The following is a 55,017-nucleotide window of genomic DNA, read 5'->3' on the forward strand; positions in this document are numbered from 1 at the left end:
CGCCGCACCCTCGTCCCAGCGCACGTGCATGCGCCCGCCCAGCGTGTCCACCACCTGCGGCGCGCCGGCCGCCACTTCGGCCGCCAGGGCCACCTCGCGCATGCGTTGTTTGCTCTCACCCATCGGGTGAGTGTGCCAAGACCCGTCAAAGCCGCGCCAGTGCTCGCTTAGCGCGCGATGACGGACGGTGAACTGCTGGATTCAGGGTCAGTCGAGCACGACCTCGGTGCGCACCGCACCGGCGCGGTCGCAGCGCGCCGACAGCGGCAGCCGCGTGCCGGCCGGCGCGCGCACGATCCACTCGGCCACCGCGCGGTCGGCGGTCAGCTCACGGTTCGGCAGAAACGCGAGCAGCGAGTTCTTCGGCGCGTGGCCGGCGAGGTGCGGCCCCTCGACACGCGGCTTGCCGGCCACGAGCGACACCGCCGGCGCGCGGCCCGCGTCGGGCAGGTGGATCTCGAACACGACGCCACGCACCGTCTTGCGGTCGAGCGCGCGCTGCGTGACGTGGCTCGGCAGGTAGCCCGCGTTGGCCACCGCGAAGCGCACGCGCCACGTGTCGTCGCCGAGGCGCTGCACCTCGGTGCGCAGCAGCTCGAGCTTCGGCAGGCTGAGCGCGAGCTGCGTCAGCCACGCCGGGAAGCGCGCCGCCTCGCGCTCGCGCAGCGCCGGCGGCGGGTTGCGCCAGAAGTTCATCTTGTCCCAGCCGCCGATCTCGACCTCGCCGAGCTGCGGGTGGTGGAACGGCGTCCAGTCGACATAGGCCTGGCCGCCGCAGTGCTCGTCGCTCCACTTCAGTAGCTTGAGGTCGTCGGCCACCGGGTGGTCGCGGTACCACTCGATCCATTGATAGTCGGTGATTCCGGCTTCCTTGTTCGGCGCCCAGATCTCGACCGTCCAGAACAGCGCGCCGAGGTGCTCGTAGACCCAGTCCTGCGTGCCGGTGATGATCTCCTTCGGGTGGTACTTGAACTCGTGGAAGATGCTGATCGCCGGGTAGCCGGTGAGCTTCGCGCCGATGTCCGACAGGCGCTTGTACATCCACAGGTCCTCGGGCGTCATGTCGTCGTCGGACTGCGTGCCCATCGGCCGCAGGATGACGCCGCTGTGCGTGTGGAAGCTCACCGCGGCGCCGATGTTGCGGTGCGCGACGAAGAAGTCGACCATCGCGCGCACCTCGGGCTCGCTCACCGGGTACGGCCCGGCGCCCGGCTGCTCGAACTCCTGCCGCCAGTACGCGGGGAAGTTGCGGTTGAGGTCCAGGCCCTCCCTGTCTTTGTTCGCGGTGATCGTCAAGCCGTCGAAGTTCTTCAGCGTGCCCTCCGGAATGACGCGGTAGTAGGTGCCGCCGACCTCGCCGGGCTCGCGCGGCACCATCAGCCGCGGCTCGTCGGGGTGGCACTTGTAGGGCCCGTGCGGGTCGCGGATGCGCATGCTGAGGATGCGCCCGTCGCCGTCGACGTCTTCGATCGTCAGCCCGTCGACCGGCGCCTCGTCGTACGGGTACGGCCGCGTCGAGCTGCGGATGTGGCGCGGGCGCTCGGCGAGCGCGAGCTCGGCGCCGTCGGGGTTCAGCCGCGGACACAGGTAGACCGCGCGCGTGTCGAGCAGCTGCGTGACCTGCGCATCGCTGCCGTAGCGCGTGACGAGCTGGTGCAGCCAGTACAGACACGCGGTGCACGCCGTCAGCTCGGCGGCGTGGATGTTGCCGTCGACCCAGAACGCGGGTTTGTCGGTGTCGGCGCCGGTGGCGGCGTTCGTGACGGTGACGAGCCAGATCTCGCGCCCTTCCCAGCTCCTGCCGATCGAGCGCACCGCGACGAGGTCGGGCCGCGCGGCGGCGTAGCCGTGCAGCAGGCGGGTCAGCTCGTCGTGGCGCGGGAAGAGCGAGAAGTCGGGGATCGGCAGCGGCATCGGCGGCGGGCAAGACGGCGGTCGGCGCGATTCTCGGCCAGCGACGGCGGCGGCACGCCCGGCCGCGACGACGCAGAATCGAGGCGTTGCCAAGGATTCGCATCGATGCCACTGCATTGCGCCATGCGCCACATCGCCGCCGCGGGTCGGCTGCCCGCGTCGACGCGGGGGCTGCGCGCCAACGTCGTCGCGCCGGGCCGTGACGCCGCCACCGGGCGCGCGCCCGCTCACGCCACCGCCGGGCGCATGCCGGCGCTTCGGCGCGCGCTGCAGCCCGGTACCGGCGCACAGACCACGGCCGGCGGCTGACGCGTGCGGGCGATGCGACGCACGGCCGTTTCGATCGCCGCCTGGCTCGGCACGCTGGTCGCCGTGCTGGTCGCCGCACTGGCGTCGTCGCCGGCACGCGCCGACGACGGCGACGGCTGGACGCACGGCTACGCCGCGTTCGGCGCGCCGAAGTACCCGCCCGACTTCACGCACTTCGAGTACGTCGACCCGAATGCGCCCAAGGGCGGCACGCTGTACCTGCGCAACCCCGACCGGCGCACCAGCTTCGACAAGTTCAACCCGTTCACGACGCGCGGCAACGCGCCCGCGGGACTGTCGATCTTCATGTTCGAGCCGCTGGCCGTGATGTCGGGCGACGAGCCGCAGACGATGTACGGGCTGCTCGCGCAGTCGATGCGCGTCGCGCCCGACCGCTCGTCGGTCACGTTCCGCCTGCACCCGCAGGCACGCTTCACGAACGGCGACCCGGTGACGGCCGCCGACGTGCAGCACAGCTTCGCGATGCAGTCGGGGCCTCATGCGGCGCCGGGGCTGCGCGCGGTGCTCGCCGTCGTCGAGCGCGCGGCGGTGCTCGACGAGCGCACGATCCGCTTCGACCTGAAGGAGCGCACCGCCGACGCCGTGTTCACCGTCGGCACGCTGCGCGTGTTCTCGCGCAAGTGGGGCGCGCAGCCGGACGGCACGCCACGCCGCTTCGACGAGATCGTCAGCGAGCACCCGATCACCAGCGGCCCGTACACGATCGCGCGCGCCGACGGCGGTCGGCGCATCGAGTTCGTGCGCGACCCGAACTACTGGGCGCGCGACCTGCCGGTGCGCCGCGGCTTCTTCAACTTCGACCGCGTCGTCTACCGCTACTACCGCGACGCCGCGATCGCACGCGAGGCGTTCAAGGCCGGCGAGTTCGATATCCTGCGCGAGTACTCGTCGCGCGCGTGGGTGCGCCAGCACGTCGGGCCGAAGTGGGACGACGGGCGCATCGTCAAGGACCCCTTCGAGACGCAGGTCGGCCAGGGGATGCAGTCATACCAGCTGAACCTGCGCCGCCCCAAGTTCCAGGACCTGCGCGTGCGCCGCGCACTCGACCTGACCTACGACTTCGACACGCTCAACCGGCTGAAGGCCTTCAGGCGCGTCGAGAGCGTGTTCAGCAACTCCGACTTCGCCGCGCAGGGCGAGCCGAGCGCGGCCGAGCGCGCACTGCTCGAGCCGTTTCGCGCCGAGCTGCCGCCCGAGGTGTTCGGGCCGGCGTACCGCGCCCCGACGACCGGCGGCGAGCCGGCGCGGCTGCGCGCCAACCTGCTGCGCGCGCGCGCGCTGCTGCAGGAGGCCGGCTGGACGCTCGCCCCCGACGGCAAGCTGCGCAACGCCGCCGGCGAAGCCTTCGTGATCGAATACCTCTCGCCGAGCGAGGGCGCGCGCATCCCCGACTGGGAGCTGAACCTCAAGAAGCTCGGCATCGAGCTGAAGGTGCGCAGCGTCGACTTCGCGCTGTACCGCCGCCGGCTCGAGACCTTCGACTTCGACATGATCACGATCGTCGAGTCCGACTTCCAGCTGCCCAACGCGTCCGACCTCGTCAACAGCTACGGCAGCAAGGCTGCCGACGAGCCGGGCAGCAGCAACTTCCGCGGCGTGAAGAGCCGCGCGGCCGACGCCTTGCTGCAGGCGATGGCCCGCGCCACGACGCTCGACGAGCTGCGCACCGCCGCGCGTGCGTTCGACCGCATCGTGATGTGGAGCGCGTGGCAGGTGCCCGACCTGTACGCCGCCGACGAGAAGGCGAGCTACTGGAACCGCTTCGGCAAGCCCCGCGTGCGGCCGAAGTACTTCACCGTCGAGAGCGCGCTGTCGGACAACCCGGCGTGGGCCGTGACGACCTGGTGGGTCGACGACTCGCTGCCCGGCAGCCGGCGCAAGTAGGCGGCCGCGAGAGGACCCGATGCTCGGCTACATCGTCAAGCGCATCCTGCTGATGGTGCCGACGCTGCTCGGCGCGCTGACGATCACGTTCGTCGTGATCCAGTTCGTGCCTGGCGGACCGATCGAGCAGATCCTGGCCGAGGCGCGCACCGCCGGCGGCGGCGAGGGCGGCGTGTACCGCGCCGGGCGCGACAGCGACGCAAAGCAGATCGAGGAGCTGAAGAAGCTGTACGGCTTCGACAAGCCGGCGCACGTGCGCTACGTCGAGATGCTCGGCGCGTTCCTGCGCTTCGACCTTGGCCGCAGCTTCCTGCACAACAAGCCGGTGTGGGACCTGATCAAGGAGAAGCTGCCGGTGTCGATCAGCCTCGGGCTGTGGACCTTCGTGATCTCGTACCTGATCTCGCTGCCGCTGGGCATCGCGAAGGCGGTGCGAGAGGGCACGCGCTTCGACGCGCTGACCTCGCTCGTCGTGCTGGTGGGCTTCGCGATCCCCGGCTTCGTGCTCGGCGTGCTGCTGATCGTGCTGTTCGCCGGCGGCACCTACCTCGAGTGGTTCCCGCTGCGCGGGCTGACCTCCGACGACTGGCACGAGCTGAGCTGGCCGATGCGCATCGTCGACTACCTGTGGCACCTCGCGCTGCCGCTGACCTGCTTCGTGATCGGCAGCTTCGCGGTGACGACGCTGCTGACGAAGAACACCTTCGTCGAAGAGATGCGCAAGCAGTACGTGCTGGTCGCGCGCGCGAAGGGGCTCTCGGAGAAGCGCGTGCTGTGGAAGCACGTGTTCCGCAACGCGCTGATCCCGCTCGTCACCGGCTTTCCGGCTGCGTTCGTCGGCGCGTTCTTCGCCGGCTCGGTGCTGATCGAGACGCTGTTCTCGCTCGACGGGCTGGGGCTGCTCGGCTTCGAGTCGGTGACGCGGCGCGACTACCCCGTCGTGCTCGGCTCGCTGTACCTGTTCACGCTGATCGCGCTGGTCGTCAAGCTGGTGTCGGACGTGCTGTACGTCGTCATCGACCCGCGCGTGCAGTTCGGCTCGGTCGGCCGCTGAGCAGCCCCCGATGAGCGCCGTGCTGCCCCCCGTCGCGACACCCGAGCCCGGCGCCCCGCCGCGGCCGGCGCTCCAGCCGATGTCGCCGAACCAGCGTGCGTGGGCGCGCTTCAGGCGCAACCGCCTCGGCGTCGTTTCGCTGTGGGTGTTCGTCGCGATGCTCGTCGTCGCGACCTTCGCCGAGCTGATCAGCAACGACCGCCCGCTCGTCGCGCGCTACGAGGGCACGACGTATTTCCCGCTGTTCAAGAACCACCCCGAGACGACGTTCGGCGGCGACTTCGGCACCCCCACCGACTGGACCGACCCGTTCATCGCCGAGCAGTTCGCGAAGCCCGGCCACTGGGCTGTCTTCACGCTCAACCGCCACGGCGCCGACAGCAGCAATTACTTCACCAAGAAGATCGACCCCGCGCCGCCGTCGGCCGACAACTGGCTCGGCACCGACAGCAACGGCCGCGACATGGTCGCGCGGCTGCTGTACGGCTTCCGCGTCAGCATCTGGTTCGCGATCGCGCTGACCGTCACCGGCACGCTGCTGGGCATCGCCGCCGGCGCACTGATGGGCTACTTCGGCGGGCGCATCGACCTGACGCTGCAGCGGCTGATCGAGATCTGGGCCGCGGTGCCCGAGCTGTACCTGCTGATCATCTTCGCCAGCATCTTCGAGCCGTCGCTGCTGCTGCTGCTCGTGCTGCTGAGCCTGTGGGGCTGGATGGGGCTGTCGGACTACGTGCGCGCCGAATTCCTGCGCAACCGCGCGCTCGAGTTCGTCAAGGCCGCGCGCGCGCTCGGCCTGACCGACGGCCAGATCATCTGGCGCCACGTGCTGCCGAACTCGCTGACGCCGGTCATCACGTTCCTGCCGTTCCGCATGAGCGGCGCGATCGTCGCGCTGACCTCGCTCGACTTCCTCGGCCTGGGCGTGCCGCCGTCGGTGCCGTCGCTCGGCGACCTGCTGCGCCAGGGCAAGGCCAACCTCGACGGGTGGTGGATCATCGTGCCGACCTTCGTACTGCTCGTGCTGACGATGCTGCTGCTGACCTTCATCGGCGACGCGCTGCGCGACGCGTTCGACACGCGCAAGTCGTGACGCGCACCGGCCCCACCGGCGGCGCGCGCGCGTCGCGCCCGCCCGCATGACGCCCGCACCGCCGGCGGCTACCGCCCGCGCCGAGCGCCTGCTCGCGGTGACCGGCGTCGCCGCCGTCGCGGTGCCGGCGCTGATCGCGTTCAACCTGCCGCCGTCGTCGACCTTCTTCAACCAGGCCACGGCGTTCGGCCTGTGGGGGCTGTTCGTCGCCGCGGCGGCGTGGCGCGTGCGCACCGACGTCGCCGCGGCACTGCGCGCGACGTGGCCGCTGTGGGCGGTGCTCGCCGCGATCGGCGCTTTCGCGCTCGCCGGCTGGCTCGCGGGCCCGCTGCCGGCCAGCCTCGTGCTCGCGCCGCTGGGCGTGCTCGCCGCGGCCGCGGTCACTCTCGTCGCCGCCGCGGCCGGTGCGTTGCAGCCGGCGGCAGTGCGCGCGTTCGCGCTCGGCCTCGTCGCGGCCGGCGCACTGAGCGCGCTCGTCGCGATGGTGCAGGTGTTCGCGCCGGACTGGGCCGACGGCGAGTGGATCGCGCGTTCGACGCTGCCCGGCCGCGCGGTCGGCAACCTGCGCCAGCCGAACCACCTCGCGACGCTGCTGCTGTGGGCGGCGATCGCGCTGGTGCCCTTCGTCGACCGCGCGCGCGGCGCGCGCACCGTCGCGCTGGCCGCGCTGGTGTGGGCGGTGCTCGTCGTCGCGACGCAGCTCACCGGCTCGCGCACCGGGCTGCTCGGCGTCGGGCTGCTCGCGCTGTGGTGTCTCGTCGACCGGCGGCTGGGCCGGCGTGCACGTGCGCTGCTGGGGACGGCGCCGCTGCTGTACGCGCTGGCGTGGGCCGTGGCGGCGCTCGCCGCGCAGCAGGGCTGGGGCACGTTCGGCACCGCGACGCGCGCCGCGCAGGCCGACCCGTCGAGCTCGCGCTTCGCGATCTGGTCGGACACGCTGGCGCTGATCGCCGCGCAGCCGTGGACCGGGGTCGGCTTCGAGCGCTTCAACTTCGCGTGGACGCTGACGCCGTTCCCGCAACGGCCGGTCGCCTACTTCGACCACACGCACAACCTGCCGCTGCAGTTCGCCGTCGAGTTCGGTGTGCCGACTGCTGTCGCGCTGACGGCGCTGCTCGCGATCGCGCTCGCGCGCGCGTGGCGCGCCGCGCGCACCGGGCGCGACGGCGTCTGGCGGCGCGCGTTCGTCGCGCTGATCGTGCTCGTCGGCACGCACAGCCTGCTCGAGTATCCGCTGTGGTACGCCCACTTCCTGCTGCCGGCCGCGTGGGCGTGGGGGGCCTGCCTGGCACCGGTGCCGGGCGGGTCCGACGACACAGCGCCGCGGCGCCTGGGCCTCGTCGTCGCCGGGCTCGCGATGGCGCTCGCGGCGCTGGCGGCCACCGCCGACTACCTGCGCGTGGCGCGCATCTTCACGGCGTCGGCCGGCGCGGCGCCGCTCGCGCAGCGCATCGCCAGCGGCCAGGCGAGCCCGCTGTTCGGCCACCACGCCGACTACGCCGCGGCGACGACGGCACAGCGGCCGTCGCAGGCGCTGCCGGCGTTCGAGCGCGCGGCGTACCACCTGCTCGACGCACGGCTGCTCGGCGCGTGGGCGCGCGCGCTCGACGAGGCCGGCGACAGCGAGCGCGCGCGCCACGTCGCCGCGCGTCTGCGCGAGTTCCGCCGCCCTGAAGCACAGGCCTTCTTCAAGGACTGCGACGCGGTGCCGGCGGGCGCGCCGGTGCCGTTCCCGTGCGCGGCACCGACGCGGCCGCTGACGTGGCGCGACTTCGAGCGCTGAAGCGCCGCGGCTCAGCCGGCCGCGACCCAGTGCCCCGACTTGCCGCCGCGCTTCTCGAGCAGGCGCACGCCGTCGATGACCATGCCGCGGTCGACGGCCTTGCACATGTCGTAGACGGTCAGCAGGCCGACCTGCACCGCCGTGAGCGCCTCCATCTCGACGCCGGTGCGCCCGAGCGTCTCGACCTGCGCGGTGCAGTGCACCGCGTGCTGCGCCTCGTCGAGCTCGAACTCGACGGCGACCTTGGTCAGCGCCAGCGGGTGGCACAGCGGGATCAGGTCGGCAGTGCGCTTGGCGCCCTGGATCGCCGCGATGCGCGCGACGCCGATCACGTCGCCCTTCTTCGCGCTGCCGCTCTTCACGAGCTCGAAGGTCGCCGGCTGCATGCGGATCGTGCCGGTCGCGCGCGCGACGCGGTGCGTCGCGTCCTTCGCGGCGACGTCGACCATGTGCGCCTGGCCGTGGGCGTCGAAGTGCGTCAGCGGTGAAGTCATGGAAACCTGCGGGCAACGTGGCGGTGCGATGATTGTCGGCCCTGCGCGCTGAACCGGCACTGCGGCGCGCGCTCCAAGCGCATGCGCCACCTCGCCGCCTTCCGTTGAAAAAGTCCCTCGTCCACCTCGTCGCTGCCGCGCTCGTCGCGTCCGGCTGGCCTGCGGCCGCGCCGGCGCAGGTGCGGCTGCCCGCGCTCGGCGACGCCGTCGCCGACGACTTTCCCGTCAGCACCGAGCGCCGGCTGGGCGAGCAGATCATGCGCGAGGTGCGGCGCGACGCGGCCTACCTCGACGATGCGCTGCTGCTCGACTACCTGCAGTCGCTGTGGGCGCCGCTGGTGGCCGCGGCGCGCGCGCGCGGCGACATCGGCGCCGACATCGACGCCGCGTTTGCGTGGCAGGTCTTCCTCGTCAGCGACCGCGCCGTCAACGCGTTCGCGCTGCCCGGCGGCCACGTCGGCGTGCACCTCGGCCTGATCGCGATGACGGCGCAGCGCGACGAACTGGCGTCGGTACTCGCGCACGAGCTCGCGCACGTGACGCAGCGCCACATCGCGCGGCGCATCGCGAGCTCGCAGCGCATGAGCGTCGTCGGCATGACGGCGATCCTGCTCGGGCTGATCGCCGCCAGCCGCGCCGGCAGCGCCGACGCGGCGCAGGCGGCCGTCGTCGGCGGGCAGGCGGCGATGGTGCAGCAGCAGCTGAACTACTCGCGCGAGATGGAGCGCGAGGCCGACCGCATCGGCTGGGGCGTGTTCATCGACGCCGGCTACGAGCCGCAGGGCATGGCCTTCATGTTCGAGCGCCTCGCGCAGGCGTCGCGCCTCGTCGACGACAACAGCTTCCCGTACCTGCGCACGCACCCGCTGACGGTCGAGCGCATCGGCGAGGCGCGCTCCCGGCTCGAGGCGGCGCCTGCAAGGCGCGCGCCGCCGCCGAACGTGTTCGAGCACCCGCTGATGCAGGCGCGCGCGCGCGTACTGATGGACACCGGCGTGCAGGCGCTGCGCCGCGTGCAGGCGCAGGTGGCGCCCGTCGACGCCGGCGTGCCCGAGCGGCTCGCGGTGCACTACGGGCAGGCGCTCGCGTCGCTGCGCCTGAACGAGCCGGCCGCGGCCGAGCGCGCGCTGGCCGACGCGCGTGCGCTGCTGCGCGCGAGCCCGCGGCTCGACGCGCACGACGTGCGCGCGGCGCGCGCGCTCGACCTGCTCGACGCCGAGGTGCGCGTCGCCCGCGGCGATGCCGCCGGCGCCGTTGCGCTGCTCGACCGCGACGGCGCCCCGTCGCGGCCGGTGCTGCTGCAGCGCGCGCACGCGGCACTGGCCGCGCATCGCGCCGGCGCGCCGCCGGCCATGCTGCGCGCGAGCGTCGAGGCGTTGCAAACCTGGGTCGCCGAGCGGCGCGACGACTCCGCCGCGTGGTCGCTCCTGGCGCAGGGCGCGGCGCTGCTCGGCCAGCCGCTGCGCGCGGTGCGCGCCGAAGCCGAAGTGCAGGCCGCCCTCGGCGACCTGCCCGGCGCGATCGACCGCCTGCGCGCCGGCCAGCGGCTTGCGCGCGAAGGCGGCACCGCCGACTTCATCGAGCTGTCGGTGATCGACGCGCGGCTGCGCGAGCTGCAGGCCGAGCTGCGCGCCCGCCAGTCCGAACAGCAGCGCGGGGGCTGAGCGCCGCGGCTCCAAGCCCGCCTGCGCGGGCTTGGACGGCGCGAAGGGGCCGAGCTGTGCGAGGCCCAGGGACAGGCGCCGCGTCTCCAAGCCCCGGCCCGCGGCACGAAAGCGGTCGAGCCGGCCGATCAGTGCTGGCGGCCGAACAGCTGCTCGAGCGCGGCGTCGATGACGAGCGCGCACAGGCTGTAGATCACCGAGCCGATCAGCGCCGCGCCGAACCCGGCGACGTTGAAGTTGTCGAGCAGCGCCGCGGCGGCCCAGAACATCAGTGCGTTGACGACGAACAGGAACAGCCCGAGCGTGACGAGCGTGATCGGCAGCGTCAGCAGCACCAGCACCGGACGCACCAGCGTGTTCAGCAGGCCGAGCACGAGGGCGGCCCACAGCGCCGACGTGTAGCTCGTGACCTGCACGCCGGGGTACAGCGACGCGACGAGCAGCAGCGCGCACGCGAGCAGGAACCATCGAAGCAGCAGCAGCATGGACCCAGCATAGCAGTCGCCCGGCGCGCACCGCCGCAGCGTGCGCCGCGGCCGAGTGACGCCTCGCCGCGACACACGGCCTTGCCCGGCGGCAGAACGTGTGTTTTCAGAGGGAAGACGCCTTCTCAACACATGACGGCAGCATTACCATTCGCGCCGCAGGGCAGATGCGAGAAACGAGGGCTCATGCGGTCCTCGCCCACTCCCGGCACATCAGCAACCACATGATGGAGAAGATCCAAATGGCAACTGCGAAGAAAGCCCCGGCGAAGAAAGCGCCGGCCAAGAAGGCGGTCGCGAAGAAGGCGCCGGCGAAGAAGGTCGCCGCGAAGAAGGCCCCGGCCAAGAAGGTCGCCGCGAAGAAGGCGCCAGCCAAGAAGGCGGCCGCCAAGAAGGCCCCAGCCAAGAAGCGCACGCCGAATGCCGCGTTCATGAAGGCGATGACGCCAAGCGACGCGCTGGCCGCGATCATCGGCAAGGGCCCGTACCCCCGCACCGAGGTGACCAAGCGCGTGTGGGACTACATCAAGAAGAACAAGCTGCAGGACGCGGTCAACAAGCGCATGATCAACGCCGACGAGAAGCTCAAGGAGATCTTCAAGAAGGCGCAGGCGTCGATGTTCGAGATGACGAAGATGATCAACGCCCACCTGAAGTGACGGTGGGCCGTGGCCGCCGCGGCGGCCGCGAGCGACGAAGCCGGTGCCCCGCACCGGCTTTTTTCATTCCGGCAGGCCGAACAGCCGCGCGCCGTTGCCCCAGCCGATGCGTCGCGCGACCTCCAGTGGCAGCTCGCCGAGCCAGCGGCGCGCCTCGCCCATCTGCGCCTCGTAGTACTGCCAGCGCGCGTTGACCCAGGTATCGGAGCCGACGAGGAAACGCTCGGGGAACTCGAGCATCAGCGCACGCCACGCGGGCGCGAGCCGCCCGTCGACGACGAGCCCCGGGCGGTACGACAGCTCGCCGATCAGCGTCGGGTGGCGTTGCAGCAGCTCGCGCACGCGCTCGACGGGCACGCCGCCGATGCCGGTGTGGGCCCAGATCAGCCGCGCGTTCGGCGCGTGCGCGAACAGCTTCTCGACGGCGACGTCGTCGCAGTGCGCGAGCACGACGAGGCCGCGCGCCTGCGCGAGCTGCATCAGTTCGCGCGCGATCGGGCCGTCGGCGTTGGCGCTGTCGTAAAGGTGAAACTCGCCGAGGCCGCGATACAGGCCGGCGACCGTGCCGGCCGCGAGCTCGGCGTCGACCATGCGCGCGATCGCCGGGTCGCGGAACCACGACGCGTAGTCGGCACGGTCGCGGTACAGGCGCACGAACGGCACGACGCTGACACCGGCCGCGCGCGTCGCGTCGGTGGCTGCGGCGAGCGACTTCGTGCCGTCGTTGGGCCGGCTGTTGGCGATGATGGCGCGCACGCCGCTGCGCTGCATGCGCGCGAGCACGTCGGGCAGCGGGTGGGGCTCGCGCGCGTCGTCGTTGTAGTGCAGGTGCGCGTCGAACAGCGGGCCGTCGTACGGCGCGGCGAGGCCGGTCGCGGCCGCCGCGGCGAGTGCAAGCGCGGCGACGACGCGGCTGCCACGTCGGGCGTGCATCGCTGCCTCAGCCAATGTGGCGGCGCAGGAACGCGAGCGTGCGCTCGCGCGCGAGCCGCGCCGCCTCGGCGTCGAAGCTCGCGCGCTCGTCGCAGTTGAAGCCGTGCAGCGCGTCGTAGACGTGCACCTCGACCTCGGGCCGCTGCTCGCGCAGCGCCTCGACGCCGGACAGCGGGATGTGCGCGTCGCGCGCGCCGAAGTGCGCGAGCACCGGGCAGCGCGGTGCGAGCGCGGCGTGCTCGGGAATGCCGCCGCCGTAGTACGGCACCGCGGCGGCGAGGCCGTCGAGCCGGGCCGCGGCGAGCCAGGTCAGCAGCCCGCCCCAGCAGTAGCCGACCATGCCGACGCGACCGGCGCGCGCGGCGTGCGCGACCGCGGCGGCGAGGTCGAGCAGCGGCCGCTCGTTGCCGCAGGCCTCCTTCAGCGCGCGCCCGCGCTGGATGGCGGCGTCGTCGTAGCCGAGCTCGACGCCGCGCTCGACGCGGTCGAACAGCGCCGGCGCCACGGCGAGGTAGCCGTCGGCGGCGTAGCCCTCGGCGACGCGGCGGACGTGGCCGTTCAGGCCGAAGATCTCCTGCACGACGACCAGCCCGCCGCGCGGCGCGCCCGCAGGCGCAGCGACCCAGGCAGCGAAGCGGTGGCCGTCGGCGGCCTGCAGCGTGATCGATTCGGGCATAGCGGTCTCCGGGAATGGATCAATCAGGGCGTGAGTCGCCGCGCAAGCGGCGCTCGACGAAGTCGAGCCGGTCCTGGCCCCAGAACATCTCGCCGTCGACGACGTAGCTCGGCGCACCGAACACGCCGGCGTCGATCGCGCGCTGCGTGTAGGCGTCGTACTGCTGGTGCACGCGCTGCGTGTGCGCGTCGTCGAGCCGCGCGGGGCTCAGCCCCTGCTCGCGCAGCAGCTCGCCGAGCACGGCCTCGTCGGCGATGTGGCGCTCCTCGGCCCACACGGCGCGCAGCACGGCACCGGCGAAACGCATCGCGGCGTCGGTGCCGTCCCTGAGGTCGACGGCGATGATCAGCCGCGCCGCGTCGTCGCCCGAGACCGGGAAGTAGCGCGGCTCGGGCACCAGCGGCAGGTTCAGCCAGCGGCTGAAGCGCTTCAGCTCGAGCAGGCGGTACGCCTGGCGCTGCGGTGCGCGCTTGGCCAGCGGCAGCCCGCCGCTGGACGGGAACACGCGCCCGCCCAGGTCCACCGGCATCACGCGGACGGCCGCGCCGGCGGCGCGCGCGAGGTCCCAGAAGCGCTGGTGGCCGAGGTAGCACCACGGCGAGTTCGGGGCGAGGTAGTAGTCGACGACGAGTGGCATGCGCGGTCCCTCCGGCCGTCGCCGCGGTGGGCGAGGCGCCGCACCTTACCCGATGTGGCGCCACCGCGTGCGCGGCGGGGGCGGCTACGCGGCGGCCAGCTTCGCGGCGAGGAAGCGCCCGGTGTGGCTCGCCGCGCAGGCGGCCACGTCCTCGGGCGTGCCGACCGCCACCACCCGCCCGCCGCCGGCGCCGCCCTCGGGACCCATGTCGACGATCCAGTCGGCGGTCTTGATGACGTCGAGGTTGTGCTCGATGACGACGATCGTGTTGCCGGCATCGCGCAGCTGGTGCAGCACCTTCAGCAGCAGCTCGATGTCGGCGAAGTGCAACCCCGTCGTCGGCTCGTCGAGGATGTACAGCGTGCGGCCGGTGTCGCGCTTCGACAGTTCGAGCGCGAGCTTGACGCGCTGCGCCTCGCCGCCCGACAGCGTCGTCGCGCTCTGCCCGAGCTGCACGTAGCCCAGGCCCACGTCGAGCAGCGTGCGCAGCTTGCGCGCGATCGCCGGCACCGCGGCGAAGAAGTCGTGCGCCTCCTCGACCGTCATCGCGAGCACGTCGCGGATGTTGCGCCCCTTGTAGACGATCTCGAGCGTCTCGCGGTTGTAGCGCGCGCCGCCGCAGGTGTCGCACGGCACGTAGACGTCGGGCAGGAAGTGCATCTCGACCTTGGTCACGCCGTCGCCCTGGCAGGCCTCGCAGCGGCCCCCGCCGGCCGACGCCGGGACGTTGAAGCTGAAGCGCCCGGGTCCGTAGCCGCGCTCGCGCGCGGTGGGCACCTCGGCGAACAGCTCGCGGATCGGCGTGAACACGCCCGTGTAGGTGGCCGGGTTGCTGCGCGGCGTGCGCCCGATCGGGCTCTGGTCGACGTCGATGACCTTGTCGAACGCGTCGAGGCCCTCGATCTCGTCGTGCGGCGCCGGCTCGAGGTGGCTCTGGTAGAGCTTCCTCGCCACCGCGGCGTACAGCGTGTCGTTGACGAGCGTCGACTTGCCCGAGCCCGACACGCCGGTCACGCAGGTGAACAGCCCGACCGGAATCTCGACGGTGACGCCCTTCAGGTTGTGGCCGCGCGCGCCGACGATGCGCAGCACGCGCGGGTCGGTCTGCGCCGCGAGCGTCGCGCGCCGCCGCGGCACCGCGATGCGCGCGGTGTGCGCGAGGTAGCGCCCGGTCAGCGAGTCGGGGTTCGCGGCCACCTCGGCCGGCGTGCCCTGCGCGACGACACGCCCGCCGTGCACGCCGGCGCCCGGGCCCATGTCGATCACGTGGTCGGCGGCGCGGATCATGTCCTCGTCGTGCTCGACGACGAGCACCGAGTTGCCGAGGTCGCGCAGGTGGCGCAGCGTCGCGATCAGGCGCTCGCTGTCGCGCTGGTGCAGCCCGATGCTCGGCTCGTCGAGCACGTACATCACGCCCGTGAGCCCCGAGCCGATCTGGCTCGCGAGCCGGATGCGCTGCGCCTCGCCGCCCGACAGCGTGTCGGCGCTGCGCTCGAGGTGGAGGTAGTCGAGCCCAACGTCGACGAGGAACTTCAGCCGCGCGCGGATCTCGCGCAGCACCGGCGCCGCGATGCCGGCCTGCGCGCCGTGCAGCCGCAGCGCGTCGAAGTACGCCAGCGCGTCGGCGAGCGTCGCGCGCTCGACCTCGTAGATCGGCTTGCGCTCGCCGTCGGCGCCGCGCAGGAACACGTGGCGCGCCTCGCGCCGCAGCCGCGTGCCGGCGCACGCCGGGCACGGCCGGGCGGCCTGGTAGCGCGCGAGCTCCTCGCGCACGGTGGGCGAGTCGGTCTCGCGAAAGCGCCGCTCGAAGTTCGGGATGATCCCTTCGAACGGATGGCGGCGCCTGACCGTGCGCACGCGCCCGCCCGCCCCCTCGGCACGGTAGGTGAACTCGATGTCGGTGTCGCCCGACCCGTAGAGCACCACCTGTCGGTGCGCGGGCGCGAGCTGCTCGAACGGCGTCTCGACGTCGAAGCCGTAGTGCTTCGCGACGCTCTCGAGCAGCGCGTGCGTGTAGGCGTTGCGCCGGTCCCAGCCCTTGACCGCGCCGCCGGCCAGCGACAGGCTGGGGAAGGCGACGACGCGCTCGGGGTCGAACACGGTGACGCTGCCCAGACCGTCGCACTGCGGGCACGCGCCCACCGGCGAGTTGAAGCTGAACAGCCGCGGCTCGAGCTCGGGCAGCGCGTAGCTGCACCGCGGGCAGCCGAAACGGCGGCTGAACACGTGTTCGTCGCCGCGGTCGAGGTCGAGCGCGAGCGCACGCCCGTCGGCCAGCGCGAGCGCGGCCTCGAAGCTCTCGGCCAGCCGCTGGCGCAGCGCGGCGTCGCCGGCGCGCGTGCGCACACGGTCGACGACGACGTCGATGTCGTGCTTCTCGCCCTTCTTCAGCGCCGGCAGCGCGTCGGCCTCGACGACACTGCCGTCGACGCGAAAGCGCACGTAGCCGCGCGACTGCCAGTCGGCGAACAGCTCGGCGAACTCGCCCTTGCGCTCGCGCACGACGGGCGCCAGCACCGCGAGCCGCGTGCCCTCGGGCAGCGCGAGCACCGCATCGACCATCTGCGCGACGCTCTGCGCGGCGAGCGGCAGGTCGTGGTCGGGGCAGTACGGCGTGCCGGCGCGCGCGTACAGCAGGCGCAGGTAGTCGTGGATCTCGGTGACGGTACCCACCGTCGAGCGCGGGTTGTGGCTGGTGGCCTTCTGCTCGATCGCGATCGCCGGCGCCAGCCCCTCGATGACGTCGACGTCGGGCTTGTCCATCAGCTGCAGGAACTGCCGCGCGTAGGCGCTCAGGCTCTCGACGTAGCGCCGCTGCCCCTCGGCGTACAGCGTATCGAACGCGAGGCTGGACTTGCCCGAGCCCGACAGCCCGGTGATCACGACGAGCGCGTGCTTCGGGATGTCGAGGTCGACGTTCTTCAGGTTGTGCGTGCGCGCGCCGCGCACGCGGATCAGCGACGACGGCGGCGGGAGGGCGGAGGTGGCCATGCGCGCGAGACAGCGAACCGGCCATGATAGCGAGCGCCCCGCGCGAGGACGGGCCCGCCCGCCTTCGCGCCGCAGGCCGCGCGCCGGGCCGCGACATCAGCGACGACGGCAGGCCGATCGACCGCCACGCCGGGCGCGCAGCGGCCAGCAACGGCACAAGCCAAGCGCCGACAATATGGCTGCATGCGCATGCAGCATTGCACGAGGAGCCCGGCATGAGCCTGTTCACCCCCCTGTCGCGCCGCCGCTGGCTGCTCGGCGCCGCGGCCGTCGGTGCCACCGCGGCCGCCGAGTGGCTGCCCGGTGCGCCGCTGGCCACGCTTGCGCGCGCGGCCGACGGATTCAAGGACTTCTTCGAAGGCCCGCCGGTCAAGGACTACCCGCTGCGCCGCATCAGCCAGCGCGTGTGGATGGTGTGGACGCCCGACGGCTTCCCGACGCCCGAGAACCAGGGAATGATGTCCAACGTCGTGTTCGTCGTCACCCGCGACGGCGTCGTCGTGCTCGACAGCGGCGGCTCGCTGCAAATCGGCCAGATGGCGATCCGGCGCATCCGCACCGTGACCGACAAGCCGGTGGTGGCCGTCTTCAACTCGCACTACCACGGCGACCACTGGCTCGGCAACCACGCGTTCCGCGACGCATTCGGCGCGTCGCTGCCGATCTACGCGCTGCCGGCGTGCATCGACGAGATCGCCGGCGTGCAGGGCAACCTGTGGCGTTCGCTGCTCGAGCGCTGGACCAACGGCGCGACGCTGGGCACGCAGGTCGTCGTGCCGAACCGCCCGGTGGCGCACGGGCAGGAGTTGCGCTTCGGCGACACGACGCTGCGGCTGCACCACTACGGCGTCGCGCACACGCCGTGCGACCTGTGCGTCGAGATCGTCGAGGACCGCGTGACCTATGTCGGCGACGTCGCGATGCACCGCCGCATCGCGAACATGGACGACGGCAGCTACCTCGGCACGTTCCGCACCTTCGACGCGCTCGAGAAGCACACGAAGAGCCAGATCTGGGTGCCCGGCCACGGCGACGCCGGGCCGAACCTGCTGCGCGAGAACCGCGAGCTTTTCGAAGGCATCTACCGGCCGTGCGAGCAGGCGGTCAAGAACGGCGTCGCGCTCGAGCAGGCCAAGGCACTCGTGCTCGCCGACCCGCGGGTCAAGAAATACGCCGCGGTCACGCAGGGCTTCGAGTCGAACATCGGCAAGTACACCAGCCTCGCCTACCTCGAGGCCGAGAAGGAGGCGTTCTAGCCGCACGGGGCCGCGGCCCCGGCTGAGCGCCGCCGTGCACACCCGGCGCGCCGGCCGCGCCGCCGGGCCGGCCGTGTCGGCCGCTACGCGCCGAACGCCGCGGCCGGCAGGGTCGCGCCGACCGGGTCGAACCACGCCAGCCGCCCGTGCAGGCGCACGACCTCGCCAACGATCGTCAGGCACGGTGAACGCAGCCCGGCCGCCGCGACCTTCTGCGGCAGGTCGGCGAGCGTGCCGGTGACGACACGCTGCTCGGGCAGCGTGCCCTGCTGCACGACGGCCGCCGGCATGTCGGCGCGCTGGCCGTGCGCGAGCAGCTGTGCACAGATCGACGGCAGCGCCGACAGGCCCATGTAGATCACGACCGTCTGGCGCTCGCGCACCAGCGCCGGCCAGTCGAGCTCGGCACTGCCGTCCTTCAGGTGGCCGGTGACGAACAGGCACGACTGCGCGTGGTCGCGGTGCGTCAGCGGGATGCCGGCATAGCTCGACACGCCGCACGCCGCGGTGACGCCGGGCACGACCTCGAACTCGATGCCCTCGGCGGCGAGCGTCTCGATCTCCTCGCCGCCGCGGCCGAAGATGAACGGGTCGCCGCCCTTGAGCCGCACGACGCGCTTGCCCTCGCGCGCCAGCCGCACGAGCAGCGCATTGATCTCGCGCTGCGGCATGCTGTGCTGGCTGCTGCGCTTGCCGGCGTACAGGCGTTCGGCGTGCGGCGCGACGAAGTCGAGCACCTCGGGCGCGACGAGCGCGTCGTAGACGACGGCGTCGGCGTCGCGCAGCAGCCGCACCGCGCGCAGCGTCAGCAGCTCGGGGTCGCCGGGGCCGGCGCCGACGAGCGCGACGCGCCCGCGCGCGGGCGACGGCGTGCGCGCCGGGTGGCGGATCCAGTCGGGCAGGTCGACCATCGTGTTCATCGCTGTCGTCTCCGTGGGCACCGTCGTGCAGCCTCAGCCGCCGCAGCGCGAGCAGCCGCCGCTGCCGCAGCCGCGCGCCGGCGGCGCCTCGTCGGCGGGGGGAATGAAGATGAAGCGCCGCTCGCCCGGCTCGAGCTCGACCCAGTCGAGCGTCGTGCCCCGCAGCAGCGGGCGGCTCGCGGCCGCGACGACGACCGTCAGACCGTCGAACTCGAGCGCCTCGTCCTCGTCGTGGGTGTCGTCGAAGCCCATGCCGTACTCGATCGAACCGTCGTCGGCGCGCCGCGCCGCGACGCGCAGCGCCATGCCCACCGCACGGCCCTGCAGCGCGGCGCTGCGGATCTGTTCGAGGGCGGCGTCGGTCACGGTCAGCATCGGCAGGCTCCAGAAGCGTGTGGGTTCACGCGGCGAGCGCCAGGCCCGGCGCGGCGGCGGTCGCGCGGCAGCGGCGCACGAAATCGACGAAGCGCGGCGCCCAGTCGCTTCCGGCGCCGGTGCGCAGGTGGCTGTACGACGCGACGAGGTGGCCGACGACGACGCCGTCGCACGCCCCGTCGACGCCGTGGCCGCGCTGCACGCGGTACGCGAAGGCAGTGTGCGGTGCGAGGCCGTCGAGCCTCGAGTGGTGGAACTCGTGGCCGTGCAGCACGGTGCCCGAGGCCAGCCCCCACGGTTGCTCGGCAAGGGCTTCGAGACGCACGTAGCCGCGGCCGACGGGCTTCGCGTGCATCGTCACGTCGCCCGGGATCGCGCCGACCATCTCGGCGCAGCGATCACCCCAGCGGATCGAGCGCGCGAGGTACATCAGCCCGCCGCACTCGGCGTAGGTGGGCAAGCCGGCGGCGATCGCGTCGCGCAGCGCACGGCGCAGCGCGACGTTGGCCTCGAGCTCGGCCATGAACACCTCGGGGAAGCCGCCGCCGACGAACAGCCCGTCGACGGCGGGCAGCGACGTGTCGTGCAGCGTGTCGATCGGCACCAGGCACGCGCCCGCCGCTTCGAGCGCCGCCAGGTCGTCGGCGTAATAGAAGCCGAACGCGCGGTCGCGCGCGATGGCGATGCGCACGTCGGCGCGCGGGGTGGCCGCGGGCCGACGCGGCGCAGGCCCCGCCCACGTCGGCGCCGAGGCGGCGACGGCGCGCACGCGGTCGAGGTCGACGCCGTCGGCGACGAGGGTCGCGATCTGTGCGACGCGCTCGGCGGCGCCGTCGAACTCGGCGTCGGGCGTGAGGCCGAGGTGGCGCTCGGGCAGCACGAGGCGCTCGTCGCGCGCAATCGCGCCGAGCACCGGCACGTCGGTGTACGCCTCGAGTGCGGCGCGCAGCTTGGACTCGTGGCGCGCGCCGCCGACCTGGTTCAGGATCACGCCGGCGATGCGCACGCCACGGTCGAAGGCCTGGAAGCCGAGCACGAGTGGCGCGACGCCGCGCGTCATGCCGCGCGCATCGAGCACGAGCACGACCGGCGCGCCGAGCTGCTTGGCCAGCGCCGCGTTGCTGTTGCTGCCGTCGAGTGCGAGCCCGTCGTGCAACCCCTTGTTGCCCTCGATCAGCGCGAGGTCGCAGCCGGCGGCTGCGTCGGCGAACGTCGCGCCGATCGCCGCAGGCGTCTGCAGGTGCGGGTCGAGGTTGACGCAGGCGCGGCCGGCCGCGCGCGTCAGCCACATCGGGTCGATGTAGTCGGGCCCCTTCTTGAACGGCTGCACCGCGACGCCGCGCGCCGCGAGCGCCGCGGCGAGCCCGATCGCGACCGTGGTCTTGCCCGACGACTTGTGCGCCGCCGAAATGAACAGGCGCGGCAGCGGCGTCACGACGACGCGCCCTCCGTCGCAGGCGCCGCCTTCGCGGGCGGTGCGACGTCGTCCTGCGGCAGGAAATCGAGCACGCGCACGCCCACCGTCGTCAGCACGAACGCCGCGCCGACGCCGCCGAAGCCGAGCAGCCACTCGGGCAGGCGGGGCACGTAGTGCTCGACGGCGCCGTCGGCAAACGGGCTCGTCACGACGTGGCCGGGGAAGATCTCGAGCGGGAACGCCTGCCCGCCGATGATGAACACGAACAGCCACGCGAAGGCGCCGAGCACGACGAGCGCAGCGGCCACCAGCAGGCTGCTGCCGTCGGGCTTGGGCCTGAACAGCAGCGCCTGCGGCGCGAGCGAGCCGACGAGCACGTAGCCGACCCAGAACAGCAGCGCGAACGTGCCGCCGCCGTCGCGGCCGAACAGGATGAAGGCCTCGAACGCGCCCTGGCGCGCGAAGTACAGGTTCGTCAGGTGGTACACCGCCACCAGGTACAGCGACGCGGCGATGAACACGCCGAGCAGGCGCGCCAGGCGGCGCTGGATCTCGGCCGGCAGCGTGATGCGGTTCCACGCGTACATCGTCGACTGCACGACGAGGAACACCGCCAGGCCCCAGCCGAACGACAGCACGATGAACAGTGGCGCGAGCAGCGCCGACTGGTAGGCCTGGCGCGCGACGAGGAAGCCGAAGATCGAGCCGGTGCCGGTGGTCAGCACGAAGCGCCACACCAGCGCGGCGATGCCCGCCGGCTTTGACCAGCGGTTCATGCGGCGCTCGAACATCGTCCACAGGTACAGCGCGACGATCGCCGCCATGCCCGAGTACAGGAACACGTTCCAGGCGAACACCGACTTGAAGTTGTAGTGCGTCGCCGCGACGATCACGCGCTCGGGGCGGCCGAGGTCGAGCATCAGCACCATCAGGCCGCCGGCCAGCAGCGCCAGGCTCAGCAGCCCCGACAGCGGCGCGCGCTTCTTGTAGACCGTGTGGCCGAACACCGAGCCGATCGACGCGACGTTGAGCACGCCCGATGCAGCGACGATCATGAAGATCGCGAACACGTGCGGCAGACCCCAGACGACCTGGTTCGTCATGCCGGTGACGACGTGGCCGTGCACCTCCATGTAGTGCGCGGCGCCGAGCCCGATCGCGGTGACGAGGCCGCCGGCGAGCACCAGCAGCCAGAAGCGGCGCGCGTCGTCGCGCGCTTCGGCGAGCGCCGTCATGACGTGATCCCCTGGTAGCGCACGCCCGGGTCGAGCCGCAGGTCGGCGCGCAACTGCACGCTCGCGACCTCGCGCAGGCGCTTCGAGATCGCGCTGTCAGGATCGTTGAGGTCGCCGAACAGGATCGCGCCGTGGCCGGCCTTCGTGCACGCCTCGGCGCACGCGGTCGTCGTGCCGCCGGCGTCGATGCGGTGCACGCACAGCGTGCAGCTCTCGACGCAGCCCTTGCCGCGCGGCACGTCGGGCTTCTGGTTGGTCAGCGGCTCGTGCACGAACGAGCGCGCCTTGTACGGGCAGGCCATCATGCAGTAGCGGCAGCCGATGCAGATGTGGCGGTCGACGAGCACGATGCCGTCGGCGCGCTTGAACGACGCGCCGGTCGGGCACACGTCGACGCACGGCGGCGACGCGCAGTGCTGGCACATCACCGGTGCCGAGCTGACGCGCCCGGTCTTGATCTCCTTGATCTCGACCTTGCGGATCCACTGCGCCGAGGTCGGCGTCGGCCGCGGGTCGAGCCCGTTCTCGGCGTTGCAGGCGTCGACGCAGTCGGTGCAGCCGCTGGCGCACTTCGTCGTGTCGATCAGCAGACCCCAGCGCACCTTCGGGTTGGCGCCCGCAGTGGGGCCGTCGGCGCCGGCGGCGCGCGCGACCTCGATCAGCCGGACACCGGGGGCGACCATCACGCCGGCCAGTCCAGCGGCGGCGACGCCGAAGAAGCCGCGCCGCGTGGCCTTGGCGGCATCGCGGGCCGCGGCAGGGGCGTGCTCGTGTTCGCTCATGGTTTCAGCAGCTGCAAGGTGGCGGCGTCGACCGCGGCGATGCCGCCGTCGAGCTGGCGCGCCTGCGCCCCGAGGCGCATCACGGCCGCCGCGTTCGGCCCCACCGGCACGATCGGGTGGAACGCGGTGGGCGCCGGCTTCGTCGCGTGGCACTCGAAGCAGTCGATGCGCACCGCGGTGTAGCTGTGGCAGCTGATGCAGAAATTGGTTTCGGCGGCGGCGACGCTGCCAGTCGTCGGGCTCGCGTGGCACGCGATGCAGGCCTTCAGGCTCGCCTTCGCGCCGCGGATGCCGCCGTGGACCGTCTCGTCGCGCTGGTGCTTGAGCATCGCCGGGTGCTCGCGGCGCATCGTCGCCGGGTCGGCGATGCACTGGGTGCCGGGCTTCGCCGGCTCGATCACCGGCTTGGGCGTGCGGCCGCTGCCCTGAGCCAGCGCGGCGGTGGCGGCTGCACCCAGCGCCAGCGACAGGATCCCCAACCGCCACGCCGCGGTGGTCCAAGCGGCCGCCGCGGATCCGGCTTCGCCGGTCCGCTGGCGGCGCCCCCCCGGGGGGGAGGCGCCGAAGGCGCTGCGGGGGGGGGCCATCACTCCCCGAGACCCATCTGGATGTACCCGGTCGGGCACACGTCGTGGCAGATGTGGCAGCCGATGCACTTCGTGTAGTCGGTGTCGACGTAGCGGCCCGTCGTCGCCTGCGACTTCTTGACCTTGAACACCGCGGTCTGCGGGCAGTAGACGACGCAGTTGTCGCACTCGAAGCACAGCCCGCAGCTCATGCAGCGCTTGGCCTCGGCGATCGCCTCGGCCTCGGTCAGCGGCAGCACGCGCTCGTCGAAGTTGTTCAGTGCCTGCTCGGCGGTCAACGTGACGATCTTGCGCTTGTGGCGCGGCGTGTACTGGAAGTGACCGAGGAACAGCTCCTCGTGCGGGATCACGTAGCGGTCGGAGCGGTTGTCGAAGTTGTGGATCGCGACGTTGGTGCTGTCGGTGCCGCGGATCGGCTCGTGCACCTCCGACAGCACGAGCCCCTTCTCGATCAGCTTGCGCTGGATGTCCCAGGTGTGGACATCGATCTTCGGCCGCTTGTCGAGCGGCTCGCCGGCGAGGTAGCGGTCGATGCCGTCGGCGACGATCGCGCCGTGGCCGATCGCGGTCGTCAGCAGGTGCGGGCGCACGACGTCGCCGCCGACGAACATGCCCTTGTGGCCCTGGACCTGGTAGTTCTTGTCGGCGCTGATGCCGCCCTTGCCGTTGTTCAGCGCCTCGAGGCCGGTGAAGTCCACCGCCTGGCCGATCGCCGAGACGATCAGGTCGGCCGGGATGTCCTCCTCGGTGCCTTCGATCATCTTGATCTCGAGCCGGCCGCCCTTGATCGACGCCTCGCAGCGCGCGACGCGCAGCGCGGTGGCGCGCCCGTCGGGGCCGCGCACGACGGCCACCGGCGCGAGCCCGCCGCGGATCGCGATGCCTTCGGCGAGCGCGTGCTCGACCTCGTGCTTGCTCGCCTGCATCTTGTCGACGGCGAAGATCGACGTCAGCGTCACTTCGGCGCCCTGGCGCGCCGACACCGACGCGACGTCGTGCGCGACGTGGCCGGCGATCGCCATCTCGGGGCGGTCCTTCTCGTGGACCTGCTCGATGTGGCCGAGGCGGCGCGCGACGGTGGCGACGTCGATCGACGTGTCACCGCCGCCGACGACGACGACGCGCTTGCCGACGTGGCGCAGTCGGCCGTCGTTGAACGCCTTCAGGAATGCGGTGGCGGTGACGCAGTTCGGCGCGTCGGCGCCTTCGACCGGCAGCGGGCGGCCGCTTTGCGCACCGAGGCCGAGGAAGACGGCGTCGAACTCGGCCTGGATCTGCTCGAGCGTGATGTCGGTGCCGATGCGCGTGTTCAGGCGCGCCTCGACGCCGAGGTCGAGGATGCGCTGGATCTCGGCGTCGAGCACCCGCCTCGGCGTGCGGAAGCCCGGGATGCCGTAGCGCATCATGCCGCCGAGCTCGGCGCGTTCGTCGAAGATCGTCACCGAGTGGCCCTTGCGCGCGAGCTGGTACGCCGCCGACAGCCCGGCCGGGCCGCCGCCGATCACGGCGACCTTCTTGCCCGTGAGCTTCTCGGGCTTCGGGAACTGCAGGTTGTTCGCGATCGCGTACTCGCCGAGGAAGTGCTCGACCGAGTTGATGCCGACGAAATCCTCGACCTCGTTGCGGTTGCACCCGGACTCGCACGGCGCCGGGCACACGCGGCCCATCACGGACGGCAGCGGGTTGGCCTCGGTCAGGCGCCGCCACGCGTACTCCTGCCACGGCACGCCGGCCGGCGGCTTCTCGATGCCCCGCACGATGTTCAGGTAGCCGCGGATGTCCTCGCCGGACGGGCACGACGCCTGGCACGGCGGCGTGCTCTGGATGTACGTCGGGCACTTGTGCGAGTGGTCGGCGTCGAAGATCTGCTCCTGCCAGCGCTTGATCTTGTGGTCGCCGTCCTTGAAGCGGCGGAAGGTCAGCGGCTTGACGTCGGTGGTCTCGGTTGCGGCAGACATCGCGGGTCTCCTGGGGAATCGTGTGCGGCGGCGGCGCCGGTCAGCGGGCGTCGCCGAGCCGGATGGCCTTGCTGACGAGCTGGTGCACGCCGCCGACCATGCTCATGTCGAAGCCGTAGTACGGCAGCACCTTCGTGAACTGCGCCTTGCAGATCGCGCAGATCGTGGCCATGAAGTTGACGCCGTGCTGGTCGACGACGTTCTTCAGTGCCTCCATGCGCGGCAGCGCGCCCTTGACGCGCAGTTCGATCAAGTCGTCGGTCAGCAAGCCGCCACCGCCGCCGCAGCAGAACGTGGCCTCGCCGATGGTGCCCGGCGCCATGTCGTGGAAGTGGTTCGCGACCGCCTTGATGATCTCGCGCGGGATCACGAACTGGCCGCCTGGTATGTCGCCCATGCGCGAGGCGCGCGCGACGTTGCACGAGTCGTGGAACGTGATGATGCGGTCGTCGTTCTTTTCCTTGTCGAACTTGAGCGCACCGCGCTGGATCAGGTCGTGGGTCAGCTCGCAGATGTGCGTCGGCTGCTTGTAGCGTGGGTCGAGCTGCTGCTGCAGCTCGATCGCGAACGGGTCCTTGCCGCCGGCGCCGACGCCGATCAGCGTGTTCCAGAAGCTGTAGGCCACGCGCCACGCGTGGCCGCACTCGCCGACGACGATGCGCTTGACGCCGAGCTCCAGCGCCGCCTCGCGGATGCGCATCGCGATCTTGCGCAGCTGCTCGTAGTTGCCGATGAACATGCCGAAGTTGCCGGCCTCGCTGGCCTTGCTCGACAGCGTCCAGCTGATGCCGGCGGCGTGGAACACCTTGCCGTAGCCGATCAGGCTCTCGACGTGCGGCTCGGCGAAGAAGTCGGCCGACGGCGTGACCAGCAGCACCTCGGCGCCCTTGGCGTCGATCGGGTAGCGCACGTCGACGCCGGTGTCTGTCTTGACGTCCTCTTCCAGGCCCTCGAGCGTGTTCTCGAGCGCGGGGCCCGGCAGCCCGAGGTTGTTGCCGATCTTGTGGACCTTGCCGATGATCTCGTTGCTGTACTTCTGCCCGAGGCCGACCGAGTCCATGATCTCGCGCGCGGCCATCGTGACCTCGGCGGTGTCGATGCCGTACGGGCAGAACACGCTGCAGCGGCGGCACTCGGAGCACTGGTGGTAGTAGCTGTACCACTCGTCGAGCACCTCGCGCGTGAGGTCGACAGCGCCCACCAGCTTCGGGAACAGCTTGCCGGCGAGCGTAAAGTAGCGCCGGTAGACCTTGCGCATCAGGTCCTGGCGCGCCACCGGCATGTTCTTCGGGTCGCCGGTGCCGAGGAAGTAGTGGCACTTGTCGGAGCACGCGCCGCAGTGCACGCAGGCGTCCATGTAGACCTGCAGCGAGCGGTACTTGCCGAGCAGCTCGCCCATCTTCGCGATCGCTCGCTGCTCCCAGCCCTCGGTCAGCTCGCCGGGGAACCCGATATTGCCCTGGATCTGCGGCGACGCGACGAACGGCTTGGTGTGCGCCATCGCGCCCTCGGCCACCAGCGGGATGACCGGGTAGGGCTTCAGTTCGGGAGTCTGGAACGCCGCGGTGGCCACGCCACTGCCCTCACTTGTCGAGCGCGGCCGCCCACGACGCCACGTGGCGCGCCTCGCGCGGGTTGTCGACCTGGTAACGCGTCGGGCTGAACAGCAGCCCCGGCGCGTGCAGCAGCTTGCTGATCGGGAACACGATCAGAAGCACCGCCACCAGCGCCAGGTGCAGCAGCAGCAGCGGGTCGGCCGGCAGCGGCTGCACGTCGAAGCGCATCAGCCCGAGCGTGAACGCCTTCAGCGCGACGATGTCGGTGTGCGCGACGAAGCGCATCCCGAGTCCCGACAGGCCGATCGCGATTAGCAGCGCCAGGTGCAGGTGGTCCGACGGCGTCGAGATGTAGTGCACCCGGTCGACGAGGAAACGCCTCGCCCACAGCCCCGCCAGGCCTGCGACCATCGTGAAACCGGCGTAGGTGCCGAACGGCTGCACCCACACGATCGGCTCCCACACCGGCTGCTGGAAGTAGCGCACGTGGCGCAGGATCACGAGCAGCAGCGAGACGTGGAACAGCCAGCCGAAGGCCCAGGTCCACTTGTTGGACTTGAACAGGCTCTCGAAGAGGGCGACCTCGCGCACCATGCGCAGCGCCGCGCCGCCGCCCGTCGTCGGCGCCGGCGTCGTCGGGATCTTCAGCGGCGCCGGCGTCGTCGCGTAGCGCCGGATCTTCAGCGCCAGGCCGACGACGAACAGCGCCGTCGCTGCGTAGAAGACGACCGCGTAGGCCCAGCCGAGCGCCGTCATCGCGTGGGTCCTGCCGGTGACGGCGCCCGTCGGCCCGTCAGACGCAGCCGGTGGGCTTGGGCAGGCCGGCGATCTTGCACGCCTGCTTCGCCGGGCCGTACGGGAACAGCTCGTAGAGGTACTTGCTGTTGCCCTTCTCTTCGCCGAGCTGCTTGCCGATGGCCTTCGTCAGCACGCGCACCGCGGGGGCGATCTGGTACTCGTCGTAGTACTGGCGCAGGAAGTTGACGACTTCCCAGTGGTTGGGTGTCATCTCGACGTTTTCCTGCTTGGCGATCGCGGCGGCCACGTCCTCGTTCCAGTCGGACAGGTTGACCAGGTAGCCTTCCTCGTCGGTCTCGATGGTGTGGCCGTTGACTTCGATCGACATCTCGTTCTCCTCGTGCGTCGGGTGAAGGGGTTGGCTCGCGCTTCAGAGCCAGGACTGGTTCGTGGGGTGCTCGGCGACGAGGTCGACGAAGCCGGCGTAGTCCACCGTGGCCACGCCGTCGATCAGGCGGCCGGCGACGCCGCGCGCCTCGAGGTCGGGCGCGAGCGCGACGACCTTCAGCCGCTTCGTGGCGGCCGCCAGCCCGCTCGCCACGGCCATGCCGGTGGTGGCAGCGTAGACGCCGTCCTCGACCAGCAGCAGCGTGTGGCCGTCCTTGGCCAGCCGCAGGCAGCTCGCGAGGGCCGTCGTCTGCGCGGGGGACTTGTTGACGATGTGCAGCATCGGGGTTCCTCGGTCAGAACGACAGCACGACGTCCTGCGCGGCCATCAGGTCGGCCATCTCGGCGCTCGACAGCACCGTGACGTCGACGAGCAGGTCGTCCTCGGTCAGGCCGCGCGCGTCCATCGACTCGCGCTCGACATACAGCTTCTCGATGTCGTAGCCCTCGAGCGCGCGGTACGTCTTGCTGTGGTTCTTGATGCCGATGGCCTTCGTGTCCTGGCCCTTGACGAGCTGGTAGACGCCGTCGTCGACGAACACGAGACTGACGTCCTGGTCGAACGTGGCCGTGATCAGCACGACCTCGAGGCTCTCGAGCGCATAGATCGTGCCGTACGGGGCCTTGCGGTTGACGAACATGAACTTCTTCATCGTCAGTCTCCGAAGGTCACCGTGCGGTCGCTCTTGATGCCGCCGTCGACGAGCTGGCCGAGCCCGCTGATGCGAAAGCCCGGCGCGAGCACCTCGTCCTTGATGCCGCGGCGCAGTGCGGCGGCGACGCACACGACGAGGTCGACGCCATGCTGCTCCTTCAGCGCCGACCAGCGGTTGACGATGTGGCGGTCGTCCTGCGGCGGCTCGGTGAGCCGCGTCGCGTTGTAGACGCCGTCGTGGTAGAAGAAGATGCGCATCACCTCGTGGCCCTTGGCGATCGCGGCGGCGGCGAACTGGTACGCGGTGTCGCTCGCCTGGTGCGTGTACGGGCCTTCACTGACCAGCAGGGTGAATTTCATCGGGTGCCGCGCCGGTTCAGAAGCGGATGTGCGTCGACGCGTTCAGGTTGGCACGCGAGCCGCGCCAGTCGTCGATCAGGTACTTGGTGAACGGCAGGTCGCACTTCTCGAAGAAGCGCGGCCAGCCGATGCGCTCGACCCAGTCGCTCAGGCGCTCCCACGAGCGCGCGTCGGCCTTGTAGGTGTAGAGGATCTTCTTGACGATCGCCGACGCTTCCGGCCAGCGCGGCGGGTTGTTCGGGATGCCGGCGGCGACCATCTTCATGAAGGTCGGTTTGCCGCGCGCGTTGGAGTTCTTGCCGCCGACCCAGATGGCCAGCTTCGAGTGCTCGGGGTCGTTGATCTGCATCGGCGGGCACGGGGGGTAGCAGGCGCCGCAGCAGATGCACTTCTTCTCGTCGACCTCGAGGCTCGGCTTGCCGTTGACCAGCGCCGGGCGGATCGCCGCCACCGGGCAGCGCGCCACCACCGCCGGGCGCTCGCAGACGTTGGCCACGAGGTCGTGGTTGATCTTCGGCGGCTTGGTGTGCTGCACGATGATCGCGATGTCGGCCTGGCCGCCGCAGTTGATCTCGCAGCACGAGGTCGACAGGTGCACGCGGTTGGGCATCTCCTCGCGCCGGAACTCGTCGTAGAGCTCGTCCATCAGCGCCTTGACGACACCCGAGGCATCGGTGCCCGGGATGTCGCAATGCAGCCAGCCCTGCGTGTGCGCGATCATCGACACCGAGTTGCCGGTGCCGCCGACCGGGAAGCCGTTCTCCTCGAGCGCACTGATCAGCGGCGCGACCTTGTTCGGGTCGGCGACCATGAACTCGATGTTGCTGCGGATCGTGAAGCGTACGTAGCCGTCGGCGTAGGTGTCGGCGATGTCGCACAGCTTGCGGATCGTGTAGACGTCCATCTGCCGCTGCGTGCCGGCACGCACCGTCCACACCTCGTCGCCGCTGTGCGAGACGTGGTGCAGCACACCGGGGCGCGGGCGGTCGTGGTAGCGCCAGTTGCCGTAGTTCTTCAGCAACGTGGGGTGCATGTACTGCTTGTTGTCGGGAGCGCCGCTCTCGATCGGGGTGCGATGGGCCATGGTGCGTGTTCCGCGATGGATTCAGCGGGGTCCCGCCGCCGCGCCGGCGACGGCGGGTGCCAGGCGGCGGCTCAGGCCGCTGCCTTCTTCTTGGCGTTGATCTTTGCCACTTCCTCGTCCCAGCCGTCGGTGCGCACGTAGGGGTTCGTGCGCGGGTTCGAGACCATGTTCGGGTCGATGTCGACGCCGATGCCCTCGAGGAAGTTGACGAGGCCGATGCGCTCGATCATCTCGCCGGTGCGCTCGTGTTCGAGCGCGTTCTCGGCGAAGAAGTCGATCACGCGCTGCGCGAGGTCGACGAGGTTGTCGAAGTCCTCGTCGCTCTTCATCGGCATGAACGGCACGACGACGGTGCCCATCAGGTCGCCGATCTTGAGCGTGCGCTTGCCGCCGACGAGCACCGTCACGCCGGTGTCGGTGCCGCGCGCGAGCGCGCCCGTCATCACGTTGATGCAGTGCATGCAGCGCACGCAGTCGCCGTTGTCGATCTCGAGCGCATGCGTGTCGCTGACCTTGACGCTGCTGATCTTCTCGCCCTGGCGCAGGTCCTTGACTTCCTTGAGCTGGATCGCCTTCGTCGGGCAGCGCGCGACGACGTCGTTGACGAGCTCGTTCATGCCGTGCTTGTCGAACCACTTGCGCGCCAGTTCCTCATCGGTGCGCATGTTGTCGCGCCACGTGCCGATGACGGCCATGTCGGCACGCTGGATCGAGTTCATGCAGTCGTTCGGGCAGCCGCTGAACTTGAACTTGAATTTGTACGGCAGCGCCGGGCGGTGGATGTCGTCGACGAAGGTGTTGATGACCGTGCGGTGCGCGCGGCCCTCGTCGTAGCAGCTCTGCTCGCAGCGCGCGGCGCCGACGCAGCTCATCGACGTGCGCACCGCGGGGCCGGCGCCGCCGAGGTCGAAGCCGAGCTCGTTGAGCTCGTCGAACGCCTCCTGCACCTTGGCGGTCGTCGCGCCCTGGAACATGATGTCGCCCGACTGGCCGTGGAACGCGATCAGGCCGGTGCCGTGCTTCTCCCAGATGTCGCACATCTTGCGCAGCACGTCGGTCGTGTAGTGCATGCCCGGCGGCGGCTGCACGCGCAGCGTGTGCAGCTCGGCGGCGTCGGGGAACAGCGGCTCGCCCTTGTCGTTCTTCAGCTCGGTGAAGCGCGGGATCACGCCGCCGCCGTAGCCGAACACGCCGACGGTGCCACCCTTCCAGTAGCCCTTCTTCGTCTGGTACGACGTCTCGAGCGTGCCCAGCAGGTCGACGACGTAGTCCTTGTCTTTCGCGAGTCGCTTCAGGCCGGTGACGAAACTGGGCCACGGACCGGTCTCGAGCGCGTCGAGCATCGGCGTGTCGTGCATCTTCTTGGCCATGCTTGTCTCCTGGGTGGCCGGCGCCGGTCCTGCAGCGCTGTCCCGCCTCGGCGGGCGGTTGATCGAAGGTCGGCAAATGCTATGGGCGCCGTGGTGCGCAGCGCTATCACCCGCGTCGGTAGCGACGATAGACCCGATTGGGCAGACCGACACTACCCGGATGGGCTATGCGGCGATCCCCCGTGCCGGGTATGGACGCCGCCGGGCGTGGCCGCGCTCAATGCACGCTTCGGCTCGACCGCCTTGCGCTGCGATGACCCGCCTGACCCCGATTGCGAAGCTCCGCGTGCCGCTGGGCGGGCAGGACATCGAGCTGCAGCAGGTCGACCACGACGCCGGCGGCATGAGCCTGCTGCGCACGCGCATCCGCGAGAAGAGCCGCTTCACGGTCTTCGACGTCGACCCGCTGACGGCGCGCGCCTGGGGCGAGGCGCTGCTGGCGTGGGCGCGCGCGCAGCCCGGCGCGGGCGACGCGGGCGATGGCGATGCATGAGGCGGGAGCCGCCGTGATCGACGACGCCGAGCTGCCGCCGTCGACGATGGTCGACGCCGTGTTCCCGCTCGAGGGGCGCACGCTGCCGCGCGACTACCGGCTCGCACTGGCCGACGCACTCGATGCGGCCGCGCCGTGGCTGCGCGACCTGCCCGGCGCCGGCCTGCACCCGGTCAACGTCGCCGACACGGCCGGTGGCGACGTGCTGCTGTCGCAGCGCGCGCGTCTGGTGCTGCGTGTGCCACGCACGCACGCCGACGCGCTGCATGCGCTGGCCGGACGCGAGCTCGACGTCGACGGGCACCGCGTGCGCCTGGGCGCACCGCACCTGCGCGAGCTGCTGCCGCACAACACGCTGTACGCGCACTTCGTCGCCGCCGACCTCGACGAAGGCACGGGCGGCGACGACGAAGCGGCGTTCCTCGCCGCCGTCAACGCCGAGCTCGACGCGCTCGGTGCGGCGTGCCGGCGCATCTGCGGCCAGCGCCAGCGCATCCGCGGCGGCGACGGCGTGCTCGTGGGCTTCAGCCTGATGCTGCACGGGCTCGCGGCCGCCGACGCGCTGCGCGTGCTCGAAGCCGGTGTCGGCCCGCACCGGCGGCTCGGCGCGGGCCTGTTCGTGCCGCACCGCTCGGCCGCGGCGGTGGGCAGCTGAACCGGTCACGATCCGTCCGACCCTGAACCACGACAGGAGACATTCGACATGGGGTATGTCGTCAACGGCACCGAACTGGAAACCGACGAGCAGGGCTACCTGATCGAGCCCGATTTCGGCGACGAGGTCGTGCGCGTGATCGCCGCGGCCGAAGGCATCACGCTGACCGACGACCACTGGAAGGTCGTCGAGTACCTGCGCAACGAGTACCGCGAGCACGGCCACACGCCGAACTTCCGCCACATGCTCAAGGGCGTCGCCGAGATCCTGCCGGGCTGCGACAGCAAGGCGCTGTACGACCTGTTCCCGCTGGGGCCGGCCAAGCAGGGCGCGAAGGTCGCGGGGCTGCCGCAGCCTTACGGCAAAGGCGGGTACTGATGGCTCCCCCCCGAAGCGCCTTCGGCGCTCCCCCCCAGGGGGGCGCCGCCAGCGGGCCGGCGAAGCCGGACCCGCGGCGGCCGCTGGACGGGCGCTTCGCTTCGCTTGCGGTCTGCGTGCGCGCAAGCTCTGTCGGAGGGTTCGCCCCGTGGCGATGCGGCTGAAGACGCACTGGTTCAAGCCCGAGCAGCCGAAGTCGGCCGAGCAGCGCGCGAGCGCGATCGCGTTCATCGTCTGGCGCGTCGCGCGGCAGATGCTCGACCGCATGCGCAAGGCCGGGTTCGACATCGACGTCGGGCCGCCGTACTTCGCGTTCCTGCGCGAGGTGCTGGTGTTCCTGATCCAGTGCGCCGACCGCATCGCCTACGCGCGCCAGGCCGGCGACGAGCGCGCCGCGTTCACGACGGCGCTCGTGCTGCGCACCGCCGACTTCCTCGAGGAGAACGAGGGCGACCTGCTCGGCCCGGTGGCGCCCGGCACGGCGAGCTACCGCGAGCGCTTCATCGACCTGTTCAACGAGGTCGCGCCGCACTACGCCGAGTTCGGCTACGGCGACGACGGGCCCGACTTCGGCTTTCGCCGCTACCTCGGCAGCCGCATCGAGCCGCTGCTGCCGCCCAAGGACCGCCCGTGGGTGCTCGACCAGGTGATGGACATCGAGGCGCCCGAGGCCGTCGCGCTCGTCGAGCGCGGCATGGCCGGTGTCTATTCGACCGAGAAGCGCGCGCGCCGCGCCTCGGCGCTCGGAGCCGACTGATGACGACGGTCACCTCGGTGCGCACCGCCACCGCGAGCCCGTTCGACCTCGCGGACGAGGTCGCGTACCGCCGCTGGCGCGCCGCGAAGCTCGCTGCCGCGCCGCGCGACGTCGACGAACTGATCGTCGACGTCGCCGACCCGTTCGCGCTGACCCCGCGCGAGCGCGATGCGCTGCTCGAGCGCTGCGCCCGCGCGAACATGGCCGTCTACCGCGGCCCGGCGAGCGCGGCCGACGCGTCGCTGCCGCGCGCGCTCGGGCGCCAGCTCGGGCTCGAGCGGCTCGACGCCAACTGGCTCGCCGAGGAAGACGGCATCTCGCACATCACCGTCAGCGACCGCAGCGACGGCGACGGCGGGCGCGGCGGCTTCATCCCGTACACCGACCGCGCGATCCGCTGGCACACCGACGGCTACTACCACCCGGCCGGCCGGCGCATCCGCGGCATGATCCTGCACTGCGTGCGCCCGGCCGCCGAGGGCGGCGTCAACGCGCTGCTCGACCACGAATGGGTCTACATCGCGCTGCGCGACGCCGACCCCGCGCACATCGCCGCGCTGATGGCCGACGACGCGATGACCATCCCTGCGCGCGAAGACGCCGTCGGCGGCGTCGCCCGCGCGGCGCAGTCGGGGCCCGTGTTCTCCGTCGACGACGACGGCGCGCTGCACATGCGCTACACCGCGCGCACGCGCAGCATCGTCTGGAAAGACGACCCGGCCACGCGCGCCGCGGTGGCCGCGCTCGAGGCGGTCCTCGCCAGCGACGCGGCACCGGTGCTGCGGCTCAAGCTCGAGGCCGGGATGGGCATCGTCGCCAACAACGTGCTGCACGAGCGCACCGCATTCGTCGACGACCCGGCGCGCCCGCGGCTGCTGTACCGCGCCCGCTACCTCGACCGCGTGGCGCCGCGCGCCGCGCGCGGAGACGCCGCATGGCGCAATGGGTGACCGTCTGGCGCGCCGCGCAGCTCGTCGGCGTCTCGCGCGGCGTGCTGCAGCAGCGCATCCGCGACGGCGCGCTGCAGCTCAGCGACGACGGCCGCGTGTCCACCGACGCGCTGCTCGCGCTGTACCCGCAGGCGCGGCTCGAGGAGTCGGGGCTGCTCGAACGCGTCGCGCGCATCAAGGACGAGGCGTTCGGGCGCCGCGTGCGCGAGCGGCTGCTGCCGAGCCAGGAGGTGCTCGCGCAGCGGCTGTTCGCGCAGACGCAGGAGCTCGCCGACGTGCGCCGCCACCTCGAGCGCTACCACGCGCTGGTGATGGAGCTGCGCGAGACGGTGCGCGACGGCGACGACGCGCGCTGGCAGCGGCTGCAGCAGCAAATCGAGCGCGGGCTGGCACGCGTGCTCGCCACCGAGACCGTCGACGTGCTCGATGTGATGGATGACATGCTCAAGGTGATGTCGGCGCAGGTCACGCTCAGGCCCAGCGGCCACGAGTTCACCGTCGAGGGCCGCGACACGCTGCTGCAGGCCGGGCTGCGCGCCGGGCTCAAGCTCAACTACGGCTGCGGCAACGGCAGCTGCGGCATGTGCAAGGTGCGCGTGATCGCCGGCGAGGTCGCCAAGGTGCAGCACTGCGACTACGCGCTGTCGGAAGCCGAGCGCGCCCAGGGCTACACGCTGATGTGCGCACACACCGCGGCCAGCAGCGAGCTCGTGCTCGAGACGCTGGAGGCCCGCGGCCCGCAGGACATCGCGGCGCAGCAGATCACGACCACCGTGCGCGCCGTCACCGCGCTCGCGCCCGACACGCGGCTGCTGCACCTGCAGACGCCGCGCACGAACCGGCTGCGCTTCCTCGCCGGGCAGTCGGTGACGCTGGGCATCGCGGGCGCCGGCGGCGACGACGTGCACGCGACCCACCCGGTGGCCAGCTGCCCGTGCGACGACCGCAACCTGCACTTCTACGTCGCGCGCGACGACGGCGACGCGTTCGCGCGCGCGCTGTTCGCCGGCACCGTCAAGCCGGGCCAGCCGGTCACGGTGTGGGGGCCGCTCGGCACGTTCGTGCTCGCGGAGAGCCCGCGCCCGCTCGTCTTCGCCGCCTGCGACACGGGCTTCGCGCCGGTCAAGAGCCTGATCGAGCACGCGCTCGCGCTCGACGCGGCGCCGTCGATCTCGCTGTTCTGGCTCGCGACGCGGCCCGACGGCCACTTCATGGCCAACCAGTGCCGCGCGTGGTCCGAGGCGCTCGACGCGTTCGAGGTCACGCTGTCGCGGCACGACGACGCGCGCGAAGGCGCGCGCGAGATGGCGCACGCGATGCGCGCCGACCTGTTCGACATCGACTGCGACTTCTACCTCGCCGGCCCCGAGGCCTTCGTCGCCACGCTCGATGCGCAGCTCGCCGGCGCCGGCGTGCCCGCCGCGCAGCGCTTCGTCGAGGTCGTCTGACGATGGATCCGCAGGCCACGCTCGGCGGCGACTGCAGCGGCGGCGAGTCGTTCGCGCTGCGCGTGATCGGCCACAGCATGGCGCCCGAGTTCAACGACGGCGACATCGTGATCGTCGAGCCCGACGGCCTCGCGCGCGACGGCTCGTTCGTGCTCGCGTTGCACGACGGCGAGTGGATCTTCCGCCAGCTGCGCGGCGACGGCACGCGCTGGTGGCTGCACGCGCTCGACCCCGCATGGCCCGACTTGCCGATCCCCGGCCTCGAGGCCGTGCGCGGGGTGATCATCCAGAAGGCGCTGCCGGGACGCCGGCGCGCGTCGAAACGCTACGTCTGACCCCGCTGCGAAGCCCTCCACGATGCCCTACTACGTCTACCGTGTCGGCACGCTCGGCGTGCTGACCATGCTCGCCGAGTTCGCGTCGTTCCGCGACGCGTCGGCGCACGCGAAGGCGGTGCGCGCCGCCGACGCGCCCGGCACCGCCGGACGCGTGAAAGTGATGTTCGCCGACAACGAGCTCGCCGCCGAGGACCTGCTCGGCCAGGTGCGCGAAGCGCCGCCGAGCATCGCCGACGACGACTGACGCGATGGCCGCCGGCGCCGCCACCGACGACCGCCCCGGTGCCTGCTGCGCCGGACCGACCGCGTGCGTGTTCACGAAGGCCGTGCTCGCGCGCGAGGTCGGCTGCGAGCTCGCGCGGCGGCAGGCGGTGGGCGAGCGCGACCTCGTGACCTGTGCATCGCCGGTGGCGCACACCAACTGCACGACGCTGGCGGCGCTGCTGCGCGAGCGCGCGACGTTCGCGCTGCGGCTGCCGCCGCACGGCGCGCCGCTCGTCCACGCGAAGGCGCTGCAGCTGCAGTGCGGCGGCGTGCGCGCGCTGCAGCGCGCGCTGGGCGACGCGCCTTCGACCGATGCGCCCACCACGCCGCCCGACGTGCACCGTCTCGTCGAGCTCGCGCACGCGCGCTGGGGCAGCCTGATGGACGCACCGTGGGGCGAGATCGTGCCGGCGCTGGCCACGTGGCAGCCGCGGCGCCGCCACCGGCCGGGGGCGCGATGACGGCGCGCGACGTCGCGGCGCTCGCCGCCGCGGTGCAGACCAACTGCCACATCGCCGACGCGCGCCACGCGGCCGACCCGACGCTGTGCAGCTACCTGCTGCAGATGCGCGAGCTGTACCGCTGGGAACAGCGCCTGCCGCTGGGCGCGCCGCTCGCGCGCGACGCGGTGGGCGCCTGGCTCGCGCAGCGCGAGGGCGAGTGGGCGCAGCTCGACGGCCGCGACTTCGTCGCGCTGCCGTCGCCGGGAGGCGATGACCGCATCGATCCCTTCGACGTCGAGACGCTCGCCGGCCCGCTGGCCGCCGAGGGGCTCGCGTATGGCGCCGCACTGGCGGCGCGCGACCGCCCGGCGTTCTTCCTCGCCGAGCTGCTCGAGGCGCGCGAGCTCGACGACGGGCTGGCGCTGCAGGTGTGCGGCCGCGAGCTCGCACGCGGGCTGTTCGCACCGCCGGCGGCACTGGTCGGGCACACCGTCGTGCTGCGCCGCGAGTCGTTCGCGCGCTGGATGTGGGAGAAGTTCGAAGCGTTCGGCCTCCGGCGCGCCGACGGCGCGTTCAAGCGCGTCGTCGATGCCTACGGCCTCGACGCCGACTTCGCCGCCGCGCTGCCGCGCCTGCTCGACGAGCAGGCCGAGACGCTGCTGCTGCACGAGCTCGGCGAGTGGCGCGTCGCGCAGCGCGTCGAACCGCGATGGGCGGCGATGCGGCTGGCGCTGCCCGACCGCCGCAGCGACTTGCAGGTGCGCGCGGTGCGCGACCTGGTCGCCGACCTCGAGACGACGCTGCCGGCGCTGATCGCGCGCGGCGACGCGCCGTCGATGCACTTCTTCTTCGCCACCTTCGACGGCCTGCGCGCCGTGCTATGCCCCGCGCTGCCGCGCGCTTATGCGGCGTGGCACGCCGGCGACGGCGGGCAACGGCTGCGCGACACCTGTGCCGCCGCGCTGTCGCACTTCGCGGCACTGGCCGACGAGGTGCTCGCTCTGCACGCGCGCGACGGTGCGGCCGCCGGCGCGGCGGTCGCCGCGCGACTGGCGCGGCCGGACGCGGTCTTCGAGCGCTGACGTGCACCGGCCGGCTCGCGCGCGCCGGCGTCAGGCGTCGCGCTCGGCGCGCCAGGTGATGTACTTCAGCGTCGCCGCCGAGCCGGCGATGATGCCGGCCAGCGCGATGAACGAGCCGATCGCCAGCGTCGAGACACCGCTGAGGCCCTGGCCGACGGTGCAGCCCATCGCGGTGACGCCGCCGAAGCCCATCAGCACGGCGCCGATCAGCTGGTTGCGCAGGTCGTCGAACGACGCGAAACCCTCCCAGCGAAACGTCTTCGACGCGAGCGCCCACGCGAGCGAGCCGGCGATCACGCCCAGCGCGGTCGCGATGCCGAACGTCACGCGCAGCGACTTGTCGGTCCACAGCATCAGCAGCTCGAGCGTGTACGCGGTCGGTGCGACGAAGCTCATCGACTCGAGCGTGCGCGTGTTGGTCGCGAAGTAGACGTTCTCGAGCGTCTCGGGGTTCTCGCCGAAGCCGAGGTGGCCGGTGAGGTACCAGCCCGCGACGACGACCGCGCCGATCCCGAGCCCGGCGCTCCACTGCGTCGCATTGGCGCGAAAGCGCTTGTCGGCGAACGCGAACGCCGCCAGCGCGAGGCCGACGGCCCACAGCGTGGCCATCAGCGCCGTCTTGGCCTCGATCCCGGTGATCTTGGCGACGAGCGAGGCCAGGCTCTGGTCGCTGAGGCCCATCTTGCCGAGGTCCAACGACACCGGGTCGAGGACGCTCGCGCGCCACTGGCCGAACAGGCCCTTGAGCGTCATGTACGCCGAGATCGCGAGGAAGGTCAGCACCACCAGCGAGCGCACGCTGCCGCCGCCGACGCGGATCAGGTTCTTGTTCGCGCAGCCGCCGGCCAGCGACATGCCGATGCCGAACAGCACGCCGCCGACCAGCAGCGACAGCCAGCTCAGCGTCGTACGCTGGTAGATCGTCTTCGGCACGTCGATCAGCCCGGCGTGGAACAGCAGGTTGGTGCCGACGATGGCCACCGCGATCGCCAGCAGCCACATGCGCATGCGGCCCCAGTGGCCCATGTTGACGACGTCCGACACCGCGCCCATCGTGCAGAAGTTGCTGCGGTTGGCGATGGCGCCGAACACGAACGCGAGGCCGAAGCCCCCCCACACCACCAGGCCGGACGGATCGGCTGCCGCCTCAGTGCTCATCGAAGACCTCCTCCTGTCGGGCCGGCGCGCGGCGCGCCGGCGATCGTCACGAGTCTAGTGGCCGCTGCCGCCGGCCACGCGCAGCATCGTGTCGCGGATCGCGTCGGGCGCGCGCACGATGCCCATGAACTGGCCCATCCCCAGCGCCGGCCACGCCAGCGCGATGCGGTAGCGCGCGTACGGCGAGTAGACCTTGCCCCCGACGACATAGATCTCGTACGGCAGCGCCGCGACGTGGTCGGCGCCGATCTTGCCGGCCCACCAGCCCTCGCCGGTGTCGGCGTCGTTGAGCGCGACGCCGAACACTGCGAGCTGCTGCTGCGGCAGCACGACTTCGTAGACCTTCGCGGTCGCGCCGACGCCGCGCGCGAGGTTGGCCTGCACCGTGCGCAACGCCTCGTCGAACGTCGCGAACGCATTGAGCTCGCTGTTGGCCGAGTCGAGGCGCTCCATGCCGAACATGTAGCGATAGTTCGCGAGGTCGCCCTCGGGGACGTCGCCGCCGAAGCCGGCACCGGTGCCGAGCGCGCGCTCGAGCCGCGCCTGCGCGGCGCGCACCGCCGGCTCGGCGGCGGCGTAGCCGTCGCGCAGGTAGGCCCGCGCCCAATAGCCGGGGTTGACGTAGCTGACGGTGCCGTCGCTCTTGACGCCCACGCGCAGCGCGGCGCCGAGCACGGCCGGGCCGCCCGCGCGCGCGACCGCCTGCAGCAGCTCGGGATCGGCGACGACGACGCTTGCGTGCTGCGGCAGGCCGCGCGGGCGGTGCGTGCCGAGCACCGCGAAGCCCTGCGCCTTGAGCTTGCGCTCGACCTGCGCGAGCTGCGCCGACAGGTCCGCGCCGTCGACGCGGTCACCGTAGACGTAGGGACTCAGCGCGTGGCTGGCGGCGGCCAGCGCCCACAGCGCGAGGGCGGTCAACGTCGAGCGCCACATCGCGGCCTCAGATGTACAGGCACACGTCGGACTCGCCGGCGAACTTCATGAACGTCGCCGCGCCGCCGTACTCGATGCCGTCGATGAAGTCGCTCTTGCTGAACTCGAACAGGTCCACCGTCATCTGGCAGGCGACGAACTTGACGTCGGCCTCCAGGCACAGCGAGCGCAGCTCCTCGAGCGACGCGACGCCCTTGGACTTCATCTTGTTCTTCATCATCATCGTCGCCATCGACTCCATGCCCGGCAGCACCTGCACGAGCACGGGCATCGGCACCGGCATCGGCATCGCCGGGTTCGCGAGCGGGCTGATCTTGATGTGGTCGAGGTTCCTGCGCAGCAGCTGCAGGCCGTAGAACGTGAAGAAGATCTGCACGTCCCACCCGAGCGAGGCGGCCGTCGACGACAGGATCAGCGGCGGGTAGGCCCAGTCGAGCGTGCCCTTGGTGGCGATGATCGCCATTTTCTTGGTAGCCATCGAAGCTCCGGAACGGTCAGGGAGGAAAGTGCACGGACGTGCGCACCCGCCCGCCGCGGTGCGTGGCGCCGCGGCGGTGAACGCGTCGGTCGGTGAGGATCAGGCCTTGCGCAGGAAGAAGACGTACTTGCCGCCTTCTTGCGTCGACGACAGCAGCGCGTTGCCGGTCTGCTCGGCGAACGCGGCCATGTCGCACACCGAGCCCGGGTCGGTCGCGACCACGCGCAGCACCTGCCCGGAAGCCATGTCGGCGAGCGACTTCTTCGTCTTGACGATCGGCAACGGGCACGACAGGCCCGAGGCGTCGAATTCCTTGTCGTAGTTCATGCGTCTGTCTCCTAGCGCCGGCCTGCGGGCCGTGTCGAGTCCGCAGCCGCCGGCCGCGGCGACGCCGCGGTGCCCGCGCGGTCGCAGCACGCTGCGGCTATTACGGACGAAGGGCGCGCCACCGTCTATTACCGCAATGGGTGACCGTTCATAGCCCACATGGGTAGCAGGGTTGTCGCCGATCGACGCCCCATGCCAAGACCTTCTAGAAGGGAATGTCGTCGTCCATGTCGTCGAAGCCGGTCGACGACTTCTGCGGCGCCGACTTGCTCGGCGCCGGCCGTGCGGGCGGGGTGCTGCGCGCCGGCGCGGCGGCGGCATCGTCGCCACCCATGCCCTCGCGGCCGCCGAGCAGCTGCATCGTCTCGGCGACGATCTCGGTCGTGTAGCGGTCGTTGCCGTCCTTGTCCTGCCACTTGCGCGTCTTCAGCCGGCCCTCGATGTAGACCGGGCGGCCCTTGCGCAGGTACTCGCCGGCGATCTCGGCCTGGCGGTCGTACAGCACGACGGAGTGCCACTCGGTCTCTTCCTGGCGCTCGCCGGTGTCACGGTTCTTCCAGTTGCGCGTCGTGGCCAGCCGCAGGTTGCACACGGCCGCGCCGCTGGGCGTGTAGCGCACCTCGGGGTCCTTGCCGAGGTTGCCGATCAGGATGACTTTGTTGACGCTGGCCATGGGTGCCTCCGCCGCGGTGGGGTTCGAGGCGGAACATTGTGCCGCAGCGCTGCGCGGGACCGGGGGCCGGCACGCCGCCTGCTAAGGTGGGGGTGATGAACGAGCCCGACGCGTCGCACCAGCCCGACTTCTGGCGCAACCTGCGCCAGCAGATCGTCGCCGGGCGACCGTGGGTCGACCGCGCGGTGGTGATCGCCTGCGCGGTGGCCACCGGGCTGGTGGTGGTGGCGTTCACGCTGCTGTCGGAAGCGGCGAGCGACGCGTTCGCGCACGCGCGCGCGGCCGACGGGCCGCTCGGCGGCTGGGGCGCCTGGCTCGCGCTGGCGTGGACGCCGGCGTTGACGGTGGCCGTGCTGTGGTTCACGCGCCGCTTCGTGCCCACCGCGATGGGCTCGGGCATCCCGCAGGTGATGGCCGCGCTCGACGACGGCGCGAGCGAGGCGCGCCGCGGCGCGCTGGTGTCGCTGCGCGTGTCGCTGCACAAGATCGGGCTCGTCTCGGGCGGGCTGCTCGCGGGGCTGTCGATCGGCCGCGAGGGACCGACGGTGCAGGTCGGCGCCGGCGTGATGCTGCACGCGCGGCGCTGGCTGTCGCCGGGGGCCGGCATCGACGCGCACGACCTGATGGTCGCCGGCGCCGCAGCCGGCATCGCGGCGGCGTTCAACACGCCGCTGGGCGGCGTCATATTCGCGCTCGAGCAGCTCACGCGGCGGCGGCACCTGTCGCACAGCTCGCTCGTCATCGCGGCCATCGTCACTGCCGGTCTCGTCGCGGTGTCGGTGTTCGGCAACGTGACCTACTTCGGCAAGCTCGCCGTGCAGCCGCTCGACGGGGGGCTGTTCGTCCCCGGGCTGCTGGTCGCGCTGGCCACCGGGCTGGCGGGCGGCCTGTTCTCGCGCCTGATCGTCGTGTCGATGCAAGGGGGTGCCGACCGCTTCAGCCGCTGGCGGCGCGCGCACCCGCTGCGCTTCGCCGCCGGCTGCGCGTTCGGCGTTGCCGTGATCGGGCTGGTGACGAACGGTGCCACCGCCGGCGCCGGCGCGACGACGACGCGCGCGCTGCTCGAAGGCCAGCAGGATCTGCCGGCGATCTACACGCTGCTCAAGTTCTGTGCGACGTGGCTGTCGGCGTGGACCGGCGTGCCGGGCGGCGTGTTCGCGCCGTCGCTGGCGATCGGCGCGGGCATCGGCCACGACGTCGCGCTGCTCGCCGGCGTCGGCGCCGAGCGTGCGATCCCGCTGATCGCGCTGGGCATGGTCGGCTTCCTCGCCGCGACGACGCAGGGGCCGATCACCGCGTTCATCATCGTGATGGAGATGGTCGCCGGCCACGCGATGGTGCTCAGCCTGATGGCCACTGCGCTGCTGGCCAGCGGCATCTCGCGGCTGATCACGCGGCCGATGTACCTCGAGCTGGCCGCGCTGCTGATGCCGCCGCCGCAGGCGCAGCCGTCGGCGGCCGGCGGGGCCGGGGACGCGCGCCAGCCCGCCGCGGCCCCGTAACATGCCTCTTTCCGCCGCCGCCCCGATGTCCGCCATCCTCGCCACCGCCCCACCCCCCGCGCTGCAGGTACTGCACGAGGTGTTCGGCTACCCGGCGTTCCGCGGACCGCAGCAGGCCATCGTCGAGCACGTGGCCGGCGGCGGCGACGCGCTGGTGCTGATGCCCACCGGCGGCGGCAAGAGCCTGTGCTACCAGGTGCCGGCGATCGTGCGCCACCGCGCCGGCCGCGGCGTCGCCGTCGTCGTGAGCCCGCTGATCGCGCTGATGCACGACCAGGTCGGCGCGCTCGAAGAGGCCGGCGTGCACGCCGCGTTCCTGAACTCGACGCTCGCGCCCGACGAGGCGCAGGCCGTCGAGCGCGAACTGCGCAGCGGCCGGCTCGTGCTGCTGTACGCCGCACCCGAGCGCGTGCTGACGCCGCGCTTCCTCGCGATGCTCGACGCGCTGCACGAGGGTGGCAGGCTGTCGCTGTTCGCGATCGACGAGGCACACTGCGTCAGCCAGTGGGGGCACGACTTCCGCGAGGAGTACCTGGGGCTGTCGGTGCTCGCCGAGCGCTACCCGGGCGTGCCGCGCGTCGCGCTGACCGCGACCGCCGACGCCATCACGCGCGCCGACATCGTCGAGCGGCTGCAGCTGCAGGGCGCGCGCACCTTCGTCAGCAGCTTCGACCGCCCGAACATCCGCTACACGATCGTCGAGAAGGACGACCCGCGGCGTCAGCTGCTGCGCTTCCTGCGCGACGAGCACGACGGCGACGCCGGCATCGTCTACTGCGGTAGCCGGCGCAAGGTCGAGGAGGTGGCCGCGTGGCTCGAGGGCGAGGGCATCGCCGCGCTGCCGTACCACGCCGGGCTCGACGCCGACGTGCGCCGCGCGCACCAGGACCGCTTCCTGCGCGAAGACGGGCTCGTGATGGTCGCGACGATCGCGTTCGGCATGGGCATCGACAAGCCCGACGTGCGCTTCGTCGCGCACCTGGACCTGCCGAAGAACATCGAGGCCTACTACCAGGAGACCGGCCGCGCCGGCCGCGACGGGCTGAGCGCCGACGCGTGGATGACCTACGGCCTGGCCGACGTCGTGCAGCAGCGGCGCATGATCGACGAGAGCGGCGCCGACGACGAGTTCAAGCGCCTGCAGCGCGACAAGCTCGACGCGCTGCTCGCGCTCGCCGAGGCGACCGACTGCCGGCGCGTGCGGCTGCTCGCGTACTTCGGCGAGGCGAGCCAGCCGTGCGGCAACTGCGACAACTGCCTCGCTCCGCCCGAGACGTGGGATGCGACCGAGGCGGCGCGCAAGGCGCTGTCGTGCGTCTACCGCTTCGCGCAGCACGGCCGCGGCTTCGGCCCCGACGCGTTCGGCGCCGGCCACCTCATCGACGTGCTGCGCGGCAAGGCCACCGACAAAGTGCGCCAGCACGGCCACGAGCGGCTGTCGACGTTCGGCATCGGCGCCGACCTGAGCGAGGCGCAGTGGCGCGCCGTGCTGCGCCAGCTGATCGCGCTCGGCCACCTGCGCGCCGAAGGCGAGTACCACACGCTCGCGCTGACCGCGTCGAGCCGCGCGGTGCTGCGCGGCGAGGTCTTGCTGCGGCTGCGCCGGCCGAGCGCGCTCGCGCCGCGCGCGAAGGCGGCGCGTCGTGCGGCCAAGACGCATGCACCACCGCTGCCGCTCGACGCGCCGGCGCTCGCGCGCTTCGCCGCGCTGAAGGCCTGGCGCGCCGAAGTCGCGCGCGAGCACGGGCTGCCCGCCTACGTGATCTTCCACGACGCGACGCTGGCCGAGATGGCCCGCGAGGCGCCGGCCACCCTCGACGCTCTGGCCGGCATCAGCGGCGTCGGCGCAAAGAAGCTCGACGCCTACGGGCACGAGATCCTGCACGTGCTCGCCGCCGGCGGCTGAGGCGTCCGCCGGCCGCCGAGCGCGAGCACGCGGGCGATTCAGCGCGAGCCGCCGTCGGCGCGTTCGCCGACCGCGCGCGACTCGACGGCGAACACCGCCGCCTCGACACGCGAGCTCAGGTTGAGCTTCGCGAGGATGTGGCGCACGTGCAGCTTGACGGTGTCGTGGCTGATGTCGAGCGCGCGCGCGATCGCCTTGTTGCTCTGCCCGCGGGCGAGGTGTTCGAGGATCTCGCGCTCGCGCTCGGTCAGCGACGCGAGCATTCCGGCGCGGTCGGTCGGCCGGCCGCCGCCGGGCTGTTGCAGCATCTGCGCGAGCTTGAACGTCATCGCCGGTGCCACCGTCAGCTCGCCGCGCGCGGCGCGGCCGATCGCGGCGATCACCTCGTCGGGCTCCATGTCCTTGAGCAGGTAGCCACGCACGCCGGCGCGCAGCGCCGCCGCGAGGTCGGCCTCGGAGTCGCTCATCGTCAGGATCAGCGCCGGCGTGTCGATGCCCTCGGCGCGCAAGCGGCGCAGCAGCGTCAGGCCGTCGGTGCCGGGCATGCGCAGGTCGAGCACGAGCAGGTCGGGCTTTTGCTCGCGCAGCACCGGCAGCACCTCGTCGGCAGTCGCCGCGGCGGCGAGCACCTGCATCTTGCCGCGGTGGGTCAGCAGGTCGGTCAGCCCGCTGCGGCACAGCGAGTGGTCGTCGACGAGCACGATGCGCAGCGGTGCCGTCGTCATGCCGTCGTCCTCGCGTCGGCGCCGGCACGCGGAAACGCCAGCCGCACGCGCGTGCCGCCGCCGGCGCGCTGCCCGATCTCGAGCTGGCCGCCGAGGCGGCGCGCGCGCTCACCCATGATCATCAGCCCGTGGTGCGTCGGCCCGGCCGCTGTGGCGTCGTCGGCCGCGCGCGGGCCGGTGCCGTCGTCCTCGACGACGATCTCGACGAGCCCGTCGCGCGCGTCGACCGACAGCCACGCGTGGCGCGCTTGGGCGTGCTGCGCGACGTTGGCCAGCGCCTCCTGCACGACGTGGAACGCCTGCGCCTCCTGTTCGGTGCTGAGCTCGAGCGCGCCGGCGCGGTTGGCGTAGGCGAGCGCGACGCCGGTGCGCGCCGGAAACTGCCGCGCGCAGTCGGCCAGCGCGTGCAGCAGGCCCTTCGGGTCGACCGGCGCGCGGTAGTGCGTGAGGATCTCGCGCAGGCTCGCGTGCGCCTGCGTGACGGCGCCGCGCACGTCGGCGACGTACTTCAGCGCCTGTGCGCGCTCGTCGCCCTCGATGGCCTGCTGCAGCAGCGGCAGGCGCATCTTCACGAAGGTCAGCGTCTGCGCGACCGAGTCGTGCACCTCGGCCGCCATCAGCTGGCGCTCGGCGAGCACGGTCGCGCGCAGGTGCTCGCGCTCGAGGCGCAGGTGGTCGAGCGCGAGGCCGAGCAGGTCGCCGACGGCGCGCAGCACCGTCTGCACGCCGTCGTCGGGACGCACCGCGGTCTCGAAGAACAGGTTGTAGACGCCGAGCATGCGGCCGCGGTGCGCGAGCGGCACCGCCAGCACGTGCGCGCACGCGCCGCCCGCCGCGCCGCTGGCGCGCACGCCGTGCAGCTTGCAGTCGCCGGCGGCTTCGCTCCACGCGAGCTGCTGGCCGTGGGTGGCCACGCCGCACACGCCGCAGTGGCGGTCGACGAGTGCCTCGGCCTGCGCGACCTCGGGCGCCAGACCGAGGTGACCGACCAGTCGCAGCCGCCGCGTCTCGTCGCAGAACACGCGCACCGCACCGGCCTGGGCGCCGGCCAGCGTGACGATCGGCAGCAGGAAGCGGTGCAGCAGCGCCTCGACGTCGTGGCCGGCGCCGAGGTCGGCCGTGATCTCGGCCAGCAGGCTGGCATCGGGCGGACGCTGCGCATCGGCGCTGCCGCCGCTCGTGCGGTCTAAAGAGGAGATCATCGAGGCTGGCGCGCCTGTGACTGGGGTGGCTGGGAATGGCGCATTGGAACCGGTCCGCGCCGGTTTTGCCATCGGGCGCGACCCGATACCCCCCGGCCTACCTCGGCCGCCACCTTCCCCCGCTGCTCGCGCGTCGACTCGCCGGTCGCGCGGCAGCCAGGCCGTGGCGCCGACGCGGCCGCTTGCGCGCTGGCCGTGACCGGCGGCGGTCATCCCCCAGATGGGTTACACGCCATTACCCGTCCCGGCTATAGACGCTGCAATGCCCCCTTTTGCCTAATGGCGACAGGAGACACCCCCGGCTGCCCCCCCGGCGGTCGGGGCCACGCATGCCGGCCCCGCGTCGGCCGCATGAACGACAACGAATGGCGCCGACCCCGCTGCACGACCCGACCGCGCCGCCGATTCCCGGCGCCAAGACCGAGACGCGCAACACCACGTGCTACATGTGCGCGTGCCGCTGCGGCATCCGCGTGCACCTGCGCGACAGGCCGAACGGCCCCGAGGTGCGCTACATCGAAGGCAACCCCGAGCACCCGCTGAACCAGGGCGTGATCTGCGCCAAGGGCAGCTCGGGGATCATGAAGCAGTACTCGCCGGCGCGCCTGACGCAGCCGCTGCTGCGCCGCCCGGGCACCGAGCGCGGCGCGGCGCAGTACGACGCGATCTCGTGGGAGCAGGCGTTCGCGCTGCTGACCGAGCGCCTCGCGAAGATCCGCGCGACCGACCCGAAGCAGTTCGCCCTGTTCACCGGGCGCGACCAGATGCAGGCGCTCACGGGCCTGTTCGCGCGCCAGTTCGGCACGCCGAACTACGCCGCGCACGGCGGTTTCTGCTCGGTGAACATGGCCGCCGGGATGATCTACACGATCGGCGGCTCGTTCTGGGAGTTCGGCGGCCCCGACCTCGACCGCGCGAAGCTGTTCGTGATGATCGGCACCGCCGAGGACCACCACAGCAACCCGCTGAAGATCGCGATCAGCAAGTTCAAGCGCGCGGGCGGGCGCTTCGTGTCGATCAACCCGGTGCGCACCGGTTACTCGGCGATCGCCGACGAGTGGGTGCCGATCAGGCCGGGCACCGACGGCGCGCTGCTGCTCGCGCTGATCCACGAGATCGTCGCGCTCGGCCTGTACGACCGCGACTTCATCGCGCGCTACACCAACGCCGGCCAGCTCGTGAACCAGGACGCGGCGAGCGACGCGTTCGGCATGATGCTGCGCAACCCCGACGGCGACGTCGTCAACCCGCTGCGCCCGCACAATTTCTACTGGTGGGACCGCCACACGGGCAAGCCGGTGGCCGACCACACCGAAGGCGCCGACCCGGCGCTGCTCGGCCGCTTCACGATGCCCGACGGCACGCCCGCGGTGCCCGCCTTCCAGCTGCTCGTCGACCGCGTCAAGGACTGCACGCCCGAGTGGGCCGCCGGCATCACCGGCATCCCGGCGGCGACGATCCGGCGGCTGGCGCACGAGATCGGCATCACGGCGCGCGACCAGCGCATCGAGCTGCCGATCGCGTGGACCGACTGCTGGGGCCAGCGCCACAAGTCGGTGATCGGCCGGCCCGTCGCGTTCCACGCGATGCGCGGGCTGGCCGCGCACAGCAACGGCTTCCACACGATCCGCTCGCTCGCGATCCTGATGAGCCTGCTCGGCACGATCGACCGCCCGGGGGGCTTTCGCCACAAGGCGCCGTACCCGCGCGCCGTGCCGCCGAACGCACGACCGCCGAAGGGCCCGCAGGCCGTGCAGCCGAACAAGCCGCTCGACGGCGCGCCGCTGGGCTGGCCCGAGAGCCCCGACGACCTGTTCGTCGACGAGCGCGGCGAGCCGGTGCGCATCGACAAGGGCTTCAGCTGGGAGCACCCGCTGTCGGCGCACGGGCTGATGCACAACGTCATCACCAACGCCTGGCGCGGCGACCCGTACCCGATCGACACGCTGCTGATCTTCATGGCCAACATGGCGTGGAACTCGACGATGAACACGTCCGAGGTCCGCAAGATGCTGAACGACAAGCGGCCCGACGGCGAGTACAAGATCCCGTTCCTCGTCGTGTGCGACGCGTTCCAGTCGGAGATGACGGCGTTCGCCGACCTGATCCTGCCCGACACGACGTACCTCGAGCGGCACGACTGCATGTCGATCCTCGACCGCCCGATCAGCGAGTTCGACGGTCCGGTCGACGCGGTGCGCGTCCCGGTGCTGCCGCCGCTGGGGCAGTGCAAGCCGTTCCAGGAGGTGCTCGTCGAGCTCGCGAGCCGGCTGAAGCTGCCGGCGTTCACGAACGCCGACGGCAGCCGCAAGTTCAAGGACTACCCCGACTTCATCGTCAACTACGAGACCGCGCCCGGCTCGGGCATCGGCTTCCTCGCCGGCTGGCGCGGCAAGGACGGCAGCCAGTCGATGCGCGGCGAGCCGAACCCGCGCCAGTGGGAGATGTACGCGCAGAACCACTGCGTCCATCACCACGTGCTGCCGCCCGAGGCGCAGTACATGCGCAACTGGAACCGCGACTACATGGCGTGGGCGCAGAAGAACGGCCTGCGGCGCGACAACGACCCGATCGTCATCCACCTGTACTCCGAGTTCCTGCACAGCTTCCGCCTCGCGGCGCAGGGCCGGCGCGCCGGCAAGCAGCCGCCCGCGCGGCTGCGCGAGCGCGTGGCGACCTACTTCGACGCGCTGCCGTTCTGGTACGAGCCTCTGGAGGCGAAGGCGACCGACCTCGCGCGCTACCCGCTCAACGCCGTGACGCAGCGGCCGATGGCGATGTACCACTCGTGGGACTCGCAGAACGCCTGGCTGCGCCAGATCCACACCCACAACTACCTCTACGTCAATCCGGTCACGGCGCGCACCGCGGGGGTGGCCGACGGCGGCTGGATGTGGGTCGAGTCGCCCTGGGGCAAGGTGCGCTGCATGTGCCGCCACTCCGAGGCCGTCGAGCCCGGCACGGTGTGGACGTGGAACGCGATCGGCAAGTCGGCCGGCGCGTGGTCGCTGGCCGACGACGCCAACGAGTCGCGGCGCGGCTTCCTGCTCAACCACCTGATCAGCGAGGAGCTGCCCGTCGCGCAGGGCGGCGCGGTGTCGAACTCGGACCCGATCACCGGCCAGGCCGCGTGGTACGACGTGCGCGTGCGCATCTACCCGGCGCAGCCCGACGAGCCGGCAACGACGTGGCCGCAGTTCGAGCCGATGCCGCGGCTGCCGGGCATGCCGATCGAGCCGCCGAAGGCGCGCGCGTGGATGGCGGGGGGCGAGAAGTGACGCAGCTCCTGTCTCAGGAGGGCAAGCTGTGACCCAGCTTGCGTTGGTGATCGACCTCAACGTCTGCGTCGGCTGCCACGCCTGCGTGACGAGCTGCAAGCAGTGGAACACGTCAGGCGCGGCCGGCCCGCTCGTTGACCTCGACCCCTACGGCGCCGACCCGAGCGGCACCTTCTTCAACCGCGTGATGACGTTCGAGGTCGGCGAATACCCGAACACGCAGACGGTGCACTTCCCGAAGAGCTGCCTGCACTGCGAGGATCCGCCGTGCGTGCCGGTGTGCCCGACCGGCGCGAGCTACAAGCGCGCCGAGGACGGCATCGTGCTCGTCGACTACGACAAGTGCATCGGCTGCAAGTACTGCAGCTGGGCCTGCCCCTACGGCGCGCGCGAGCTCGACGAGCAGCGCAAGGTGATGACCAAGTGCACGCTGTGCGTCGACCGCGTCACCGACACGACGCTGCCGCTGGCCGAGCGCAAGCCGGCATGCGTGCTCGCGTGCCCCCCGGGGGCGCGCCTCTTCGGCGACATCCACGACCCGGCCTCCGACGCGGCCAAGGCGATCGCCGAGCGCGGCGGCTACGCGCTGATGCCCGAATGGGGCACGAAGCCGGCCAACCACTACCTGCCACGCCGGCGCACCGAGATCACGATCCACCCCGAGAACCTGCAGCGCGTCGACAATCCGCTGCAGGTCGACGGCCTGCAGCCGGCGTCGCCCGCCGGCCCCGGCCGCGAAGACTTCGCCACCTGACATGCAACCGGCGTTTTCCGTCATCTTCCTGACGACGCTGATCGGCGCGGCGCAGGGCCTGTTCCTCGCGCTGTTCGCCGCCGAGCTCGCCGGCTTCGGCACGGGCGACGGGCAGGCGCGCTTCCTCGCGTTCGGCGGCGTCGTGGCCGTCGTGCTGACCGGGCTGGGCCTCGCCGCGTCGTTCTTCCACCTCGGCCGGCCCGAGCGCGCGTGGCGCGCCGCGGCGATGTGGCGCACGTCGTGGTTGTCGCGCGAAGTCATCGTGCTGCCGGCCTTCGGCGGCCTCGCGCTCGCGTGGGCGGCGGCGCACGCGCTCGGCCTGCCGGCCACGCGCGCGCTCGGCGCTGCTGCGGCGCTCGCGGCGCTGGCACTGTTCGTCTGCACCGCGATGATCTACGCGTCGGTGCGCTTCATCCAGGAGTGGGCGAGTGCGCTGACCGTCGTCAACTACCTCGTGCTCGGCTGCGCATCGGGGCTCACGCTGGCATCGGCGCTGGCGGCGGCGCAAGCGCCGGCACTGGCGCGGCCGTTCGCGCTCGCGGCACTGGCGCTGACGCTCGCGGGGCTCGTCACGCGCGGCGCGTCGCTGGTGCGCAACGCGCGGCTGAAGCCGAAGTCGACGCTGCAGACCGCGATCGGCGTCAAACACCCGCGCGTCGTGCAGCGCTCGATGGGCTTCATGGGCGGCTCGTTCAACACCCGCGAGTTCTTTCACGGCCGGACCCCCGCCGTGCTGGCCAACGTCAAGTGGGCCTTCGTCGCGCTGGCGTTCGTGCTGCCGCTGGCGCTGCTGGCACTCGGCCTGGGCAGCGCGTCGGCGACGTGGTTCGCGCTCGCGTTCGCGGTGCAGTACGTGGGCCTGCTGGCCGAGCGCTGGTTCTTCTTCGCGCAGGCCAACCACCCGCAGAACCTGTACTACCAGGTGGTCGGCTGAATGCGTGACCTGCGCTGCGCCGTCGCCCCGCTGCGGCCCGTGTTCGCCGCGGCCGTGCTCGCCGCCGCCGCGCTGCCGGCGCATGCGGCCTCCGCGGCAGCGCCGGGGACTCCGTGGTGGGTCTGGCCGCTGGCGCTGTTCGTCGCGTGCTTTCTGATGGGCATCGTCGCAGTGCCGGCGGGCATCGGCGGCGGCACGCTGTTCGTGCCGATCGTCGGCGGCTTCTTCCCGTTCCACCTCGACTTCGTGCGCGGCGCCGGGCTGCTCGTCGCGCTGGCCAGCGCGCTGGCGGCGGCGCCGACGCTGATGCGCAGCGGACTGGCGAGCGTGCGCCTGGCACTGCCGCTGGCGCTGCTCGCGTCGGCGAGCTCGATCGCGGGCGCGCTGCTCGGGCTGGCGCTGCCGGTGGCGGTGGTGCAGACGGCGCTGGGCGTCATCGTGCTGGGCATCGTCGCGCTGATGTTCCTGGCCAAGAAGAGCGAGTTCCCGCACGTGGAGCGGCCCGACGCGCTCGGCCGTGCGCTGCAGCTGCACGGTGTCTTCACCGACGGCGCCACCGGGCGGCGCGTCGAGTGGCAGGTGCACCGCACGCCGCTGGGGCTGGTCGTGTTCCTCGGCATCGGCGTGCTCGCCGGCATGTTCGGCATCGGCGCCGGCTGGGCCAACGTGCCGGCGCTGAACCTGCTGATGGGCGCGCCGCTGAAGGTCTCGGCCGGCACGTCGGGGCTGGTGCTGTCGCTCGTCGACTCGTCGGCGGCGTGGGTCTACGTCAACAAGGGCGCGGTGTTGCCGATGATCGCGGTGCCGTCGGTGGTCGGCATGATGCTCGGCGCCAAGATCGGCGCGCGGCTGCTGACGGTGCTCAAGGCGTCGGTGATCCGCAAGATGGTGATCGCGCTGCTGCTGTTCGCCGGCGTGCGCGCGCTGCTCAAGGGACTGGGGGTGTGGCCGTGAGTGCCGCGTCGCCGGGCAGCGGGCAGCCGCCCGAGCAGGTCCTGTACGCGCGGCTGCTCGACGCGGGCACGCGCATCGGGCTGGCCGTGCTCGTCGCCGCGTTCGTCGCCTATGCGTTCGGGTTCGTCACGCCGCACGTGCCGCTCGAACGCCTGCCCGAGGTCTGGACGCTGCCGGTGTCGCAGTTCCTCGAGGCCACGGGGCTGCCCGCCGGCTGGCAGTGGGTGCGCTTCGCGCACCGCGGCGACGTCGCGAACCTGGTCGGCATCGCGGTGCTGGCCGGCTGCTCGCTGTTGGCGCTCATTGCGCTGGTGGGGCTGTACCTGCGCCGTGGCGAGCGGCTGTACGCCGCGATCTGCGCGGCCGAAATCGCCGTCGTCGTGCTCGCCGCCTCCGGCGTGCTGACGGCCGGGCACTGACGCGCCGCGGAGGGCACGCGATGGGCCACGTCTTCGAGCGCCTGCTGCTGGCGACCGAGCACACCGAGTTCGACGTCGGTGCCGAGCGCATCGCGCTGCAGCTCGCGGCGCGCTGCGGCGTGCCGCTGGCCGCGGTGCTGCCGGTGGTCAGCAACGCCGAGTACGAGCTGGTGGCCCCCGAACTCGCCGAGCGCGCCGACGCCGAAGCGGCGGCCAAGTGCCGCGACCTCGAGGCGGCCGCGCGCGCCGCCGGGGTCGAGATCGCGCTGCGCGTGCGCCGCGGGCTCGAGCCGTCGCTCGAGATCGTAGAGGAGGCGCGCGAACTCGGCAGCGACCTCATCGTCGCGCGCCGGCGCGGCCGCCGCGGCTTCCTCGCGAACCTGCTGCTCGGCAGCATGGTCGGCGAAGTCGTGGCGCACGCGCCCTGCAGCGTGCTGCTCGTGCCGCGTGCGGCGGCGATGTGGTCGCGGCGCGTGCTGGTGGCGCTGGATCCCGGCGCGCCCGGCGCGCTGCGGCAGACGCTGACCGACATCGCGGTCGGGCTCGCGCAGGAGTGCGCGCTGCCGCTGCACGTGACCTGCGTCGTCGACGGCGGCGCGACGGCGCAGCACACCGCCGCCGCCGAAGTCGTCGCGCACGCGCGTGCGCAGGCGCAGGCGCGCGGCGTCGACGCCGACGGCGCCGTGCGCAGCGGCCGGCCCTACGAGCAGATCGTCGCCGCGGCCGACGCCACCGGCGCCGACCTCGTCGTCGTCGGCCGCCACGGCGGCGCGGTGGCGACCCGCGCATGGCTCGGCGGCACGGCGCAGAAAGTCATCGGGCTGGCCGAGCGGCCGGTGCTGGTGGGAGTCCCGAAGGAAACGCAGGCATGAGCGACGCACTGAACTATCTCGTCAAGGCCCGCCCCGACGCGGTCGGCCACTACTTCGCGTTCCTGAAGGCGTGCGGCAAGCACCTCGACCCGAAGACGCGCGACCTGATCTCGATCATCACCAAGGTGCACGCGCAGACCGAGCGCGGCTTCAAGCAGTACCTCGGACGTGCGCTGCGCGACGGCGTCACGCCGATGGAGGTGCTCGACGCGCTGCTGATGGCGTTCCCGGCGCTCGGGCTGGCGAAGATCGTGTGGGCGGTCGACATCATCCTCGCGATGGACCTGCCCGAGTTCCAGCCCGCCGCGCTCGGCGCCGAGGGCACCTGGCACGACGTGATGCCGACCAAGGGCGTCAAGGCCGGCAGCGTGCAGCGCGTCGACTGCGACGGCCGCGGGCTGTTCGTCTACAAGGACGCCAAGGGCTGGCGCGTCTACGACAGCCGCTGCCCGCACCAGACGACCAACATCCCGCACCTGGCGCTGCAGGGCACGACGCTGACCTGCCCGAAGCACCAGTGGCAGTTCGACATCCGCAGCGGCGAGTGCATCGCCAAGGGCACGAGCCCGCTGCGCCAGTGGCCGACCAAGGTCGAGAAGGGCCGGCTCTATGCCCGCTGGTGAGCCCGCCGGCCCATTCATTCGCTTCCCCCCACCCCCCGGAGACGAGGAGACACGACGATGAGAACGACGAGGCATTCGATCGGGACCCCGCTGCGCGCGGCCGCGTTCGCGGCGGCGCTCGCGTGCGCGCTGCC

Annotated in this window: 57 protein-coding genes (1 of these 57 only partly in view); 28 read left to right on the top strand and 29 right to left on the bottom strand. The window is 72.0% G+C overall.

Annotated elements, in window-relative coordinates:
- Positions 1–207: 207 nt before the first annotated feature.
- A complete protein-coding gene (locus DRV96_RS08450; protein WP_119289871.1) occupies positions 208–1,914 on the bottom strand; it encodes a M14 family metallopeptidase in 1,707 nt (568 codons plus the stop codon).
- A gap of 105 nt (positions 1,915–2,019) precedes the next feature.
- Between DRV96_RS08450 and DRV96_RS08455 the strand changes: the two genes are divergently transcribed.
- From DRV96_RS08455 to DRV96_RS08475, 5 genes are read left to right on the top strand one after another with little or no spacing between them, the layout of a single operon-like run.
- A complete protein-coding gene (locus DRV96_RS08455; RefSeq protein ID WP_162910988.1) occupies positions 2,020–2,223 on the top strand; it encodes a hypothetical protein in 204 nt (67 codons plus the stop codon).
- A 12-nt stretch (positions 2,224–2,235) separates the two neighbouring features.
- On the top strand, positions 2,236–4,128 hold the full coding sequence (locus tag DRV96_RS08460) for an extracellular solute-binding protein (protein WP_119289875.1): 1,893 nt from the start codon (positions 2,236–2,238) through the stop codon (positions 4,126–4,128).
- 19 nt (positions 4,129–4,147) lie between these two features.
- A complete protein-coding gene (locus DRV96_RS08465) occupies positions 4,148–5,182 on the top strand; it encodes a microcin C ABC transporter permease YejB (protein ID WP_119289877.1) in 1,035 nt (344 codons plus the stop codon).
- A gap of 10 nt (positions 5,183–5,192) precedes the next feature.
- Complete coding sequence (locus DRV96_RS08470) at positions 5,193–6,275, top strand: ABC transporter permease (protein ID WP_119289879.1); 1,083 nt, start codon at positions 5,193–5,195, stop codon at positions 6,273–6,275.
- A 46-nt stretch (positions 6,276–6,321) separates the two neighbouring features.
- On the top strand, positions 6,322–8,058 hold the full coding sequence (locus DRV96_RS08475) for a PglL family O-oligosaccharyltransferase (protein WP_119289881.1): 1,737 nt from the start codon (positions 6,322–6,324) through the stop codon (positions 8,056–8,058).
- An 11-nt stretch (positions 8,059–8,069) separates the two neighbouring features.
- On the opposite strand, the gene moaC is transcribed toward DRV96_RS08475, so the two are convergent.
- Positions 8,070–8,552 carry a cyclic pyranopterin monophosphate synthase MoaC gene (gene moaC, locus DRV96_RS08480; protein WP_119289883.1) on the bottom strand — a complete coding sequence of 161 codons (483 nt, stop codon included), beginning with the start codon at positions 8,550–8,552 and terminating at the stop codon, positions 8,070–8,072.
- A gap of 104 nt (positions 8,553–8,656) precedes the next feature.
- Here moaC and DRV96_RS08485 point away from each other — a divergent pair, with 104 nt between their 5' ends.
- On the top strand, positions 8,657–10,216 hold the full coding sequence (locus DRV96_RS08485; RefSeq protein ID WP_235823338.1) for a M48 family metalloprotease: 1,560 nt from the start codon (positions 8,657–8,659) through the stop codon (positions 10,214–10,216).
- Between the two features lie 128 nt (positions 10,217–10,344).
- On the opposite strand, the gene DRV96_RS08490 is transcribed toward DRV96_RS08485, so the two are convergent.
- Complete coding sequence (locus tag DRV96_RS08490) at positions 10,345–10,701, bottom strand: phage holin family protein (RefSeq protein WP_119289885.1); 357 nt, start codon at positions 10,699–10,701, stop codon at positions 10,345–10,347.
- A gap of 242 nt (positions 10,702–10,943) precedes the next feature.
- On the opposite strand from DRV96_RS08490, the gene DRV96_RS08495 reads away from it, so the two are divergent.
- Complete coding sequence (locus DRV96_RS08495) at positions 10,944–11,360, top strand: SWIB/MDM2 domain-containing protein (RefSeq protein WP_119289887.1); 417 nt, start codon at positions 10,944–10,946, stop codon at positions 11,358–11,360.
- A gap of 63 nt (positions 11,361–11,423) precedes the next feature.
- Here DRV96_RS08495 and DRV96_RS08500 read toward each other — a convergent pair whose 3' ends face one another.
- From DRV96_RS08500 to uvrA, 4 genes are all read right to left on the bottom strand, one after another.
- Positions 11,424–12,293, bottom strand: coding sequence for an amidohydrolase family protein (locus DRV96_RS08500; RefSeq protein ID WP_119289889.1), 870 nt, complete (start codon positions 12,291–12,293; stop codon positions 11,424–11,426).
- A gap of 7 nt (positions 12,294–12,300) precedes the next feature.
- Positions 12,301–12,969, bottom strand: coding sequence for a dienelactone hydrolase family protein (locus tag DRV96_RS08505; protein WP_119289892.1), 669 nt, complete (start codon positions 12,967–12,969; stop codon positions 12,301–12,303).
- A gap of 19 nt (positions 12,970–12,988) precedes the next feature.
- The gene (locus DRV96_RS08510; RefSeq protein ID WP_119289894.1) at positions 12,989–13,606 is read right to left on the bottom strand and encodes a 2-hydroxychromene-2-carboxylate isomerase; all 618 of its coding nucleotides are present in this window, start codon (positions 13,604–13,606) and stop codon (positions 12,989–12,991) included.
- Between the two features lie 84 nt (positions 13,607–13,690).
- On the bottom strand, positions 13,691–16,597 hold the full coding sequence (uvrA, locus tag DRV96_RS08515; RefSeq protein ID WP_119289896.1) for an excinuclease ABC subunit UvrA: 2,907 nt from the start codon (positions 16,595–16,597) through the stop codon (positions 13,691–13,693).
- Between the two features lie 215 nt (positions 16,598–16,812).
- Here uvrA and DRV96_RS08520 point away from each other — a divergent pair, with 215 nt between their 5' ends.
- Positions 16,813–17,853 (top strand): MBL fold metallo-hydrolase, encoded by a 1,041-nt coding sequence (locus DRV96_RS08520; protein WP_119290029.1) that lies wholly within the window; start codon positions 16,813–16,815, stop codon positions 17,851–17,853.
- Between the two features lie 83 nt (positions 17,854–17,936).
- On the opposite strand, the gene cobA is transcribed toward DRV96_RS08520, so the two are convergent.
- From cobA to dsrA, 15 genes are all read right to left on the bottom strand, one after another.
- Positions 17,937–18,773: a uroporphyrinogen-III C-methyltransferase gene (gene cobA, locus DRV96_RS08525; RefSeq protein ID WP_119289898.1), complete on the bottom strand. Its 837-nt coding sequence runs from the start codon at positions 18,771–18,773 to the stop codon at positions 17,937–17,939.
- Between the two features lie 33 nt (positions 18,774–18,806).
- Entirely contained in the window at positions 18,807–19,148 is a 342-nt protein-coding gene (locus tag DRV96_RS08530) for a HesB/IscA family protein (protein ID WP_119289900.1), read from the bottom strand.
- Between the two features lie 25 nt (positions 19,149–19,173).
- Positions 19,174–20,583, bottom strand: coding sequence for a cobyrinic acid a,c-diamide synthase CobB (locus tag DRV96_RS08535; RefSeq protein ID WP_235823339.1), 1,410 nt, complete (start codon positions 20,581–20,583; stop codon positions 19,174–19,176).
- On the bottom strand, positions 20,580–21,800 hold the full coding sequence (gene nrfD / locus DRV96_RS08540; protein ID WP_119289902.1) for an NrfD/PsrC family molybdoenzyme membrane anchor subunit: 1,221 nt from the start codon (positions 21,798–21,800) through the stop codon (positions 20,580–20,582). The genes DRV96_RS08535 and nrfD overlap by 4 nt, the downstream gene beginning before the upstream one ends.
- A complete protein-coding gene (dsrO, locus tag DRV96_RS18755; protein WP_272867952.1) occupies positions 21,797–22,582 on the bottom strand; it encodes a sulfate reduction electron transfer complex DsrMKJOP subunit DsrO in 786 nt (261 codons plus the stop codon). The genes nrfD and dsrO overlap by 4 nt, the downstream gene beginning before the upstream one ends.
- A complete protein-coding gene (locus tag DRV96_RS08550; RefSeq protein WP_210757001.1) occupies positions 22,579–23,061 on the bottom strand; it encodes a hypothetical protein in 483 nt (160 codons plus the stop codon). The genes dsrO and DRV96_RS08550 overlap by 4 nt, the downstream gene beginning before the upstream one ends.
- 107 nt (positions 23,062–23,168) lie before the next feature.
- Positions 23,169–25,127, bottom strand: coding sequence for an NAD(P)-binding protein (locus DRV96_RS08555; protein WP_119289904.1), 1,959 nt, complete (start codon positions 25,125–25,127; stop codon positions 23,169–23,171).
- Positions 25,128–25,167: 40 nt separating this feature from the next.
- Entirely contained in the window at positions 25,168–26,700 is a 1,533-nt protein-coding gene (gene dsrK, locus DRV96_RS08560) for a sulfate reduction electron transfer complex DsrMKJOP subunit DsrK (RefSeq protein ID WP_119289906.1), read from the bottom strand.
- A gap of 10 nt (positions 26,701–26,710) precedes the next feature.
- Positions 26,711–27,439: a respiratory nitrate reductase subunit gamma gene (locus tag DRV96_RS08565; RefSeq protein WP_119289908.1), complete on the bottom strand. Its 729-nt coding sequence runs from the start codon at positions 27,437–27,439 to the stop codon at positions 26,711–26,713.
- A 37-nt stretch (positions 27,440–27,476) separates the two neighbouring features.
- Positions 27,477–27,809, bottom strand: a complete 333-nt coding sequence (locus DRV96_RS08570) for a TusE/DsrC/DsvC family sulfur relay protein (RefSeq protein ID WP_119289910.1) — start codon at positions 27,807–27,809, stop codon at positions 27,477–27,479.
- Between the two features lie 42 nt (positions 27,810–27,851).
- Positions 27,852–28,151: a sulfurtransferase complex subunit TusB gene (gene tusB / locus DRV96_RS08575; protein ID WP_119289912.1), complete on the bottom strand. Its 300-nt coding sequence runs from the start codon at positions 28,149–28,151 to the stop codon at positions 27,852–27,854.
- A gap of 13 nt (positions 28,152–28,164) precedes the next feature.
- Positions 28,165–28,521 (bottom strand): sulfurtransferase complex subunit TusC, encoded by a 357-nt coding sequence (gene tusC, locus DRV96_RS08580; protein ID WP_119289914.1) that lies wholly within the window; start codon positions 28,519–28,521, stop codon positions 28,165–28,167.
- A gap of 2 nt (positions 28,522–28,523) precedes the next feature.
- Positions 28,524–28,883, bottom strand: coding sequence for a sulfurtransferase complex subunit TusD (gene tusD, locus DRV96_RS08585; RefSeq protein WP_119289916.1), 360 nt, complete (start codon positions 28,881–28,883; stop codon positions 28,524–28,526).
- Between the two features lie 16 nt (positions 28,884–28,899).
- The gene (gene dsrB, locus DRV96_RS08590; RefSeq protein ID WP_119289918.1) at positions 28,900–29,967 is read right to left on the bottom strand and encodes a dissimilatory-type sulfite reductase subunit beta; all 1,068 of its coding nucleotides are present in this window, start codon (positions 29,965–29,967) and stop codon (positions 28,900–28,902) included.
- Positions 29,968–30,038: 71 nt separating this feature from the next.
- A complete protein-coding gene (dsrA, locus tag DRV96_RS08595) occupies positions 30,039–31,337 on the bottom strand; it encodes a dissimilatory-type sulfite reductase subunit alpha (RefSeq protein WP_119289920.1) in 1,299 nt (432 codons plus the stop codon).
- 253 nt (positions 31,338–31,590) lie between these two features.
- Between dsrA and DRV96_RS08600 the strand changes: the two genes are divergently transcribed.
- The 10 genes from DRV96_RS08600 (at position 31,591) to DRV96_RS08645 (ending at position 38,145) form a co-directional block, all read left to right on the top strand.
- Positions 31,591–31,830: a DUF6967 family protein gene (locus tag DRV96_RS08600; RefSeq protein WP_119289922.1), complete on the top strand. Its 240-nt coding sequence runs from the start codon at positions 31,591–31,593 to the stop codon at positions 31,828–31,830.
- Positions 31,831–31,843: 13 nt separating this feature from the next.
- On the top strand, positions 31,844–32,485 hold the full coding sequence (cas6, locus tag DRV96_RS08605) for a type I-MYXAN CRISPR-associated protein Cas6/Cmx6 (protein WP_162910989.1): 642 nt from the start codon (positions 31,844–31,846) through the stop codon (positions 32,483–32,485).
- 48 nt (positions 32,486–32,533) lie between these two features.
- The gene (locus DRV96_RS08610; protein ID WP_119289926.1) at positions 32,534–32,863 is read left to right on the top strand and encodes a TusE/DsrC/DsvC family sulfur relay protein; all 330 of its coding nucleotides are present in this window, start codon (positions 32,534–32,536) and stop codon (positions 32,861–32,863) included.
- Positions 32,864–33,011: 148 nt separating this feature from the next.
- Positions 33,012–33,620 carry a hypothetical protein gene (locus DRV96_RS08615; RefSeq protein WP_162910990.1) on the top strand — a complete coding sequence of 203 codons (609 nt, stop codon included), beginning with the start codon at positions 33,012–33,014 and terminating at the stop codon, positions 33,618–33,620.
- The gene (locus DRV96_RS08620) at positions 33,620–34,570 is read left to right on the top strand and encodes a TauD/TfdA family dioxygenase (protein ID WP_119289930.1); all 951 of its coding nucleotides are present in this window, start codon (positions 33,620–33,622) and stop codon (positions 34,568–34,570) included. Before DRV96_RS08615 ends, DRV96_RS08620 begins: the two co-directional genes overlap by 1 nt.
- Positions 34,555–36,018 carry a 2Fe-2S iron-sulfur cluster-binding protein gene (locus DRV96_RS08625; RefSeq protein WP_119289932.1) on the top strand — a complete coding sequence of 488 codons (1,464 nt, stop codon included), beginning with the start codon at positions 34,555–34,557 and terminating at the stop codon, positions 36,016–36,018. The genes DRV96_RS08620 and DRV96_RS08625 overlap by 16 nt, the downstream gene beginning before the upstream one ends.
- A gap of 2 nt (positions 36,019–36,020) precedes the next feature.
- Positions 36,021–36,353 (top strand): S24 family peptidase, encoded by a 333-nt coding sequence (locus DRV96_RS08630; protein ID WP_119289934.1) that lies wholly within the window; start codon positions 36,021–36,023, stop codon positions 36,351–36,353.
- Between the two features lie 22 nt (positions 36,354–36,375).
- Complete coding sequence (locus DRV96_RS08635; protein WP_119289936.1) at positions 36,376–36,600, top strand: hypothetical protein; 225 nt, start codon at positions 36,376–36,378, stop codon at positions 36,598–36,600.
- Positions 36,601–36,604: 4 nt separating this feature from the next.
- Positions 36,605–37,081, top strand: a complete 477-nt coding sequence (locus tag DRV96_RS08640; RefSeq protein WP_119289938.1) for a hypothetical protein — start codon at positions 36,605–36,607, stop codon at positions 37,079–37,081.
- Positions 37,078–38,145 (top strand): Sfum_1244 family protein, encoded by a 1,068-nt coding sequence (locus DRV96_RS08645; RefSeq protein WP_162910991.1) that lies wholly within the window; start codon positions 37,078–37,080, stop codon positions 38,143–38,145. The genes DRV96_RS08640 and DRV96_RS08645 overlap by 4 nt, the downstream gene beginning before the upstream one ends.
- 30 nt (positions 38,146–38,175) lie before the next feature.
- Here DRV96_RS08645 and DRV96_RS08650 read toward each other — a convergent pair whose 3' ends face one another.
- The 5 genes from DRV96_RS08650 to ssb form a co-directional block, all read right to left on the bottom strand.
- Entirely contained in the window at positions 38,176–39,303 is a 1,128-nt protein-coding gene (locus tag DRV96_RS08650; RefSeq protein WP_119289942.1) for a YeeE/YedE family protein, read from the bottom strand.
- A gap of 54 nt (positions 39,304–39,357) precedes the next feature.
- A complete protein-coding gene (locus tag DRV96_RS08655) occupies positions 39,358–40,236 on the bottom strand; it encodes a hypothetical protein (RefSeq protein ID WP_119289944.1) in 879 nt (292 codons plus the stop codon).
- A gap of 7 nt (positions 40,237–40,243) precedes the next feature.
- The gene (gene dsrE2, locus DRV96_RS08660; protein ID WP_119289946.1) at positions 40,244–40,714 is read right to left on the bottom strand and encodes a sulfur carrier protein DsrE2; all 471 of its coding nucleotides are present in this window, start codon (positions 40,712–40,714) and stop codon (positions 40,244–40,246) included.
- A gap of 99 nt (positions 40,715–40,813) precedes the next feature.
- Positions 40,814–41,041, bottom strand: coding sequence for a sulfurtransferase TusA family protein (locus DRV96_RS08665; RefSeq protein ID WP_119289948.1), 228 nt, complete (start codon positions 41,039–41,041; stop codon positions 40,814–40,816).
- Positions 41,042–41,246: 205 nt separating this feature from the next.
- Positions 41,247–41,714: a single-stranded DNA-binding protein gene (gene ssb / locus DRV96_RS08670; RefSeq protein WP_119289950.1), complete on the bottom strand. Its 468-nt coding sequence runs from the start codon at positions 41,712–41,714 to the stop codon at positions 41,247–41,249.
- A gap of 95 nt (positions 41,715–41,809) precedes the next feature.
- On the opposite strand from ssb, the gene DRV96_RS08675 reads away from it, so the two are divergent.
- The gene (locus DRV96_RS08675; RefSeq protein WP_119289952.1) at positions 41,810–43,216 is read left to right on the top strand and encodes a chloride channel protein; all 1,407 of its coding nucleotides are present in this window, start codon (positions 41,810–41,812) and stop codon (positions 43,214–43,216) included.
- A 25-nt stretch (positions 43,217–43,241) separates the two neighbouring features.
- Entirely contained in the window at positions 43,242–45,122 is a 1,881-nt protein-coding gene (recQ, locus tag DRV96_RS08680) for a DNA helicase RecQ (RefSeq protein WP_210757002.1), read from the top strand.
- Between the two features lie 38 nt (positions 45,123–45,160).
- On the opposite strand, the gene DRV96_RS08685 is transcribed toward recQ, so the two are convergent.
- Both DRV96_RS08685 and DRV96_RS08690 read right to left on the bottom strand, forming a co-directional pair.
- Positions 45,161–45,847 carry a response regulator gene (locus DRV96_RS08685; protein ID WP_119289956.1) on the bottom strand — a complete coding sequence of 229 codons (687 nt, stop codon included), beginning with the start codon at positions 45,845–45,847 and terminating at the stop codon, positions 45,161–45,163.
- Positions 45,844–47,049 carry a GAF domain-containing sensor histidine kinase gene (locus tag DRV96_RS08690; protein WP_162910992.1) on the bottom strand — a complete coding sequence of 402 codons (1,206 nt, stop codon included), beginning with the start codon at positions 47,047–47,049 and terminating at the stop codon, positions 45,844–45,846. The genes DRV96_RS08685 and DRV96_RS08690 overlap by 4 nt, the downstream gene beginning before the upstream one ends.
- Before the next feature lie 446 nt (positions 47,050–47,495).
- On the opposite strand from DRV96_RS08690, the gene DRV96_RS08695 reads away from it, so the two are divergent.
- The 8 genes in view from DRV96_RS08695 to DRV96_RS08730 are tightly spaced (at most 57 nt apart) and all read left to right on the top strand, a layout consistent with a single transcriptional unit that may run on beyond the window.
- Complete coding sequence (locus DRV96_RS08695; RefSeq protein WP_235823346.1) at positions 47,496–50,327, top strand: molybdopterin oxidoreductase family protein; 2,832 nt, start codon at positions 47,496–47,498, stop codon at positions 50,325–50,327.
- A gap of 28 nt (positions 50,328–50,355) precedes the next feature.
- Positions 50,356–51,081 carry a 4Fe-4S dicluster domain-containing protein gene (locus tag DRV96_RS08700; RefSeq protein WP_119289963.1) on the top strand — a complete coding sequence of 242 codons (726 nt, stop codon included), beginning with the start codon at positions 50,356–50,358 and terminating at the stop codon, positions 51,079–51,081.
- Position 51,082: 1 nt separating this feature from the next.
- Entirely contained in the window at positions 51,083–52,015 is a 933-nt protein-coding gene (locus DRV96_RS08705) for a dimethyl sulfoxide reductase anchor subunit family protein (RefSeq protein ID WP_119289965.1), read from the top strand.
- Positions 52,016–52,969 carry a sulfite exporter TauE/SafE family protein gene (locus DRV96_RS08710; RefSeq protein ID WP_119289967.1) on the top strand — a complete coding sequence of 318 codons (954 nt, stop codon included), beginning with the start codon at positions 52,016–52,018 and terminating at the stop codon, positions 52,967–52,969.
- Positions 52,960–53,388: a DUF1634 domain-containing protein gene (locus DRV96_RS08715; RefSeq protein ID WP_119289969.1), complete on the top strand. Its 429-nt coding sequence runs from the start codon at positions 52,960–52,962 to the stop codon at positions 53,386–53,388. Before DRV96_RS08710 ends, DRV96_RS08715 begins: the two co-directional genes overlap by 10 nt.
- A gap of 20 nt (positions 53,389–53,408) precedes the next feature.
- A complete protein-coding gene (locus DRV96_RS08720) occupies positions 53,409–54,260 on the top strand; it encodes a universal stress protein (RefSeq protein ID WP_119289971.1) in 852 nt (283 codons plus the stop codon).
- Positions 54,257–54,883 carry a Rieske 2Fe-2S domain-containing protein gene (locus DRV96_RS08725; protein WP_119289973.1) on the top strand — a complete coding sequence of 209 codons (627 nt, stop codon included), beginning with the start codon at positions 54,257–54,259 and terminating at the stop codon, positions 54,881–54,883. Before DRV96_RS08720 ends, DRV96_RS08725 begins: the two co-directional genes overlap by 4 nt.
- 57 nt (positions 54,884–54,940) lie before the next feature.
- Positions 54,941–55,017, top strand: partial view of an OmpP1/FadL family transporter gene (locus DRV96_RS08730; RefSeq protein WP_119289975.1) — the 5' portion only. It continues 1,252 nt past the right edge of the window; only the first 77 of its 1,329 coding nucleotides appear in the window; the start codon lies at positions 54,941–54,943; its stop codon lies off the right edge, out of view.

It is taken from the genome of Azohydromonas sediminis (genome assembly GCF_003574675.1).
GTDB lineage: Bacteria > Pseudomonadota > Gammaproteobacteria > Burkholderiales > Burkholderiaceae_C > Calidifontimicrobium > Calidifontimicrobium sediminis.

Excerpts from the sequence above, each read along its gene's own strand:
- DRV96_RS08450 (WP_119289871.1), bottom strand. The coding sequence starts at position 1,914 with ATGCCGCTGCCGATCCCCGACTTCTCGCTCTTCCCGCGCCACGACGAG.
- DRV96_RS08455 (WP_162910988.1), top strand. The coding sequence starts at position 2,020 with ATGCCACTGCATTGCGCCATGCGCCACATCGCCGCCGCGGGTCGGCTG.
- DRV96_RS08460 (WP_119289875.1), top strand. The coding sequence starts at position 2,236 with ATGCGACGCACGGCCGTTTCGATCGCCGCCTGGCTCGGCACGCTGGTC.
- DRV96_RS08465 (WP_119289877.1), top strand. The coding sequence starts at position 4,148 with ATGCTCGGCTACATCGTCAAGCGCATCCTGCTGATGGTGCCGACGCTG.
- DRV96_RS08470 (WP_119289879.1), top strand. The coding sequence starts at position 5,193 with ATGAGCGCCGTGCTGCCCCCCGTCGCGACACCCGAGCCCGGCGCCCCG.
- DRV96_RS08475 (WP_119289881.1), top strand. The coding sequence starts at position 6,322 with ATGACGCCCGCACCGCCGGCGGCTACCGCCCGCGCCGAGCGCCTGCTC.
- moaC (WP_119289883.1), bottom strand. The coding sequence starts at position 8,552 with ATGACTTCACCGCTGACGCACTTCGACGCCCACGGCCAGGCGCACATG.
- DRV96_RS08490 (WP_119289885.1), bottom strand. The coding sequence starts at position 10,701 with ATGCTGCTGCTGCTTCGATGGTTCCTGCTCGCGTGCGCGCTGCTGCTC.
- DRV96_RS08495 (WP_119289887.1), top strand. The coding sequence starts at position 10,944 with ATGGCAACTGCGAAGAAAGCCCCGGCGAAGAAAGCGCCGGCCAAGAAG.
- DRV96_RS08500 (WP_119289889.1), bottom strand. The coding sequence starts at position 12,293 with ATGCACGCCCGACGTGGCAGCCGCGTCGTCGCCGCGCTTGCACTCGCC.
- DRV96_RS08505 (WP_119289892.1), bottom strand. The coding sequence starts at position 12,969 with ATGCCCGAATCGATCACGCTGCAGGCCGCCGACGGCCACCGCTTCGCT.
- DRV96_RS08510 (WP_119289894.1), bottom strand. The coding sequence starts at position 13,606 with ATGCCACTCGTCGTCGACTACTACCTCGCCCCGAACTCGCCGTGGTGC.
- uvrA (WP_119289896.1), bottom strand. The coding sequence starts at position 16,597 with ATGGCCACCTCCGCCCTCCCGCCGCCGTCGTCGCTGATCCGCGTGCGC.
- DRV96_RS08520 (WP_119290029.1), top strand. The coding sequence starts at position 16,813 with ATGAGCCTGTTCACCCCCCTGTCGCGCCGCCGCTGGCTGCTCGGCGCC.
- cobA (WP_119289898.1), bottom strand. The coding sequence starts at position 18,773 with ATGAACACGATGGTCGACCTGCCCGACTGGATCCGCCACCCGGCGCGC.
- DRV96_RS08530 (WP_119289900.1), bottom strand. The coding sequence starts at position 19,148 with ATGCTGACCGTGACCGACGCCGCCCTCGAACAGATCCGCAGCGCCGCG.
- nrfD (WP_119289902.1), bottom strand. The coding sequence starts at position 21,800 with ATGACGGCGCTCGCCGAAGCGCGCGACGACGCGCGCCGCTTCTGGCTG.
- dsrO (WP_272867952.1), bottom strand. The coding sequence starts at position 22,582 with ATGAGCGAACACGAGCACGCCCCTGCCGCGGCCCGCGATGCCGCCAAG.
- DRV96_RS08555 (WP_119289904.1), bottom strand. The coding sequence starts at position 25,127 with ATGTCTGCCGCAACCGAGACCACCGACGTCAAGCCGCTGACCTTCCGC.
- DRV96_RS08565 (WP_119289908.1), bottom strand. The coding sequence starts at position 27,439 with ATGACGGCGCTCGGCTGGGCCTACGCGGTCGTCTTCTACGCAGCGACG.
- DRV96_RS08570 (WP_119289910.1), bottom strand. The coding sequence starts at position 27,809 with ATGTCGATCGAAGTCAACGGCCACACCATCGAGACCGACGAGGAAGGC.
- tusB (WP_119289912.1), bottom strand. The coding sequence starts at position 28,151 with ATGCTGCACATCGTCAACAAGTCCCCCGCGCAGACGACGGCCCTCGCG.
- tusC (WP_119289914.1), bottom strand. The coding sequence starts at position 28,521 with ATGAAGAAGTTCATGTTCGTCAACCGCAAGGCCCCGTACGGCACGATC.
- tusD (WP_119289916.1), bottom strand. The coding sequence starts at position 28,883 with ATGAAATTCACCCTGCTGGTCAGTGAAGGCCCGTACACGCACCAGGCG.
- dsrB (WP_119289918.1), bottom strand. The coding sequence starts at position 29,967 with ATGGCCCATCGCACCCCGATCGAGAGCGGCGCTCCCGACAACAAGCAG.
- dsrA (WP_119289920.1), bottom strand. The coding sequence starts at position 31,337 with ATGGCCAAGAAGATGCACGACACGCCGATGCTCGACGCGCTCGAGACC.
- DRV96_RS08600 (WP_119289922.1), top strand. The coding sequence starts at position 31,591 with ATGACCCGCCTGACCCCGATTGCGAAGCTCCGCGTGCCGCTGGGCGGG.
- DRV96_RS08610 (WP_119289926.1), top strand. The coding sequence starts at position 32,534 with ATGGGGTATGTCGTCAACGGCACCGAACTGGAAACCGACGAGCAGGGC.
- DRV96_RS08620 (WP_119289930.1), top strand. The coding sequence starts at position 33,620 with ATGACGACGGTCACCTCGGTGCGCACCGCCACCGCGAGCCCGTTCGAC.
- DRV96_RS08625 (WP_119289932.1), top strand. The coding sequence starts at position 34,555 with ATGGCGCAATGGGTGACCGTCTGGCGCGCCGCGCAGCTCGTCGGCGTC.
- DRV96_RS08630 (WP_119289934.1), top strand. The coding sequence starts at position 36,021 with ATGGATCCGCAGGCCACGCTCGGCGGCGACTGCAGCGGCGGCGAGTCG.
- DRV96_RS08635 (WP_119289936.1), top strand. The coding sequence starts at position 36,376 with ATGCCCTACTACGTCTACCGTGTCGGCACGCTCGGCGTGCTGACCATG.
- DRV96_RS08640 (WP_119289938.1), top strand. The coding sequence starts at position 36,605 with ATGGCCGCCGGCGCCGCCACCGACGACCGCCCCGGTGCCTGCTGCGCC.
- DRV96_RS08645 (WP_162910991.1), top strand. The coding sequence starts at position 37,078 with ATGACGGCGCGCGACGTCGCGGCGCTCGCCGCCGCGGTGCAGACCAAC.
- DRV96_RS08650 (WP_119289942.1), bottom strand. The coding sequence starts at position 39,303 with ATGAGCACTGAGGCGGCAGCCGATCCGTCCGGCCTGGTGGTGTGGGGG.
- DRV96_RS08655 (WP_119289944.1), bottom strand. The coding sequence starts at position 40,236 with ATGTGGCGCTCGACGTTGACCGCCCTCGCGCTGTGGGCGCTGGCCGCC.
- dsrE2 (WP_119289946.1), bottom strand. The coding sequence starts at position 40,714 with ATGGCTACCAAGAAAATGGCGATCATCGCCACCAAGGGCACGCTCGAC.
- DRV96_RS08665 (WP_119289948.1), bottom strand. The coding sequence starts at position 41,041 with ATGAACTACGACAAGGAATTCGACGCCTCGGGCCTGTCGTGCCCGTTG.
- ssb (WP_119289950.1), bottom strand. The coding sequence starts at position 41,714 with ATGGCCAGCGTCAACAAAGTCATCCTGATCGGCAACCTCGGCAAGGAC.
- DRV96_RS08675 (WP_119289952.1), top strand. The coding sequence starts at position 41,810 with ATGAACGAGCCCGACGCGTCGCACCAGCCCGACTTCTGGCGCAACCTG.
- recQ (WP_210757002.1), top strand. The coding sequence starts at position 43,242 with ATGTCCGCCATCCTCGCCACCGCCCCACCCCCCGCGCTGCAGGTACTG.
- DRV96_RS08685 (WP_119289956.1), bottom strand. The coding sequence starts at position 45,847 with ATGACGACGGCACCGCTGCGCATCGTGCTCGTCGACGACCACTCGCTG.
- DRV96_RS08690 (WP_162910992.1), bottom strand. The coding sequence starts at position 47,049 with ATGATCTCCTCTTTAGACCGCACGAGCGGCGGCAGCGCCGATGCGCAG.
- DRV96_RS08695 (WP_235823346.1), top strand. The coding sequence starts at position 47,496 with ATGTGCGCGTGCCGCTGCGGCATCCGCGTGCACCTGCGCGACAGGCCG.
- DRV96_RS08705 (WP_119289965.1), top strand. The coding sequence starts at position 51,083 with ATGCAACCGGCGTTTTCCGTCATCTTCCTGACGACGCTGATCGGCGCG.
- DRV96_RS08710 (WP_119289967.1), top strand. The coding sequence starts at position 52,016 with ATGCGTGACCTGCGCTGCGCCGTCGCCCCGCTGCGGCCCGTGTTCGCC.
- DRV96_RS08720 (WP_119289971.1), top strand. The coding sequence starts at position 53,409 with ATGGGCCACGTCTTCGAGCGCCTGCTGCTGGCGACCGAGCACACCGAG.
- DRV96_RS08725 (WP_119289973.1), top strand. The coding sequence starts at position 54,257 with ATGAGCGACGCACTGAACTATCTCGTCAAGGCCCGCCCCGACGCGGTC.